The 57,671-nt window shown below is 39.1% G+C and carries 51 protein-coding genes, 1 other RNA gene and 1 pseudogene (1 of these 53 running past the window's edge); 23 read left to right on the forward strand and 30 right to left on the reverse strand.

Annotation, left to right across the window (positions count from 1 at the left end; genetic code table 11):
- Positions 1–198: CoA-transferase (locus AC1M9K_RS12740; RefSeq protein WP_481589465.1), on the reverse strand; the 198-nt coding region annotated here is incomplete at its 3' end.
- 272 nt (positions 199–470) lie between these two features.
- Here AC1M9K_RS12740 and pcaU point away from each other — a divergent pair.
- Positions 471–1,295 carry an IclR family transcriptional regulator PcaU gene (gene pcaU, locus AC1M9K_RS12745; protein ID WP_481587829.1) on the forward strand — a complete coding sequence of 275 codons (825 nt, stop codon included), beginning with the start codon at positions 471–473 and terminating at the stop codon, positions 1,293–1,295.
- Between the two features lie 77 nt (positions 1,296–1,372).
- Here the strand turns inward: pcaU and pobA are convergent, their stop codons facing one another.
- Positions 1,373–2,563, reverse strand: a complete 1,191-nt coding sequence (gene pobA / locus AC1M9K_RS12750; protein ID WP_481589466.1) for a 4-hydroxybenzoate 3-monooxygenase — start codon at positions 2,561–2,563, stop codon at positions 1,373–1,375.
- A 155-nt stretch (positions 2,564–2,718) separates the two neighbouring features.
- Here pobA and AC1M9K_RS12755 point away from each other — a divergent pair, with 155 nt between their 5' ends.
- From AC1M9K_RS12755 to AC1M9K_RS12780, 6 genes are all read left to right on the forward strand, one after another.
- A complete protein-coding gene (locus AC1M9K_RS12755) occupies positions 2,719–3,528 on the forward strand; it encodes an IclR family transcriptional regulator domain-containing protein (protein ID WP_180000496.1) in 810 nt (269 codons plus the stop codon).
- Between the two features lie 365 nt (positions 3,529–3,893).
- The gene (locus AC1M9K_RS12760; RefSeq protein WP_481589467.1) at positions 3,894–5,240 is read left to right on the forward strand and encodes an MFS transporter; all 1,347 of its coding nucleotides are present in this window, start codon (positions 3,894–3,896) and stop codon (positions 5,238–5,240) included.
- A 64-nt stretch (positions 5,241–5,304) separates the two neighbouring features.
- On the forward strand, positions 5,305–6,570 hold the full coding sequence (locus tag AC1M9K_RS12765) for an OprD family outer membrane porin (protein WP_481589468.1): 1,266 nt from the start codon (positions 5,305–5,307) through the stop codon (positions 6,568–6,570).
- Positions 6,571–6,710: 140 nt separating this feature from the next.
- Positions 6,711–7,289, forward strand: coding sequence for a nuclear transport factor 2 family protein (locus AC1M9K_RS12770; RefSeq protein WP_180028018.1), 579 nt, complete (start codon positions 6,711–6,713; stop codon positions 7,287–7,289).
- Positions 7,259–7,759 (forward strand): chalcone isomerase family protein, encoded by a 501-nt coding sequence (locus AC1M9K_RS12775; RefSeq protein ID WP_481589469.1) that lies wholly within the window; start codon positions 7,259–7,261, stop codon positions 7,757–7,759. Before AC1M9K_RS12770 ends, AC1M9K_RS12775 begins: the two co-directional genes overlap by 31 nt.
- A gap of 10 nt (positions 7,760–7,769) precedes the next feature.
- Entirely contained in the window at positions 7,770–8,453 is a 684-nt protein-coding gene (locus AC1M9K_RS12780; RefSeq protein WP_092768268.1) for a response regulator transcription factor, read from the forward strand.
- Between the two features lie 68 nt (positions 8,454–8,521).
- Here AC1M9K_RS12780 and AC1M9K_RS12785 read toward each other — a convergent pair whose 3' ends face one another.
- From AC1M9K_RS12785 to AC1M9K_RS12815, 7 genes are read right to left on the reverse strand one after another with little or no spacing between them, the layout of a single operon-like run.
- Positions 8,522–9,865, reverse strand: a complete 1,344-nt coding sequence (locus AC1M9K_RS12785; RefSeq protein WP_481589493.1) for a sensor histidine kinase — start codon at positions 9,863–9,865, stop codon at positions 8,522–8,524.
- A 44-nt stretch (positions 9,866–9,909) separates the two neighbouring features.
- Positions 9,910–10,959: an SAM-dependent methyltransferase gene (locus AC1M9K_RS12790; RefSeq protein ID WP_481589470.1), complete on the reverse strand. Its 1,050-nt coding sequence runs from the start codon at positions 10,957–10,959 to the stop codon at positions 9,910–9,912.
- 8 nt (positions 10,960–10,967) lie between these two features.
- A complete protein-coding gene (locus AC1M9K_RS12795) occupies positions 10,968–11,747 on the reverse strand; it encodes a DUF1295 domain-containing protein (RefSeq protein ID WP_481589471.1) in 780 nt (259 codons plus the stop codon).
- 20 nt (positions 11,748–11,767) lie between these two features.
- Positions 11,768–12,964 carry a class I SAM-dependent methyltransferase gene (locus AC1M9K_RS12800; protein ID WP_481589472.1) on the reverse strand — a complete coding sequence of 399 codons (1,197 nt, stop codon included), beginning with the start codon at positions 12,962–12,964 and terminating at the stop codon, positions 11,768–11,770.
- A 1-nt stretch (position 12,965) separates the two neighbouring features.
- A complete protein-coding gene (locus AC1M9K_RS12805) occupies positions 12,966–13,754 on the reverse strand; it encodes a DUF1365 domain-containing protein (RefSeq protein WP_481589473.1) in 789 nt (262 codons plus the stop codon).
- An 8-nt stretch (positions 13,755–13,762) separates the two neighbouring features.
- Entirely contained in the window at positions 13,763–15,049 is a 1,287-nt protein-coding gene (locus tag AC1M9K_RS12810) for an NAD(P)/FAD-dependent oxidoreductase (protein WP_481589474.1), read from the reverse strand.
- Positions 15,046–16,020 carry an acyl-CoA desaturase gene (locus AC1M9K_RS12815; protein ID WP_481589475.1) on the reverse strand — a complete coding sequence of 325 codons (975 nt, stop codon included), beginning with the start codon at positions 16,018–16,020 and terminating at the stop codon, positions 15,046–15,048. The genes AC1M9K_RS12810 and AC1M9K_RS12815 overlap by 4 nt, the downstream gene beginning before the upstream one ends.
- A 423-nt stretch (positions 16,021–16,443) precedes the next feature.
- Here AC1M9K_RS12815 and AC1M9K_RS12820 point away from each other — a divergent pair, with 423 nt between their 5' ends.
- The 4 genes from AC1M9K_RS12820 to AC1M9K_RS12835 all read left to right on the forward strand — a co-directional run bounded on the left by AC1M9K_RS12820 (position 16,444) and on the right by AC1M9K_RS12835 (position 20,293).
- A complete protein-coding gene (locus AC1M9K_RS12820) occupies positions 16,444–17,076 on the forward strand; it encodes a paraquat-inducible protein A (protein WP_481589494.1) in 633 nt (210 codons plus the stop codon).
- Between the two features lie 35 nt (positions 17,077–17,111).
- Entirely contained in the window at positions 17,112–17,828 is a 717-nt protein-coding gene (locus tag AC1M9K_RS12825; RefSeq protein ID WP_481589495.1) for a paraquat-inducible protein A, read from the forward strand.
- A gap of 109 nt (positions 17,829–17,937) precedes the next feature.
- The gene (locus tag AC1M9K_RS12830) at positions 17,938–19,587 is read left to right on the forward strand and encodes a PqiB family protein (RefSeq protein ID WP_481589476.1); all 1,650 of its coding nucleotides are present in this window, start codon (positions 17,938–17,940) and stop codon (positions 19,585–19,587) included.
- Positions 19,574–20,293 carry a PqiC family protein gene (locus AC1M9K_RS12835; RefSeq protein ID WP_481589477.1) on the forward strand — a complete coding sequence of 240 codons (720 nt, stop codon included), beginning with the start codon at positions 19,574–19,576 and terminating at the stop codon, positions 20,291–20,293. The genes AC1M9K_RS12830 and AC1M9K_RS12835 overlap by 14 nt, the downstream gene beginning before the upstream one ends.
- Positions 20,294–20,828: 535 nt before the next feature.
- Here the strand turns inward: AC1M9K_RS12835 and AC1M9K_RS12840 are convergent.
- From AC1M9K_RS12840 to AC1M9K_RS12865, 6 genes are all read right to left on the reverse strand, one after another.
- Complete coding sequence (locus AC1M9K_RS12840; RefSeq protein ID WP_092768250.1) at positions 20,829–21,008, reverse strand: hypothetical protein; 180 nt, start codon at positions 21,006–21,008, stop codon at positions 20,829–20,831.
- A 259-nt stretch (positions 21,009–21,267) separates the two neighbouring features.
- On the reverse strand, positions 21,268–21,573 hold the full coding sequence (locus tag AC1M9K_RS12845) for a DUF2149 domain-containing protein (RefSeq protein ID WP_092768927.1): 306 nt from the start codon (positions 21,571–21,573) through the stop codon (positions 21,268–21,270).
- A complete protein-coding gene (locus tag AC1M9K_RS12850; protein ID WP_092768924.1) occupies positions 21,573–22,076 on the reverse strand; it encodes a MotA/TolQ/ExbB proton channel family protein in 504 nt (167 codons plus the stop codon). Before AC1M9K_RS12850 ends, AC1M9K_RS12845 begins: the two co-directional genes overlap by 1 nt.
- Before the next feature lie 10 nt (positions 22,077–22,086).
- Complete coding sequence (cobN, locus tag AC1M9K_RS12855) at positions 22,087–26,286, reverse strand: cobaltochelatase subunit CobN (protein ID WP_481589478.1); 4,200 nt, start codon at positions 26,284–26,286, stop codon at positions 22,087–22,089.
- Positions 26,286–28,220, reverse strand: a complete 1,935-nt coding sequence (locus AC1M9K_RS12860) for a TonB-dependent receptor plug domain-containing protein (RefSeq protein WP_481589479.1) — start codon at positions 28,218–28,220, stop codon at positions 26,286–26,288. The genes cobN and AC1M9K_RS12860 overlap by 1 nt, the downstream gene beginning before the upstream one ends.
- Before the next feature lie 684 nt (positions 28,221–28,904).
- Entirely contained in the window at positions 28,905–29,084 is a 180-nt protein-coding gene (locus tag AC1M9K_RS12865) for a hypothetical protein (protein ID WP_092768250.1), read from the reverse strand.
- Positions 29,085–29,344: 260 nt separating this feature from the next.
- On the opposite strand from AC1M9K_RS12865, the pseudogene AC1M9K_RS12870 reads away from it, so the two are divergent.
- A pseudogene (locus AC1M9K_RS12870) lies at positions 29,345–30,087 on the forward strand (tyrosine-type recombinase/integrase); the annotation flags it as partial.
- A gap of 87 nt (positions 30,088–30,174) precedes the next feature.
- Here AC1M9K_RS12870 and ssrA read toward each other — a convergent pair.
- Positions 30,175–30,535: a transfer-messenger RNA gene (gene ssrA, locus AC1M9K_RS12875) on the reverse strand.
- Positions 30,536–30,667: 132 nt separating this feature from the next.
- Here ssrA and glpK point away from each other — a divergent pair.
- On the forward strand, positions 30,668–32,152 hold the full coding sequence (gene glpK / locus AC1M9K_RS12880; protein ID WP_035266283.1) for a glycerol kinase GlpK: 1,485 nt from the start codon (positions 30,668–30,670) through the stop codon (positions 32,150–32,152).
- A gap of 52 nt (positions 32,153–32,204) precedes the next feature.
- Here glpK and AC1M9K_RS12885 read toward each other — a convergent pair whose 3' ends face one another.
- Positions 32,205–32,702, reverse strand: coding sequence for a thioesterase family protein (locus AC1M9K_RS12885; protein WP_035266285.1), 498 nt, complete (start codon positions 32,700–32,702; stop codon positions 32,205–32,207).
- 108 nt (positions 32,703–32,810) lie between these two features.
- On the opposite strand from AC1M9K_RS12885, the gene hemB reads away from it, so the two are divergent.
- A complete protein-coding gene (gene hemB / locus AC1M9K_RS12890; RefSeq protein ID WP_035266288.1) occupies positions 32,811–33,821 on the forward strand; it encodes a porphobilinogen synthase in 1,011 nt (336 codons plus the stop codon).
- 200 nt (positions 33,822–34,021) lie between these two features.
- Positions 34,022–35,128 (forward strand): glycine oxidase ThiO, encoded by a 1,107-nt coding sequence (gene thiO, locus AC1M9K_RS12895; RefSeq protein ID WP_035266290.1) that lies wholly within the window; start codon positions 34,022–34,024, stop codon positions 35,126–35,128.
- On the opposite strand, the gene AC1M9K_RS12900 is transcribed toward thiO, so the two are convergent.
- A complete protein-coding gene (locus tag AC1M9K_RS12900) occupies positions 35,125–36,036 on the reverse strand; it encodes a TIGR01777 family oxidoreductase (RefSeq protein ID WP_481589480.1) in 912 nt (303 codons plus the stop codon). The genes thiO and AC1M9K_RS12900 overlap by 4 nt on opposite strands.
- A 64-nt stretch (positions 36,037–36,100) precedes the next feature.
- Positions 36,101–36,553 (reverse strand): ABZJ_00895 family protein, encoded by a 453-nt coding sequence (locus AC1M9K_RS12905; RefSeq protein ID WP_035266293.1) that lies wholly within the window; start codon positions 36,551–36,553, stop codon positions 36,101–36,103.
- A 365-nt stretch (positions 36,554–36,918) separates the two neighbouring features.
- Between AC1M9K_RS12905 and AC1M9K_RS12910 the strand changes: the two genes are divergently transcribed.
- From AC1M9K_RS12910 to AC1M9K_RS12920, 3 genes are all read left to right on the forward strand, one after another.
- Positions 36,919–38,052, forward strand: coding sequence for a hypothetical protein (locus AC1M9K_RS12910; protein ID WP_481589481.1), 1,134 nt, complete (start codon positions 36,919–36,921; stop codon positions 38,050–38,052).
- A 95-nt stretch (positions 38,053–38,147) separates the two neighbouring features.
- Positions 38,148–39,395 (forward strand): exonuclease SbcCD subunit D, encoded by a 1,248-nt coding sequence (locus AC1M9K_RS12915; RefSeq protein ID WP_481589482.1) that lies wholly within the window; start codon positions 38,148–38,150, stop codon positions 39,393–39,395.
- A 9-nt stretch (positions 39,396–39,404) separates the two neighbouring features.
- Positions 39,405–43,004 (forward strand): AAA family ATPase, encoded by a 3,600-nt coding sequence (locus AC1M9K_RS12920; protein ID WP_481589483.1) that lies wholly within the window; start codon positions 39,405–39,407, stop codon positions 43,002–43,004.
- 44 nt (positions 43,005–43,048) lie between these two features.
- On the opposite strand, the gene AC1M9K_RS12925 is transcribed toward AC1M9K_RS12920, so the two are convergent.
- Positions 43,049–43,846 (reverse strand): thioesterase family protein, encoded by a 798-nt coding sequence (locus AC1M9K_RS12925; protein WP_180028750.1) that lies wholly within the window; start codon positions 43,844–43,846, stop codon positions 43,049–43,051.
- Between the two features lie 116 nt (positions 43,847–43,962).
- The gene (locus tag AC1M9K_RS12930) at positions 43,963–44,649 is read right to left on the reverse strand and encodes a YggS family pyridoxal phosphate-dependent enzyme (RefSeq protein ID WP_481589484.1); all 687 of its coding nucleotides are present in this window, start codon (positions 44,647–44,649) and stop codon (positions 43,963–43,965) included.
- 122 nt (positions 44,650–44,771) lie between these two features.
- Between AC1M9K_RS12930 and AC1M9K_RS12935 the strand changes: the two genes are divergently transcribed.
- Both AC1M9K_RS12935 and AC1M9K_RS12940 read left to right on the forward strand, forming a co-directional pair.
- Complete coding sequence (locus AC1M9K_RS12935; RefSeq protein WP_092768204.1) at positions 44,772–45,809, forward strand: type IV pilus twitching motility protein PilT; 1,038 nt, start codon at positions 44,772–44,774, stop codon at positions 45,807–45,809.
- A 34-nt stretch (positions 45,810–45,843) separates the two neighbouring features.
- Positions 45,844–46,968: a PilT/PilU family type 4a pilus ATPase gene (locus tag AC1M9K_RS12940; RefSeq protein WP_180000250.1), complete on the forward strand. Its 1,125-nt coding sequence runs from the start codon at positions 45,844–45,846 to the stop codon at positions 46,966–46,968.
- 55 nt (positions 46,969–47,023) lie between these two features.
- Here AC1M9K_RS12940 and fur read toward each other — a convergent pair whose 3' ends face one another.
- Complete coding sequence (fur, locus tag AC1M9K_RS12945) at positions 47,024–47,461, reverse strand: ferric iron uptake transcriptional regulator (protein WP_035267453.1); 438 nt, start codon at positions 47,459–47,461, stop codon at positions 47,024–47,026.
- A 112-nt stretch (positions 47,462–47,573) separates the two neighbouring features.
- Between fur and AC1M9K_RS12950 the strand changes: the two genes are divergently transcribed.
- Positions 47,574–47,972 (forward strand): outer membrane protein assembly factor BamE, encoded by a 399-nt coding sequence (locus AC1M9K_RS12950; protein ID WP_092768200.1) that lies wholly within the window; start codon positions 47,574–47,576, stop codon positions 47,970–47,972.
- Positions 47,973–48,017: 45 nt separating this feature from the next.
- Here the strand turns inward: AC1M9K_RS12950 and AC1M9K_RS12955 are convergent, their stop codons facing one another.
- The 8 genes from AC1M9K_RS12955 to AC1M9K_RS12990 all read right to left on the reverse strand — a co-directional run bounded on the left by AC1M9K_RS12955 (position 48,018) and on the right by AC1M9K_RS12990 (position 56,408).
- Entirely contained in the window at positions 48,018–48,341 is a 324-nt protein-coding gene (locus AC1M9K_RS12955) for an RnfH family protein (protein ID WP_092768198.1), read from the reverse strand.
- Positions 48,338–49,420 (reverse strand): hypothetical protein, encoded by a 1,083-nt coding sequence (locus AC1M9K_RS12960; protein ID WP_481587876.1) that lies wholly within the window; start codon positions 49,418–49,420, stop codon positions 48,338–48,340. Before AC1M9K_RS12960 ends, AC1M9K_RS12955 begins: the two co-directional genes overlap by 4 nt.
- A 109-nt stretch (positions 49,421–49,529) precedes the next feature.
- Complete coding sequence (locus AC1M9K_RS12965; RefSeq protein WP_035267429.1) at positions 49,530–50,378, reverse strand: class II glutamine amidotransferase; 849 nt, start codon at positions 50,376–50,378, stop codon at positions 49,530–49,532.
- 172 nt (positions 50,379–50,550) lie between these two features.
- The gene (gene argB / locus AC1M9K_RS12970) at positions 50,551–51,456 is read right to left on the reverse strand and encodes an acetylglutamate kinase (RefSeq protein ID WP_035267425.1); all 906 of its coding nucleotides are present in this window, start codon (positions 51,454–51,456) and stop codon (positions 50,551–50,553) included.
- A gap of 22 nt (positions 51,457–51,478) precedes the next feature.
- A complete protein-coding gene (locus AC1M9K_RS12975; RefSeq protein ID WP_481589485.1) occupies positions 51,479–52,903 on the reverse strand; it encodes a phosphomannomutase/phosphoglucomutase in 1,425 nt (474 codons plus the stop codon).
- A 195-nt stretch (positions 52,904–53,098) separates the two neighbouring features.
- A complete protein-coding gene (gene dut, locus AC1M9K_RS12980) occupies positions 53,099–53,551 on the reverse strand; it encodes a dUTP diphosphatase (RefSeq protein WP_035267418.1) in 453 nt (150 codons plus the stop codon).
- Positions 53,552–53,575: 24 nt separating this feature from the next.
- On the reverse strand, positions 53,576–55,615 hold the full coding sequence (locus tag AC1M9K_RS12985; RefSeq protein WP_035267404.1) for a UvrD-helicase domain-containing protein: 2,040 nt from the start codon (positions 55,613–55,615) through the stop codon (positions 53,576–53,578).
- 139 nt (positions 55,616–55,754) lie between these two features.
- On the reverse strand, positions 55,755–56,408 hold the full coding sequence (locus AC1M9K_RS12990; RefSeq protein ID WP_092768184.1) for a YiaD family glycine zipper/OmpA-like lipoprotein: 654 nt from the start codon (positions 56,406–56,408) through the stop codon (positions 55,755–55,757).
- Between the two features lie 244 nt (positions 56,409–56,652).
- Here AC1M9K_RS12990 and AC1M9K_RS12995 point away from each other — a divergent pair, with 244 nt between their 5' ends.
- Together AC1M9K_RS12995 and AC1M9K_RS13000 are read left to right on the forward strand one after the other, a co-directional pair.
- On the forward strand, positions 56,653–57,582 hold the full coding sequence (locus AC1M9K_RS12995) for an acyltransferase (RefSeq protein WP_481589486.1): 930 nt from the start codon (positions 56,653–56,655) through the stop codon (positions 57,580–57,582).
- Positions 57,583–57,617: 35 nt separating this feature from the next.
- Positions 57,618–57,671, forward strand: partial view of a preprotein translocase subunit SecA gene (locus AC1M9K_RS13000; RefSeq protein ID WP_481589487.1) — the 5' portion only. The gene runs 984 nt beyond the window's last position; the window shows 54 of its 1,038 coding nt (coding positions 1–54); its start codon is at positions 57,618–57,620; the stop codon falls past the right edge of the window.

The raw sequence follows: 57,671 nt of genomic DNA on the forward strand, positions 1-57,671 counted from the left end.
TAACAGTTTAGCCAAGCCGTAATCACCATTACCTGCGTTGTTGTTGACGATCACTAAGTCTTTAATACCGAGTTCAATTAAGCCATCGATGAGTTCAGCAGGCTGACCTGCGGTACCAAACCCACCAATCATAATGGTTGAACCGTCTTTAATTTGGGATAAAGCTTCAACTAAAGACTGTGACGATTTATCGATCATCCAACAACTCCCTCTGTACAACATATTTTAATATTTGGGGAATCCACGATTAGCGCAATTTCAATCTGGACGGAGATTGAAATATGCAACTAAATCGCTTGGATTCCGTCACTCCATTCTTGATAAATTAAAAAGCTTGAGCTACCTTGAAAAAAGTTTTTTGTACGATTTACAGTTTTTTTGTTCGATGATCGAACAATATCTTGAGTATATTGCTCAAGATTCTAAATCAGCATCAATAATTCAATTTTTAAAATAGCAAGGAAAATGCTGTGTCTACAGAATCAGACTCAAGAAACAGACAACTTCAAAATCCAGATAATAAAAAGTGGATTCGTCATGAAGACTTTATTGCAGGTATCAGCAAAGGACTTGCTATCTTGGATTGTTTTGCAAATGACCGTCACCGTTTAAATGTGACCATGGCTGCAGAAAAAACAGGGTTGACTCGAGCCGCTGCAAGGCGACATTTAATGACTTTAGAATATTTAGGTTATTTAGAGTTTGATGGTCATTACTATTATTTAACACCTAAAGTTTTAAAGTTTTCAGGTGCATATTTAAGTGGTGCACAGCTGCCTAAAATTGCTCAGCCATTGTTGAATTTACTTACTCAGCAAACTTCTCTCATTTATTCCGTGATGGTATTAGATGGCTACGAAGCTATTACGATTGCACGTAGTGCAGCGCATCAACAGACTGATCGTGTTAATCCTTATGGATTACATTTAGGTAACCGACTACCCGCTCATGCCACATCTGCAGGGAAAATTTTATTAAGTTATTTATCCAAGGAAGCACAACAAGAATGGTTGGAAAAATATCCACTCAAAGCACTCACCAAATATACGTATACCGATAATGAGAAATTTATAAAATTATTAGCAGAAGTTAGAGCTGATGAATATTGTTACTCAGCTGAAGAACATGAGTTAGGCGTACATGCTTTGGCTGTACCTATTCACAATCATCGTGCTGATGTTGTCGCAGCATTAAACATTGTGTCACCGACAGGTAAAACCAGTAAGGAATATTTAATTCAGTATATTCTGCCCTTATTACAGCAAACCTCGATTGAATTTAGACAATTTGTTTAATAAAAAAACACACCAAATTGTGGAGCAATTTGGTGTGCGCTAAAAAATAGCCAATGGATTAAGCTTAACGTCGAGGATTAACTCGCTTTTTGGAGTGGTAGTCCAACATAGTTTTCAGCAAGCGTAGTTTGCCCTGCTTCTGAACCAAGAATATAACTTAATTCAGCTTGTTTGATTTTATGCTCGAATTCGGTTTCTGTCTCAAAACGATGTAATAAATGAGTCATCCACCAAGAGAAACGCTCTGCTTTCCATACACGTTTTAAGCAATTTTCAGAATACTGCTCAATCCCCTGCTCAGAACCCGTTTGATAATATTCAATGAGAGCTTGAGAAAGATACGCAATATCAGATGCAGCGAGGTTTAAACCTTTAGCTCCTGTTGGCGGTACAATATGAGCAGCATCACCCGCCAAGAACATTTTACCAAAACGCATTGGTTCAGTGACAAAACTACGTAATGGCGCAATACTCTTCTCAATTGATGGACCAGTCACAAGCTTTTCACGGCTTTCAGGATCTAGACGATTTTTTAACTCTTCCCAAAATTGCTCATCTGACCAATTTTCAACTTTATCCGTTAACGGTACTTGTAGATAATAGCGACTTCTCGTGTTAGAACGCATACTGCATAATGCAAATCCACGATCAGATTGCACATAAATTAGTTCATCCGCAACAGGAGGTACATCTGCCAATACCCCTAACCAGCCAAATGGATAGACTTTCTCGAAAGTTTTAATTTTGTCGTCTGGCACACTGGCACGGCACACGCCATGGTAGCCATCACAACCTGCGATAAAATCACATTCAACTTTTACTTGCTGACCATTATGCTCAAAAGTAACACTTGGTTGACCGTAGAAATCATGTACTTGAACGTTAGTTGATTCATAGAATGAAGTGAGTTGAGCCGCTGTGCGAGCCTGCATTAAATCTTTGGTGACTTCAGTTTGACCATATACCGTAACTTGTTTACCACCCGTCAACTGCGTTAAATCAACACGATGCTTTTCACCGTTGGTTAGAATTTCAATACCCTGATGAGGTAACCCTTTTTCACGGAGTTGCTGATCTACACCAGCTTCAGTCAATAAATCTACTGAAACTTGCTCTAAAATCCCAGCACGGATACGACTGGCAACATATTCAGCACTACGCTGTTCAATTAAAATATGATCAATACCCGCTTTATAGAGCAGTTGACCGAGTAATAAACCTGCTGGACCTGAACCGATAATCGCGACTTTGGTTTTTAAAATTTCCATATTACAAACACCCTCAATTTTTTTCCTTTTGTAAAACCTAATGAAATTCCAACTGAGGTACTAGACTTTAGCCCTAAATACGACCGAATTTAGTGACAAATGACCGATCATCGGACAAGATATCAGAATTAAAGGGTGTAAATCAGAGCAATATCATGCGCAATGAATTGATTTCAAATGCTAAAAATAAAGAAGTAATTCAATATGATGATTACATTGCAGGCCTTGCTAAAGGTTTGAATCTATTAGAATGCTTTGGTGTTGAACGACAAAAATTAAATGTCACCCAAATTGCTGAACGTACAGGATTGAGTCGTAGCGCAGCACGACGATATTTAAGAACTTTAAAATTTTTAGGTTATTTAGACACAGATGAACATTTTTATTGGCTCACCTACAAAGTTTTACGCTTTTCAAGTGCTTATCTAAGCTCTGCATATTTGCCAAAAGTCGCTCAACCTATGCTGAATTTACTCAGTATCAAAACTGCACTGAGCTATTCAGTCACGGTACTCGATGAACATGAAGTCGTACCTGTTGCGAAAAGTGTTCCTCAACAGAACGAATCATCTAAAATGAGTCCGTTGGGTATTCATCTAGGTAATCGCCTACCAGCCTACGCCACCTCAACAGGTAAAATACTACTCTCAAGATTGAGCCATGATGAACTTAATCAATGGCTTGCACAATATCCACTCAAGAGATTAACGCCTTTTACCATCATAGATCATCAAAAGTTTATAAACACTATTGCAACTGTTCAAAAACAAGACTATTGCATTTCTACAGAAGAACATGAATTGGGAATTATTGCTTTAGCTGTCCCTATTCTCAACATGCAAGGTGATACTGTAGCCGCACTCAACTGTATCGGATCCAGCCACAGAATTACAGAAACATATTTAATCCAAAATATTTTGCCCCAGCTTAAACAAGTAGCTCATGATTTGCGCGCTATTTTATAAAATTCGGAAGATTCGAATGAACTTTTAAGATTTTTTTTCTTTCTTTAACTGAGGCGTTCATTTTTTTAATCCCTAGTACTTTAGTATATTTTTCAAGTACTTCTTCGCAAATATGGATCCATTTAATCTAAAATATATCTAAGTTAATATTTTTTTGCTTGAATTTGGATCCAATAATGCTAAATTCATGCACATTGCAGACGTGTTGATTATTTCATCAATACCAGAATATGGACGGGTTCTGACTGCGATGAACACCTTAAACATTACTAGGATGACTTCTGAAGTCTGCCTACGTTTATGACATGTAATCACATGCCACACGTAGTGCTTTTCAATGAGGTCTTATTCCATGGAGAAAGTAAATGGTTCAGAACCCGCGTGAGGAAATGAATAACAAGACCATGAATGGGTTTCAGTGGTTTGTTATCGGTATCTGTATTTTATTAAATGTTATTGATGGCTTTGACGTTCTTGTCATGGCCTTTACTGCTGCATCTGTTTCTGCCGAGTGGGGACTGACTGGCGCTGAACTTGGTGCACTATTGAGTGCTGGCTTATTTGGTATGGGTGCTGGCTCACTATTTCTTGCACCTTGGGCTGATAAAATCGGTCGCCGCCCACTCATCTTACTTTGCCTACTTATCTCTGGAGTAAGTATGGTTGCAGCATCATTTGCTCAGACTGCAATGCAACTTGGCATGATGCGTTTTGTGACTGGTTTAGGCATCGGCGGTATTCTCGCAAGTAGTAATGTTATTGCAAGTGAGTACGCATCTCTGCGTTGGAGAAGTCTCGCAGTCAGCTTACAATGTACAGGTTACGCGATTGGTGCAACCGTTGGTGGGATTATTGCAATTGCGCTTATCAGCAATTTCGGATGGCGTGCAGTCTTCTTAACAGGTGGTTTAGCGACTTTATTCATGTTGGTCGTGTCTTATTTCACCTTACCAGAATCACTTGATTACCTTTTGGTTAAACAGCCAAAAAATGCTCTAGAACGTATTAATGTTTTAGCAAAGAAAATCAATATTACCCCATTACAGCAACTTCCTACGGTCACTATGACCAGCGAACAAGCAAAGAGTGGTTTGGCACGTTTGTTCAGCGCTAAATTGGCACTTCAAACGATTTGTATCTGGTTTAGCTTCTTCTTCGTTATGTTTGGTTTCTACTTCGTCATGAGTTGGACACCAAAAATCTTATCTGCAAATGGGATGACCACTGAACAAGGTGTAACAGCAGGTGTCCTGATTAGTGCTGGCGGTATGTTTGGTGCTGCGCTGTTAGGTCTGATTAGTTCACGTATCCGTATTTACTATGTTCAAGCGTCTTTCCTTGCCTTAACTGCAATCTTGATCTGGTTATTTGTGAACAGTACTGGTTCACTCATGATCGCATTCATTCTCGCTTTATTCCTTGGCATGATGTCAAACGGATGTGTCGCAGGTCTATATGCGATGTCTCCTGCAATCTATGATGCTGATGTTCGTGCGACTGGTGTTGGTTATGCGATTGGTTTTGGTCGTGTAGGCGGTATTTTGTCTCCACTGGTAGCAGGTGCTTTCCTCGATAGTGGTATCTCATCACTTGTACTTTACGGTTATTATGCGTTGGCATTCGTTGCAGCCATTATCATGGTATTAAGCATTTCAAAACTCAAAAATAAAGAAACTGCACAATTGCATTTCCAACAACCAACATCTGCATAATCATTTTTTTAATACTTTAGAGCTAGACAAGACGTCTAGCTCCACTTTTCATATAGGGACAATAATGAGATTTTCTGCAATCTTTTTAGGGGTAATTGCGTCTGGATTTCTATCAACAACGCAAGCTAATTCTTTTATAGACGACTCATCAGTCAATCTAACAGCTCGTAATTTTTATTTTGATCGCGCATATACACAAGATGAATCAGGTAAAGATCAGAAAGACTGGGCTCAAGGTTTTATCTTTAAAGCTAATTCAGGCTATACACCAGGTACCGTAGGACTAGGTTTAGACATTATGGCACTGGCCGGTTTTAATCTTTTAGGCAGTGATGCCGACGATTATGCAGCTTCGGGATTACTACCAAGCAGTCCATCAGGTAAAGCTGATCAGTATGGAGAAATTCGCTGGACGGCAAAAGCGAAAGTGGGCAAATCGACTTTACATGGGGGTACACTCGCACCAATGTTCCCTGTTTTGTTCTCTTCACCAGCTCGTTTATTCCAGCAAAATTATCGAGGTACACATCTTCAAATCAATGAAGTGGATAATTTGAAAATTCATGCACTGTATGTGGATCGTGTGAATCAACGTGATTCAACAGATTATGAAAAAATTAAAGTTGGCAATCCTAATAATCGATTTAAGACTGCTGCCGAATCATCTGGCTTACACATGTTTGGTGCTGAATATAAATTTAACGATCAAATTACTGCGCAACTCTTTCATGCCAATCTTCATGATGTTTATCACCAAAATTTCATTGGTGCTAAAAGCAAACATGATATAGGTATTGGGCATTTATTAGGGGATGTACGCCTGTTTGTGAGTGAAGACTCAGGTCAAGCTCGTGCAGGACATATTGAAAATCAACATTTGAGCGGTATTTTTGGGCTTAACCGTAACAATCATACTTTCAGTTTGGGCTATATGCAGTCTTTTGGTGATACAGCTCTTCCGACCTTAGCGGGTTCAGAGCCAGCAGTGTTCTTAGATAGTATGAGTGCTGATTTCACCAACATTAATGAAAAAGTCTATCACGCACGCTATGACTATGACTTCAAAGACACTTCATTGAAAGGTCTAAAGTTTATGACTCGCTATAGTAAAGGCGATGATATTGAAATTCGTAACACCGACAATCAGACGTTTGAACAAGATGCTCTAGATTTTGAACTCAGCTATCGTGTTCCAACGGGTAAACTCGAAGGTTTAAATATTCGTACACGTTATAGTCGCTACCGTAACGATATCCCACCAGTAGGTATGGCATTTAAGTCGGATGACGAAATGCGTGTCAATATTGATTACACTTGGAAATTTAAATAAAACAAAGTTAAAGGGAGTTCAACGGAACTCCCTTTAACACAAATATCTTTCATCGAACACAGCTCATATTTTAATTTCACATCCATTTCACAAGATTGCCAGTAGATTAAAAAATAAGAATAAATTAGTGGATTGAGATCATGAAACACGTCAAAAAAATTGTGGCTGCGACATTGAGCCTTCCTCTACTCTTTTTATCAGGCTGTGCAAGTATTCCAAGTTACTCTGATGATTATGCTCAAGCAAGATCGACAGTTCAAGGCATCACCATGACGCCTGCCAAAGCTCAAGATATAGGGGTTCGTTTTACCAGTGCATTCAATACCTTAGGTACACCTGAATTCACTAACCGAGCAAGCAATCTGTATGCTGACAGTTTATATATCAATGACACACTTTCACAATTTAGTAAGCGTGAAAATCTAGTCGAACATTTCAAAGGTATGAACAACCGTGTCAGTAATGTTTCAGTCAAATTGCTCAACACATCACATTTTGACGACTCAGCCTATGTGCATTGGCGTATGGCATATGATTTTAAAATCTTCGGTACAACTCGAAGCATGGAATCACATGGAATCAGTGAAATAAAAATCAATGAGCAAGACAAAATTGTGTTCCAGCAAGACTTTTGGGACCCAGCTGATGGCTTATTTCGCTCACTACCATATGCTGGAGGGTTATACGCATGGTTATTACCTTTCAAAAAATCGCAATAATCACCCTCTCTGCTTTGAGTCTATTCTTATTACCACTCGCGCATGCACAAAGTGTGCGTGAGTGTGGTCAAGGAGACCTCAAAGTCGGACAAAAAAATGTCGGTAAAGCAACTTATTTCGCTCAAAATTGTCAAAGCACTTGGAAGAATCAAGATATTCGCATGGACTTTGCTTATACTCAACATATTCCAGAATGGGCTTTTAAAAAGGCTGCAACGCACTTTCTCAAACGAAATGTCAAACAAGCCAATACGTTGAAACAGCTTGACCAGATCACACAATTGTATCAACCGGTTCGATCTGGTGATATTTACAGTCTAAGCTATACCCATACGACCCAGACTTTAACTTTGAGTCTAAATCAAAAAATTTTGGGTAAAATTCAATACATGAATGCCAATGATTATTTTAAAATTTGGCTGGGTTCGTTTCCATTTAGTGATACTTTAAAAAAGCAATTATTGGACTAATCGTGTCGACATGACTAAACATTTTATTTTAATGGTCGAAGATCATTACGAACTTGCTTCAACATTATGTGAATTTTTAGAAGAGCATAATTTTGTGGTTGATCATGCGCGTAATTTGGATGTGGCACGTCAACTGCTCAAGCAACATCCTTATCATATTCTACTGTTAGATATTAATTTACCTGACGGTACAGGGTATGACCTGTGTGAATGGCTTCGCAACGAACAAGGACTCGACCTCCCGGTACTGATGCTGACTGCTCGTGATACTTTGGATGATAAATTAAAAGGTTTCCGAGCAGGTACAGATGATTATTTAGTCAAACCATTTGATTTTAATGAATTGGTTTATCGTGTTCGTGCACTGATCAAACGCTCATTAGGAGAAGTATCTAACAGCCAAATCAAAATTCACGATCTCACATTAGACCCTGCTTTACAGCAAATCACTCGTGCAGGTCAAATGATCGAACTGCCACCTATTCAATTCAAACTTTTAAAATTACTTATGCGAAACTCACCTAAAGTGCTCACTAAACAGGAGATCATGCTTGAGTTATGGGGGGATGAAGAACCAGAAAGCGATGCACTCAGAAGCCATATCTATAATTTAAGAAAAATGGTCGATAAGCCGTTTGAACAAAAATTAATACACACCGTTTCAGGGGTAGGTCTAAAGATCGCAGTTGAATAAAACTAGTTACTACTGAAAAAACTAGTTACTACTGAATTCGCACTTCAGATCAAATTCCTCCAAATACACTATTTTGGAGGCTGATCATTCAAGTAAACGACCACAATCAGTCCTGAACTGAGTGACAAGTCAACTTTTGGATGAGTCATCAAATAGTATTCACGATCAAATAACTCTACTCTCCAGCCAAGTTGTTTACATAATTTTTGAACCAGTTGTAGCCCGATACCATGACCTTTGATATCGAGTTGCAGCTGCTGATTCGTTAGTTCTTGCACCTTAGAGTTATTCGGTAAATCAATCCCGATACCATTATCTGCGACCAACACTTTATTTTTTTCGAGAATGACATTAATGCTTGTACCTTGAGAGTAATTCAATGCATTTCTTAAAATATTGCTAAACACCATTTTTGTCATCGATGGATATAAATGACGTTTGACCTCATTAACTTCGATGTTTAAATCGATACTCATTCCTTTTGCCAAACTGACACTATTCAAGTCACTTACAACATCTTGAAGCAGATCTGATAAGCGTGTTTTTTCACTTTGTAAATTGCTTGTGGTATTTCGAGCAATCGCCAAAAGTGTATCGACCAATAACTGCATATCTTCGATTGTGTTTTGCAATCGAGTAAAAGATTTGTTATCACCATAACGGGCCTGACAAAGTTGTACATTTCCCTTCAATATTGTGAGCGGTGTTCGAAGTTCATGACTAACATCGCCAGTAAACTCTCTTTCACGCTGAATGAATTCGCTTAAAACTTGATGATATTTTTCAAGTGCTTGCTTGAGATATTCAGCCTCCAAATTAGAATCTGTTTTAATTTCTTTAAATGGTGATGCTCGATTATTCTGATGTTCCCAATCGATATGTTCGAGTGCATTGGCTAAGCGTGTGATGGGCGAAAAATAGCGGCGTGCACGGCGATTCCACCACCACAGCACACTGTATAGCAAAAATAAGCTGACCATGAGTGGCGCTAAACCAAACAGCCAAATAAGCTTATTAACATTACTTTCACCAAACACTAAAAAAACGTGTTCACCATTGCGTGTCCCATAAACCGTCATCCGGTCTTTACCATCGATATAGTGTCGATGTACACCCGATTGGAGTTTTAAATTACGAAATTCAGAGGGGGCTAACTCGTCATCGGACCAACGATATCCATATAAATTTTTAGTGTCGGGTAAAGCAGCTTCTGGATTACGCTCCATACGCTGCCAGTAATGCTCCATCTCCTGTTCGAGCGCTGTGGTCAGCAATGTTCCTTTAATGACCCAAGCACTGCAACCAATCCCAATCACAATAGACAAGGCAATAAGACCAATTTGTAGCCAATAATAGCGGTTAAACACCTCACCCAAAGGATGATCGCGTTTATCCCTAAATAGCCTCATCATGGACATGTACCCTCTTCACCTTATCGCTAAGCTTAGTTTGAACTTCAAACAGCTCGCTTCTTAAACAAATAATGGCCAATCACCCACTCACGACCTTTGTCATAACCAAACAGTTCTGCACAAGCCATGAAAAAGATTCTCCAACGTTGCCACCAGATTTCCGCATCTTGACCATAAGTTTGCTTAAATAGTGGTTTAAGTAAGTCCTTTTTTTGGTCCATATTATTTAACCATGCATTGGCTGTATGTTCATACTGTTGTCCAGACCATTGCCATTGGTTTTCTAACTGTAAATGATCCTGAAAGTGCAGGAAAGTCGAAACAGCAGGCATTAAACCGCCTGTAAAAAAATATTTAGACATCCAGTCATAATCATTTTTAACTTCAAATGGATAGTGAATAAATCGATGGCAGAAAATATGACACCACAATAAACCATCTGCTTTGAGCCATTGGCTAATATTGGCAAATAATCGCTGATAGTTTCGAACATGCTCAAACATTTCAACGGATACAACACGATCAAAAGAGTTTTGCTCCAACTCGAGTTGATTTACATCACAGGTGATGACTGTCAAATTGTTAAATTGCTTTTCTTTGGCTTGTTGTTGAATGTGAAGACGTTGAGTATTGGAGTTTGATACTACCGTAATGTTGGCATTTGGATAATGCTCTGCCATATACAAACTGAGTGATCCCCAACCACAGCCTATTTCTAAGATGTCCTGACCATCTTGTAATTGCGCACGTTCACAGTAGACCTTCAGGGCATTTTCCTCAGCTTGATCTAAACTGGTTTTAGCATCATGGAATAAACTGGCACTGTACTTTAAACGCTTGCCCAACACGGCCTGAAAGAATGCTATAGGCAATTCATAATGTTGTTCATTTGCCTTGTCTGTATCAATCGCGATTTCACTTTTTTTCAAGTCTCTTAATACATCCATATAACGCTGTGAAGCGAATACAGGGTCAAAACGACCTTCTTGCTCAAGACGTTTTTTGCAAAGTGCTTGGATACCAAGACGAATCACTTGATCTGGAACTTTGCCACTTTCAATGAGTTTTAACGATTGTTGAACGATTGAATCCATGTAATTACCTACTTTTTCGGTGGCCAAGGAAGAAACATTGATGTTTTTTGTTGGTACATCTTGTAGTTTGCACCACGATTTTTGAGCGCTTGCTGTTCACTAAATGGAATACCCGTGATGTAGTACAAAAAGAGCCACATCAACACCGGATAGATCCACAACCAAGGCGTTCCCGCCGCTATACCTAAGATTGGATAAGCAAACCAATGTATCCATTCAAAAAAGTAATTCGGATGGCGTGAATATTTCCATAACCCTTGATCCATCGTTTTGCCACGATTATTCGGGTTCAATTTAAATTGATACAACTGATGATCTGCGAGTGCCTCACCAATAAATGCAACCAGCATGATTAATCCTGAAATCAGCAGCAGCAGTTCTGTCGAGTTACTCCACTGCATCGCAGGTATACTGAGCAATTTGATCATTGGATATGAGAATAAGGAGATCAACCCAGCCTGAAATAGAAAAAAGAGAAGAAAACCTAAATGTTGAAAGTCTCCCATCGCACGGCGCATATTGGCATAACGCGTGTCCTCAGCATCTTCTCGGATATATCTTCTGCATAAATGCCATGCTAAACGGAGAAACCAAAGACCACTCGCGATCGCTAGAAAAATGCGAACAGATGTAGGGGCTTCATTCATTACATTTGCTGCGATGAGGACATTTAAAGCTATTCCAAAGCTCCAAATGACATCGACCAAACCTGCACGATGATTAAATGTCACCCAAATCCATGCACAAAGCATCAGGAAAACATTCATCACAAATAAATTGAGCAACATCGAGATGTCCTCTCACTGATTTAGTATGGACTTGCTTCAAACAATAAATGCACATCACTAATGACGCCTTCGAGAAAACCTCCTTCGCAATAACATAAATAAAAATCCCACATGCGAATAAAGTTTTCATCAAAGCCCAGTGCTAAAACTTGCTCACGCTGTTGTAGAAAACGTTCACGCCAGCAGTGAATCGTTTGTGCATAACTTAAACCAATATCTTCAAGATGCTTTAGACGTAATTTTTGTTCTGATGCAACGTTGGTCATCACGCTGATACAAGGAATAAAACTACCTGGGAAAATGTATCTTTTGATGTAATCGACCGTACTCAATGCCTTTTCATATCGCGCATCTTCAATGGTGATGGCTTGAATAAGCGCCAAACCATTAGGTTTTAACAGCTGTCTACACTTTTCAAAATATGTCGATAGATATTGAGCACCAACGGCTTCAATCATTTCAATTGAAACCAATTTATCGAATTTACCTTCAAGTAAACGATAATCTTTTAATTTAACTTCAACACGATGAGACAGACCCGCAGCGTCAATTCTAACTTTAGCTTCGTCATATTGAGCTTGAGAAATGGTAATAGTAGTCACTTTACAACCATAGTTTTGCGCAGCATAGATCGCAAAACCACCCCATCCACTGCCAATTTCAACCAAATGATCCATCGGTTGAAGTTTCAATTTTTGGCATATGATTTCTTTTTTATAATCGGATGCTTGTTCCAAAGTCATAGATTGATCTTTGAATACCGCGCTGGAGTACATCATGCTCGGATCAAGAAATAACTTAAAAAAGTCATTACTTAAATCATAATGCTCAGCAATATTTTTGCGACTACCTTCCAATGAGTTTTTACGCGATGCATACCAAGTTTTGAGCAAGAGTTGACTCGCCTTTGCTAAGGCACTTTGGTTCATACGATCTAAAATATCGCGATTTCTCGCAAGAATTCGCACAATCTTCACTAAATCTGGTGTCGTCCAATATCCTTGAATGAAACCTTCAGCTGCACCAAGAACCCCCTGACGAAAAAGTAGATCCATCAACTTTGCATCATGGACCTCAATCACTGCGTCTAGATCACTTACCTCACCGACTGAACCCTCCCAAATCCCTTTAAAATGAATTTGGCCGTGTTTTAATTTCAGTAAATGACGTAACACCAGCGGTAGTGAAGATTGCTCTCCCATTAACAATGATTTCATATCACAGCTTGTCCTTCGTATTATTGGGATGCCGATAAAATGGAACTCTATTTATCCAAAGCTTAAAGGCATGATAATAAATACCTGCAACCATCTTGATCGGCTCAAATAGTTTAAAAACAGCATAGCGATGAAGTTGTGAAGGAAGTGTGATGGGGGTTAACTCAAAACGCATTGATGCATCGAATTGTAATTTTTCCTCTTTAAACAATTGCATAAGCACATAATTTTGTTTTTCAGCCAAACTAAACGTCCATTGATACTTCAGATCCATTGGCATGAAGGGTGACACGTGAAAAGCTTTGTCAAACTGGAAGTGGAAGCTGGTATATTCGGAATGCTGCTCCCCCCCGGCGCGACAATCGTGAACGTATACCTGTCTTTCTAACCAGGGTGTATTTGTGATTTCACTGAGAATGAACTGTAATTTTTGCTGGGCATTAAATAGAAAATAAAAAACCACCGAATTAAATCTGAAGCCAAGCGTGCGCGGCAAAGCCAACACCCGAATTTCAGCGATCTGTATCCGTTCTTCTAAGGTATGTTCTTCCAATACATGCAGAACCTTCTCTCGAATCGTGCCTTGATAGTTTGCCAAGAAGTCATCAGGATTGAGGCTCAGCAAGCTCCATTTTTTCGTTGACCAAAGTATCGAAGTTTGCGCGAAGTGTTTGAGCTGTTCTGGATCAAACCACAAATACGTCAGCTGACTCTGAAAAGCATAAGGCTTAGGCAAGTAACGGCGATGACGAATGTCAGCAACTGCAATTGCAAGTGGATACAGCTGCATAAGTACTCCTAAGCGGCTTGATTCGATGAATTTAATAAGGCTTCAACCACCCATGACGCACTTCTTGCACCATCTTCATGAAAGCCCCATCCCCAATAAGCACCACAAAAATAGGTCCGATTTAAACCGTTTATTTCAGACCATCTTGACTGAGCTGCAATAGCTTCCGCATTAAATACAGGATGACGATAGTGACGCTGAACCCAGACTTTGTTTGGATCTAAATCAAAATTAGGATTTAATGTCGCAAAAATCTGAGTTTCACATTTCAGATTTTGTAGCTGATTCATCCAATAACTAAATCCATAATGGACACTATTTTGCTGAAATGGAGTGACTTGACCCGCTCTATTCGGTGTGACATGCACATGCCAACTTGCCCACTGACGTCTTGATTTTGGCATAATGCTGGTATCTGAATGCAACACCATATGATTGTCTTGATACTGAAACTTTTCTAATATTTCTGATTCTTTAACCGTTGGTTCAGCGAGCAACTTCAATGTGTCATCTGCATGACTTGCAAATACCACCCAATCAAACCGTTCAATCCCCTGTCCCGTTTCAATACTCACGTCATTTGCTGAGCGCTTAACTGACTTCACCTCTACTTTTTTAAAATGAATGTGCTTTGCTTGAGTTTGAATTGCACGAATATATTTAGAAGACCCACCTCTTACAGTTAACCATTGTGGTCGATCTTTGAGTTGCAACATACGATGATGTTGAAAAAAACTGACTACAAATTTATATGGAATTTGACCTGCTTGCTCTACTGGGCATGACCATAATGCACCACACATCGGATAGAGATGCTCTTGCCTAAACGCATCCGAGTATCCATGCTCGTTGAGATATTGCTCAATAGTGTAATTCGGGTCGGTCTCATCTACATCAAGATCTTTATTTGCTGCATAAAATCTGAATAAATCTGACAGCATCGCTCTAAAGCGGGTCTTTAAAAAATTCTGTGGTTTGAACAATAATGAGAATTTCTTGGAAGGGTTATATTGCAGTCCTGTGACCTGATTATTAACTGAAAACCCCATATCGCTGCTTTGAGCTTGTACACCAAGCTCCTTCAACATCTCACAAAATAAAGGATAGTTGTGTTCATTAAAAACAATGAATCCGCTATCCACTGCAACTTGCTCACCATCGATCTTTAATTGATGAGTATCAGTATGTCCCCCAAAATAATTATTCTTTTCAAATACGGTCACCTCATGCAACTTACTCAACTTCCAAGCTGCATAAAGTCCTGAAATACCCGATCCAATAATTGCAATTTTCATCTTGATTCCTTTGAGTGAACTTGAGAATGTTGGAGTTTGGCCTTTTTCGAACGCGTAATTTTACTTGCTTCATAGACTCGAGCTGGTATGGGTTTCATTCCCCAAACCAAGCCAAACCATGACATACATTTTAAGATGTAATAGGTCACATCGATCTGCCACCAATAGAACCCTTGGCGCGTACTTCCTGCATAAAAATGATGATTGTTGTGCCAGCCTTCACCAAGTGTAATCAGAGATAAAAATAAGTTGTTGCGACTATGATCATTCGTCTCAAAATCTCGGCTTCCATAATGGTGAGCCAGTGAGTTAATGCACAATGTGGCATGAATAAGCAGAACAGTAGAAATTGCGCCTCCCCATACCAATAACTGTAAACCACTGGTTCCCCAATGCGGCCACATCCAAGCAACCCATTCCCCTAGACCATAAATTCCGATAGCCGTTATTAATACGATCATCAAACTAAAACGATCTAACCAAATCAGCTCCGGAAACTTCAGCCAATCTTTAATGACACTTTTACGCGTTGAAAAATTATATTCATTTAAAAACCAACCAACATGGCTATACCAAAATCCATGCGTTGATGAATGTGGGTCTTGAGGAGTATCTGTATAACGATGATGATATCGATGATGTGCTGCCCACCATAATGGTCCACGCTGCGCACTCATTGTGCCAATTAAAATAAAGATAAATTGCAGCCATCTCGAAGTTTGAAAAGTTTTGTGTGACAAATAACGATGAAAAAAAGCCGTGATTGCGAACATGCGAATAAAATAAAAAAACAACATAAATGCAAAAGCAAACCAAGAAAACCCGACCCAAAACACTGCCAGACAAGCAAGATGCAGTAGGATAAAAGGAATTATTCTGAGCCATTGAATCTGTTTACTCTCAGAGGTCAATGCATCATGTGGCACGCTTACGGACCAACTATCCAGCCATTGCATGAGGCTTTTCAACATACAGTCATCCCAAACTAAGCAATCGATCTTTATGATTTAAATGAAGTGTAGTTCTTGATATATGAAGTTTATGTGAAGCACACGCTGCATCTTGAATTTCACGCTGAATCATTGAATTTAATATTAATTTAATTTCATCATATAAACTTAACTCACCCTCATTTTGACTACATAAATGCTGATCAATTAGCACTTCAACCCCTTTTATACCCTCGTTGAGCAACATGACTGCACACTGATAAGCCAAACTAAAGCGCTATGTATCTCGATTCAACAAAATAATCATAGGCAAACCTATTGAATCTCGATATAAACTATAGGGAGAAATAAAAAACCAAGAATATTGATGAAAAAGTTGAGACAACGATGTCTGAAACGAATGTAGAAACTGTATCGGATTCTAAACTCGCCCCTGATTTAAAAATGGTGCAAATCAATCAAAATTATGTTGCTTGTGAAGAGTGCGATACTCTCTTTCGTAAATCCGATTTATATAAGAATGAACGTGCCTATTGTTCGGCTTGCGGTTCCGAGCTCTATCGTAAAATTCCAAAATTTAACACACTGTTGGCCTTAGTCTGTACTGCGTTAATTATCTTTGCGATTGCCAATAGTTTTTCAATTGTCAAAGTTGAACTCCAAGGCATTTATTCAGAAACCACATTATTGGGTGCGGCTTGGGCAATGTTCGAGGCTGATCGTGCTTTTGTAGGCTTTCTTATTCTGATGACCACTTTTGTTGTCCCTTTGGCCTACTTACTTCTGATGGGATATATTCTTTTGATGGCAATGTTCAATAAAAATGTTATTGCAACCCAACAGTATGCATCACTTAAACTCGCATTACGGTCACTATTTCAACTGAGAGCTTGGGGAATGGTTGAAGTCTTTCTGATTGGCGTTTTGGTCACCTTGGTGAAATTAGTGGGGATGGTGGTTGTGATTCCTGGAATTGCCTTATGGGCATTTGCCATTTTAAGTGTTTTGTTGGTCTATTTAGTATCAATCAAAATCAAGGATCTATGGAACGTAATTGATGGAAATCAAATCTCATGACCATTACTTCCACTCATACGAATCAACCCGATCAGATGAAGCATTCGCCACACCCTATGCAGAAATCTGTCTCATTAGAAACGCTTGCACCGCGTGCAATTGATCTTGAGCTCACACTTTGTCATTGCTGTGGAACACTCAACCGCATGACGTCCTTGTCTGCCATGGAACAAGCACGAAAATCCCGCTGTACTCGTTGTGATAGCCCATTACATACCCGTAAAACCCGAAGTTTAGAACGAACTCTAGCTTATTTAATTGCAGCGAGTATTCTTTATATACCAGCTAATGTTTTACCGATGACGATTACAGAATCTATTCTTGGTCGTCAACAAGACACTATTATGAGTGGAGTCATCTATTTCTGGAAAAGTGGTGACTATTTCGTTTCGTCCGTTATTTTTATTGCCAGTATATTTATTCCCCTACTGAAATTGGTCATCCTTGCTCTCCTGCTCAGTGCTGTACATTTACAAGCCTCAAAAAAAATTCACCTCTCACCGAAGCATTGCTCGATCATGTATAGAGTCGTGGAGTTTATTGGCCGTTGGTCAATGATTGATGTTTTCGTTGTCGCCATGCTAGCAGCACTAATCCAAATTCAATCATTGGCAACTATTTTAGCAGGCACAGGTGCAGTCGCTTTTGGTGCAGTTGTGGTTTTGACCATGTTAGCCTCATTGAGTTTTGATCCTAGAATCATTTGGGACAACTATTACGTTTCAATTCTGAGTCAGCATGAAAAAAAATGACGCTACAGAACATTGAGATTTACATAAAACCCTTTCACTTCTTGCTTGATATTCATATGATGAAGCGTACAAACTACAACCACATTACGATTTAATAAGATCAATAACTATGTCAGAAAACCAATCGAGTAATGGTCATCCTCATGATGAACAAGTTCTGAGTCAGGTCGGTGTACCTGATAAGAAACGTAGCAAATGGAAACCTTCTCTCATTTGGATTATTCCAATTGTTGCATTACTCATTGCATTTTCATTAGCTCTCAAGGCGTATTTGAATACTGGTCCTGTTATTGAGGTTTCTTTTAGGACTGCAGAAGGCATTGAAGCTGGCAAAACTACAGTTCGTTATCGTCAAGTCAATGTGGGTCTAGTACGCGAAATTGACCTTTCGGAAGATCGGTCTCATATCATTGCTAAAATTGAACTTCGGAAAGATGCCAGTAATTTTGCTACGGAAGATTCACGTTTTTGGGTAGTGAGACCACGTATTGGTGCAAGTGGGGTTTCAGGTATCGATACTTTACTTTCTGGCGCATATATTGAAGTAGATGGCGGTAAATCAGATGTCAAAACCACTTCGTTTAAAGGGCTAGAAACTCCACCCGTCGTGACTTCCGATGTTCCTGGAAAAATCTTTTTCTTAAAGGCACAAGATTTAGGTTCGCTCGATTTCGGTTCACCTATTTATTATCGAAGAATCAACGTTGGACAAGTAACCTCATACCAACTGGCTGATGATGGAAAAAGCGTTGAACTTCAAACTTTCATTAAGTCACCTTATGACAAATTTGTCACCACAGATGCGCGTTTCTGGCAAGCCAGTGGTGTAGATGTCAATTTGAATGCTTCGGGCTTTAGTTTAAACACACAATCTTTGGCAAGCATCATTTCGGGAGGGATCGCATTTGGTTATCCTGAAAATTCTGATGCAGCTCCTGCTCCGAATAAAATGAAATTTGAATTATTTGACTCTGAAAAGCTTGCGCTTAAAGAGCCTGATCTTAATCCAAGACGGATCGTAATGTATTTCAATGAGTCATTGCGAGGTTTATCAGTAGGAGCTCCAATTGATTTCATGGGTGTCGAAGTCGGTACTGTGAAAAAAATCAACACTGAGTTCTACAATAATCACTCGCAAATTCGAATGCGTGTTGATGCTGAAGTTTATCCTTCACGTATTGCTGGAGGTCATGAGTTGGACCCGCAAGGTACAGTATTCAAGCAATTTGTTGAGCGTGGTTGGCGAGCTCAAATGCGGACTGGCAATTTACTTACAGGTCAAAACTACATTAGCTTTGATCTTTTCCCTAAAGCTAAATATGCCACTGCAATCCGTCGAAATGATGGTGTAGTTGAAGTTCCAACAACTCCTACAGAATTAAAAGGCCTTCAAGCACAAGTGTCCCAAATCGCCGATAATGTATCTAAATTTCCATTGGTTGAAATTGGTCAGGACGTTCGTCAAACCTTGGCAAACTTAGATAAAACTATACGATCTTCAAAAAGTTTGGTCGATCAACTGGATGGCAAAGTTGCGCCTAATTTACAAGCCACTTTGGATGATGTTCGTAAAACAGTTCAGTCTTCTGAAACCATCTTGGCAAGTGATGCACCATTACAACAAGATCTACGTCGTGCTTTACAACAAATTACCCGTGCCGCAGCTTCATTGCAGTTAATGGCAGATCAAATAGAACAAAATCCTGAGTCATTGATTCGTGGAAAAACAGCGGAGCCGAAGAAAGATGACAGAGAATAAATTATTGAAATCTCAGCAACGCTGCTACCTAAAAGTCCTTTCAAGCTTGAGTGTTGGTTTGTTTGCACTCATCGTCAGTGGGTGCTCTTCATCCCCTACGCCTATGTTCTATTCATTGAGCACTCAAACGCTAACATCATCTTCGTCAAATCTAAAAGTGAGGATGATTGAGGTGCTTCCTGTTGGATTATCCGATCGTTTAAACCGAATTCCATTGGTAATTCAACAAGAAAATGGGCAGGCTAAAGTATTGTTCGATGATCGTTGGACATCTACTTTATCGGCTGAATTGAGAGATGCTGTTTCTGCGCGTTTACAGCAAACATTAGGTGCAGTGGATCGTTATAATAGTGGTATGACTGGTGGACAAGCAGCTTATCGAATTGCCTTAGATTTTTCTAACTTTGATTTCATCGAAAAATCAAATCAGCAACGCTTTATGCTCATGAATGCGACTTGGACTTTAAGATATGATGATCCTAATCGCCCCTTATCCATACCCAAAAACGCTCAAACATTACCTCAACGTCATCAACTCAGTTGTCGGATGAGTTTTTATGAAGAAATTCCACAAAAAAATAAAGACTTAAACACTTTAGTCACTGTTTCGCAAAAAGCCATTGATCAACTTTCAATCAGTATTGCAAGTTCAGTCAAGCACTTAGAAAATAGGAATCAGCCGATTACTGGTGGGGTATGTAGTTAATTTTCATAAAAACTTGAGATTTCTTTTGAATCTGTTTTGAATACAGCAAAGCTCTGAGTTGTATTTAAAACATCTATCTTTGATAAATTGGTATATAATTTTTTAGATAAAGACATTCAACAATAGAATTCTTTCATAATTCATTTTTATGCAGTTCCATGTTATAGATTCCAGCAATTTAATTGAATCTTAAACCTAGTCTTTTGACTCGATTACGATATCGCGCCGCAAGGACTTTGAAGGCTTTCAAACTGCCCAATACATGTTCAATCCCAATTCTTCTTTTATTGATTTCTCAATTGTAAACTTTTAGCTCGGGATCTAGTTTGCAGCATCTCTTTGCTTTTAGAGGCAATGAGCTATTTGGATACATTGCATAGATTCCATGATAGCCTTCATCTGCATGAATAAAAGCACCTTTAGGAATCGGATTCAAGTTGCGTTTGCAAAGCTCGAAATCATGTACAGCACCACGACTCGTGCATAAACTCAGAAATTGCTGTGTTCTATAAATGTATGTGCCTTCTTCTTGCCACTATAGCTTTTCTTCTGTTTTTTTAGGTCTTTGTGTTGGAGTTTCTGTGGCATCTACGATCACCACATTCCAGTCGATACCTTCGCCTTCAGGCAGACTCTCGGGTAAATTAAATAGATTGGACTTGATCAGGCAATCCTTTACGTGGCGGACGATTCTTGAAGCAGTAGGCTCTGACACGCCAATAGCTCAGACGGAGTAAAGCCTGATTTTCTTCACTTAACTTGGATAGTCTACCTTTAGCAGGCACAAGCATTTTTAGTAGTTCAACCATTAAATCAATGGTTGACTATAAGATGCCTGTGTATCGCTTGAAATGTGTATCAAAAAGTTTCTTTCAGTTGATGATTTTAGTCCGCAAATTATGTATTAATATTTAGAAAAATAGATCAAATGTTAAAGTTTAGATTAATAGATGAGTTTGTATCACACGTACATTTTATTCAGGCACGTAAATCATTCGGCCATCATTCAGTTTATAGGTCACCCCTGCCTTACTTCCTTCGCCCTCACCAATTTGACCTGTAGACTCATATTGTTTAAGTTCTTGTCCTTCTTTAAATGAAATTTTCATATTTTTTTCACCAGGATTTTCAATTACAACGACATTATTATTTGAAAATGGATTTAGCGGGTTTTGTACTACCAACATCATTAGAATCACAATAATAACTAAAAAAAGGTCAATCAAATTCACAACAGAAAGCATAGGATCATCACTTTCATCCTGTTCCAAAAATCGCATTAAGCTTCCCCTTGATGAAGACTTTCAAATTCTTTTTCATACTCACGTAATTCTTCAAGCAACCAACGACGTCGGATAACCAAAATATAAAAACATATAGAAGCCGAAACTAAAGATAAAATTACTGAAGAAAATGCCATCACCATATTCTGCCCCACTTGTTCAGCTTGACCTGAAGATAAAGCGAGTAATGCAGGACCCATTGGAATCATAGTTGCGATCAATCCCAACATCGGTGCAGTTCGGGATACAATTCTTAGCCATTCCAAACGTTTAATAATCCAAAGTTCTAAATCATCAGTCGAGGCTTGAAATTGATTTTGTTCTGCATATTTCATCAAAATCGATCGATAACGTTTAGATGTTCTGAACACGCATTCCATAATAAAGCTACCCAAAGAAACCAATGAAAAAATCAATGAGATAAGGATGAGCAACATCACAGGCCATAAGAAAAGTTTTGAAGCCTGATAAATCAAACTTTCGACTTCTAAAATTTGCATAAATTTCCTCTTATTTTTTTCGCTGTTGCATAAATTGTTTAAAAAAACCAAATCCAATCAATAAACTCAGTATGAAGGCACCAACCCAAGCATAATCTTGTACTTCCGACTTTTTCTGGACTTGTTCCAAAGCCTGACCTTTGACTTTCTGTTGTGCCTGATTCTGAGTATTTTTTTGATCTATTTTGGGTGTTTGTATTTCTATAGAAGATGGATGTTGATCTTGAGCAGACTGATTGGCATCGGCCGCTTGCAAAGTCTGTGTTGTTGGGTTTAAACCTTGTCCTATAGCTTGCTGATTTTGAGTATTTTGCTCATCGGCTGTGCGTTTTGTTTCAGATGAATTTTCAAGATTTACTTGATCAGTTACTACAGTCATCTGTGCATTTTTTTCTAGTGATACACTGTCATTTTGCTTCAAAATACTTTGGGTAAATTCATTAAGCTTTTCAGACTCTAAAGGCAAATTCACTTGTTCTTGCAACGCTTGAATTTTTTCTGCAATTTCTCGTTTTATCTCATCATCAGCTTGCCAATAATCTTGACGAATCGCTTCCGCCATACGATTTAATACTTGGAGTTGCGCAGATGGATTATGTTGTTTGAACCATTCATTTACACCAAGTTCGCGCTTATCTTGAACGTAAGTTTCATACATATCTTTCCATTGATCAGCACGGAGAACTGAAGGGTCAGTCACATTCCAGCCATATAAATTATTGGTCACATTAATTACTTCCAATGTGCCAGCATAACCCTCCTTTTGCATACTTTTAATCCACTCAGGATTTAAATAACGGGTACGTAATTCATCTGACAAATAAGCTTTCAATGAGGTGACTTCAGCTTTATTTTGGCGTAAATCTGTAATGAGTAATTCCGGTGATTTCCCTTGAACGGAACGAATTGCCAAAGATAATCCACCTAAATATTCAAATGGATGATCTGTCGATAACACGCCATGCACATTTGAAGAACGTGACATAATGGCAACATCAACGCCTTTTAAATTTTCAGCGAATAGATTGACTGGTGCTTGCTCACCCCACGTTTTATCGCCATAGGCATATTGCAGATTATTTAAGAAGGTATTAGCTAATTCTTGATCATTTTCCCAATCATCATAGGACAAGGTTTTTTTCGTTAAACCTGAGCCATATTCTCCAGGTTCATTACTAAAAATTTTAAGTTGTGATAACGCTTTAGCTCGTTCAGGATCAACTTTTTGAGCAATTAATGATTGCTGTATCTGTTGTGAATTTTGATAAAGCTGATTATTGGGTTCATTTAGCGCTGAAAGTTTTGCCATTGCACCAGCAAGTAGACGCATAAAACCATCAAATTGATCTCGATAAACACTGGTGGCTTGAATCACAACATCCACACGTGGGCGCTTGAGCTCTTGTTGTGGAATAATGTCTAAACTCACCACTTTACCTGCTTGATCCCACACAGGTCTTAAACCAAGCGCTGCCAAAACTTGTCCTTCCGAAACACCTAAATGACGAATCGTTTCAGAAGACCACAAACTAAATGCAACTTTGTTAGGGTACTGCTGAGGATGCTTTTGTTGGTACTGCGCAATCATCTGCTCAAAGGTTTTTTGTCCCATTTCATAAGCCGCTTTAGTCGGGATTTTATTGGCTTCAAAAGCATATAAATTGCGTCCACTGACACTTTCAGGCTGACGAATCGGGTCTCCCCCCGTTCCCGGTAAAACATAGCCTCCAGATAAAGCATTCAACAAACTTTGCATTTCTCTATCTGCAATCAAATATTCATAATTTTTTTGTGCAGTTTCGATATACGCTTTTAGTTTTCCACTTTGCCCTATCTTTTGAATATCTGCATCAACCTCAACATTTGAAGCCTTAGATTTAAACCATCCTAAACCTGTGGATTCAGCCGGATTTAAAACATAATGCGCCAAATAACGATAAGCTAGAGATTGACGAATTGTTTCAACATCGGCATTAAACACTTCATTTTTATCCAGCTTTAATGCTTTGAAATAGTCTGAGTCTAACTGCTGTAAAACAATCATTAATCTTTGATTATCTTGGGCTGACAAACCGAAACGATGCAAGCCCATGGGTACAGCTTGTTGCGCTAGGCGATGCAAATGATCATGAAGCTGAGTATAAAATTGAGGGAAATTATTCTGAGCCTGAACCTGAGTCAGGTTTAAATCTTTAAGCACACCACTTTGCTCTGTTAAAGCGATCAGTTTTCCTTGAGTTTGCTGCTTGACTAAACCCTCATCGAGCTGAGCATATTGGTGAATTAAATCGTGAATATCTCGTAATTCATCATATAAACCAGAGGGTGCTAAAGGCGCAGTTTGATGACTCACTATAACTGCACGACCACGTCGTTTCGCTTGCATGGCTTCTGCGATATTATCCTGAACATAAGGATAAAAAATCGGTAAAGCACCTGCGGTCAATAAAGGATAGTCATTCGCTGCTAAGCCTTTGTCTTTTCCAGGCAACCATTCTTGTGTGCCATGTGTTCCCAAATGAATCAATGCATCGGTTGCTTGTTGCAAATACAGATAAGTCGCTAAATATAATGGATCTGGAACAGCGTCTTGACTGTGGTAATTCTCACCTACTTTAGAACCACGAGTAGGCTGAGGAAGTAGTAATAAATTTCCGTAACGCTGACTTGGAATTGCAAAATAAAACTCGCCCTCCCTTTTCACGACTGCCCAATGTTTAGATAATTTTTGAATATCCGCGCTTTCTTTTAATTCGTGTTGACGCTGTTCAGGCAAGGTTTTTAACCAATCAAGATAATACTGAACAGGAAAATAGCTGAGCATTTCTTTCTGTTGTAGGTCAGCTAATTTTTCATGCTGGTAATATGCAGATAATAAAGTTTGAGCATCTGAAATAATTTGTTTTTCGCTGATCAGTTCGGTGTCGTATCCACGTTCTTTTAAACTTTTTTGAATATTTTCGATGCTCAGCGGAATATTTAAATTTGATGCAGATAAATTATTTTGACCATAAGGATAATTCCAAAACATCACCCCAATTTGCTTTTCTTTATTGGGTTTAATCTTCAATTTGGATTGGGCAATTACACGTTCAAGTAATATATTGACCTGTGGTTCAATCCATTGCTCGCGACCACCCTCATTTAAAGACAGCACTAAAGGATCAGAAAATCCCCAAGTTTCGGGAAGACTCAAAAAGATAGATGCTAAATGCGGAGGTATGCCTGATTTCGAGTTTTTCCATTCTTCAAAATTGCCATTAAAACTCAAACTTTGAACCATAGGCACATTCATTTTTTGTAGCTCGGCAACTAAGTCCTGACCATTTTGAATATGCGTCATATTGACCATTGCGGTGATTGGTACAACTTTAAAAAAATCTGAAAGTTTGGTTTTGGTTTTCGACTCATTCCAAAGCAAGACAATAGGAACAACACCTTTTCGTTCAGTAAGCGTTATGAGTTGATCAATTTTTTCAGACGTTAAATTGGTGATATTGCTTGGATGAAGCACATAAACCAAATAGGCATTTTGTCCTTGAATAGTTGATTTTTTCTGATGTTTTAGATTCTGTTGATACCAATCTAAATAGGATTGCACATTGTCAAAATAGTCTTGTGCACTGGTGTGATAAATCGAAATTTCTGGTAATTTTTGCGTCTTAAATGTGGCTTTTTTACCTTCAGTATTCCAAAGATGTACTGCTTCAAAATAATGTGAAAAGTTAATTTCTCCACCGTTGTAATACAGATCTAATAATTTAAATCCAAATAATTTTGGAATTTTCTGGAACTGCGGTGCTCCACCACCAACGGTCATATATGCTTTGTCTTGAGCCTTTAAACTTTCAAGTGCAAGCTCTTCAACCTGTTTACGATCTGGCGGTCGCGGAACATCTAAAATGATCACATCCGCCTGCTGAATAGATTGCTGAACAGCTTTTTGATTTTGATTTACTTGTAAATGCTGTAATTGCACATTTTGTTTCGCTGCAATTGGCACAAGTTTTTCAAATTTAGTATTTGCCACAAAATCGGTATGTAACACCAATACCTTAGTTTGAGCATCTGCTGTTTGTGCAAAAGCCACATTTAATGTGAGATAAACACATAAGAAGATGCTCAAAATACGCAGGATGGAGTTTAGATCCAAACTTTTTTGAATATGAGTTGGATCTATTGCATGCAGAATGAAAGATTTCTTCATCATTAAAATCTCACATTCATACCAACAAAGTAACGACGTCCTGCATCACTAAAAGTTTGTAATTGATCAGGTTGCATGCCAATTTTTTTATCTGTCAGATTTTCAATTCCTGTCTGGACTGTCCAATTCGGAGTCACTTTATAATCTGCATACATGTGCCAGAAGATATATCCTTGACTGTGTGGTGTATTCACAGCTTGAAATTGTTTACTGCGATATTGCTGGCGTAATTTGGTTTGCAGTTTGTCGTTCACTTGCCAAATGACTGAACTATTTAATTGATGCTTTGAACGATCGGCTAAAGGGATATTTTTACTTTTATCTTTTGCGTCTAAATAAGTGTAATTGGCTTCTAAATGTAAATATGGCTCTATGTGATAAGCACCACTCCATTCAATACCTTGTAGTTCTGCTTTTGTCACATTGACATAATCTAAGCAAATTTTCCCTGCGACTGAACATGTAGGCTGACGCTGTGTATCTATCAAATCATCGACATTGTTTCTAAACCACCCTAATGAGGTTTCAAAATTATCTCGATGGAAATGTAATCCAACTTCATAAGCGGTATTGGTTTCAGGCTTAAGATCAGGATTGCCTCGAATAATACCCATACCACCCATTGCAGCATTAGACTCAAACTCTTTAGATAGTTGCTTTAAAGTTGGCGCTTTATAGCCTTTGCCCACACCAGCTTTGACTGTCCATGCATCGCTGAGTTGATAAGACGCATTAAACTTCGGACTCAGTTCCCATCCAAAATCTGAATGCTCATCGCCACGTGCCCCAAATCCAACTTTAAATTGATCAGAGATTTGCCAAATATCTTGTAGATAAATTCCATAATGGGTAATACTGTCTTTTTGTTTTAAATTGACCGTTGGATCTTCCAACTTTTCCTTACGAAGCTCATTACCCAGTATTAAATGATGATTAGATAAATCAAATTGAAACTGTGTCGAAGCCACTTGATCAGTTAATTTTTGTGGAGATGTCGTATCTCCGCCATCACTGCGCTCACTTTCTCGTTTGAATTGTGTTTGATAAAGCTTAACAATACTTTTACCCCAACCCCATTCACCTTCATGTTTTAACCCGAATCGAGCCCGCTCAATTTCATCATCAACTTGATAATATTGATTACGTGTTCCACCTCTTAAATCTTGTCGATCCTCATGGCCGTACTCACTTATGAATTCAATCTGTTGTTGATCTGTTGCTTGCCAAAATAGACCAAGATGCCCTTTGGTATTTTTCTGCTCATCGTGTTTGCTTAAACGAGAATTGGTAGGATCTTCAAGCGCATCACGTTTTCTAAATTCGGCCCAGAAATTGACACCTAATTTATTTTCAATGAGTGGACCAGACAAGTAAGCACTGGTTTTATACTGATCACCACCCAAATTAGATTCATTCCATAACGATTGAATCGAAGCAGAGCCTGTCCATTTTTCGATTGGTTTTCTAGTAATAATATTCACTACTCCACCTAAAGCTTCTGATCCATAGAGTGAAGACATCGGTCCTCGAACCACTTCAATCTGTTCTATCGCTTCGGTTGGAACCCAATTTAATTCACCATCAGAGTGAGCAATGGCTGAGGATGAACTATTAATTCGTTGTCCGTCGACTAAATATAGGGTGTGTGTCGGGTTCATTCCTCGAATCGAAACCCCTTTCCGATTTAGCCCGATACCTACATTTTGTAGACCTACTCGATCGTTCAAAGCATCTGAAACATCATTTATAAATTGTTGATTAAGTTGCTTACCATCAATCACATCAATACTCGCCATTGCTTCATGAATATTTTCTTTTTTTGCAGATGCTGTGACCACAATCGTATTCATACTGTGTGCTGGATGATGATTTGTGTCTGTTGATTCTGCAAAGACAACATGAGTTACAAAGAGACCCATTCCTAAAAAGATACGCATAGTGATATTTAAGGTTATTTTTTATTGCTTATAATGTTATGTTATAACATAATATAATGCAATTTTTTAATTTATAAATTTCTATTTTCAATATATTCAGTTGAAAATCTTTGAGCCCAAAATAGCCAATAAATGTGAGACTCTTTTGGAGTTGATAAGTACAAATTTGACAAAAAACTAAAACCTCTTTCTACTAAGAATTAATCTCTGTCGCACTTCATTTAAGAATCTAAGAATTTTTAAATTTACACTTTAAGAGTTTATTAAAATTATAGAATTCTTTCATAATTCATTTTTATGCAGTTCCATGTTATAGATTCCAGCAATTTAATTGAATCTTAAACCTAGTCTTTTGACTCGATTACGATATCGCGCCGCAAGGACTTTGAAGGCTTTCAAACTGCCCAATACATGTTCAATCCCAATTCTTCTTTTATTGATTTCTCAATTGTAAACTTTTAGCTCGGGATCTAGTTTGCAGCATCTCTTTGCTTTTAGAGGCAATGAGCTATTTGGATACATTGCATAGATTCCATGATAGCCTTCATCTGCATGAATAAAAGCACCTTTAGGAATCGGATTCAAGTTGCGTTTGCAAAGCTCGAAATCATGTACAGCACCACGACTCGTGCATAAACTCAGAAATTGCTGTGTTCTATAAATGTATGTGCCTTCTTCTTGCCACTATAGCTTTTCTTCTGTTTTTTTAGGTCTTTGTGTTGGAGTTTCTGTGGCATCTACGATCACCACATTCCAGTCGATACCTTCGCCTTCAGGCAGACTCTCGGGTAAATTAAATAGATTGGACTTGATCAGGCAATCCTTTACGTGGCGGACGATTCTTGAAGCAGTAGGCTCTGACACGCCAATAGCTCAGACGGAGTAAAGCCTGATTTTCTTCACTTAACTTGGATAGTCTACCTTTAGCAGGCACAAGCATTTTTAGTAGTTCAACCATTAAATCAATGGTTGACTATAAGATGCCTGTGTATCGCTTGAAATGTGTATCAAAAAGTTTCTTTCAGTTGATGATTTTAGTCCGCAAATTATGTATGGATTTTTAAATTTTTCGGTACAAATAATCAGCAAGAGATAGATCGTTTTGTGATTTATGAAACAGATCTATCATCGATCGTGATTTTCAAACAGCGAAAACATTTAATAACTGTGCAACTACGCTAAGCGGGGTATTTAAATTGGCTGTTAAGCATAATCTGATTTCTCCAAATCCTATGCATACAATTAAGAATCGTAAGGTTCAGGCAGAAATACCTGCCCCCTTCACACGTAAGGAGATGGAAGCCTTACTAGCTTGGCTCGACAAAAGCTTACATGATGAGGATAAATTTTGTCGCTAGTATTTTGAATTTGCTTTTTGGACAGGCTGTAGACCTTCAGAAATGATTGCGCTCAGAGAAAGTGATATCGATTGGTTCAATGTCACATTCAAAGTTAGCAAAAGCCGTGTTCGTGGTTTAGAAAAAAAAGTGACGAAGACACATACCTCTCGGGAAGTATATTTAAATGAGAGGTCAACTTTAGCTTTAAAATCGCTTATCCAATTTAAAAAGGATCTAGGCTACACATCTGACTATCTAATGCTTTGTCCACAAACTAAGGAACCATTTTTTAACGAAAAGCCACCTAGAGAACGCCTTAGAGCTGCTATGAAAGTCGCCATCGGACTGCCTACAATGCACGGCATACCTATGCAACGATGTTACTTATGGATGGCGTCAATCCAATGTTTGTAGCCGACCAACTTGGTCATAGCTTACACATGCTGATTAAGCGCTATACGAAATGGTTGCATGGGGATAAAAACAGGCAAGAAATAGCAAAACTCAGCGTGGCATTAACAGCATAAATTCATCAATGTAGTCAGATCTTGGTATAAAAATGTGGCAAATAAAAAAGCCACTTAAAATAAGTGGCTTTTTTATTACAAGAATTTTGGTGGAGATGGCGGGAGTCGAACCCGCGTCCGCAAGCACTACACTCGAGATTACTACATGCTTAGATATCGTCTATTGTTTTAACCCTCAAAGACCCGACGAACAGGGTTAAGAGAGCGATCCTTTAAGTTTAGTACAACACCCCAAGGCTTGATGTTATACGGACTTGTGTGCGTGCGCTTCAGTCGGGATCTCTAACCACAAGTATTCAGAGATGCGGACAAGCTGCCCTTAGGCAGCTAGAGCGTAAGATTCGTCGTTTGCGACTATTTAAAATGCAAATTTTATTTACGAGAGAAAATGCGCTCTCGGCATGCATCTATGAGTTTCATCACCAGCGTCGAAGCCAGGAACATCCCCAAAGTACAACGCAATCATAGCATAAAAGTTTGAAAATACGACCTCTAATTTCACAACAATTACACATACACATGCGCTTATTTCAATAATTGAGATAAAATCCCTTTTTTCAAGTTCAAAATTGCATATTTTATGAGTTATTTACTTGCACTGGATCAAGGGACGACGTCAAGTCGTGCGATCATTTTTGATGAACATGGAAACGTTCATGCAACAGCTCAAAGAGAAACTAAAATACGAACCCCAAAGTCAGGCTGGGTAGAGCAAAATGCACAAGAGATTTGGAGCTCACAAATCGCAGTGGTACAGCAAGCAATTGCTGATGCGCGATTACTGCCTAAAGATATCAAAGCTTTAGGCCTAACCAATCAACGCGAAACGACAGTGATTTGGGATAAAAAAACTGGTGAACCTCTAGCCCCTGCGATTATTTGGCAAGATCGCAGAGCGAGTGATTGGTGTAATTCCCTCATTCAACAAGACTTACAAACCAAGATAAATTTCACCACAGGACTCCGCATTGATCCTTATTTCAGTGCTGGAAAATTAGTGTGGTTACTTGAAAATATTAATGGTTTAAGAGCTCGTGCGGAACAAGGCGAAGTGGCTTTTGGAACCATTGATAGCTGGTTAGTTTGGAATCTCACTCAAGGTGCTGAACACGTGATTGAAGTCTCGAATGCTTCAAGAACCATGTTAATGAATTTGCATACCCAGCAATGGGATGACGAATTACTCGCACTATTTAATATCCCAAAAGCAATACTACCCAAAATCGTGGCTTCTGATTGCCATATTGCCAATACAGCCAAAGGTCTCTTAGGTGCAGAAATTCCAATTACAGGGATTCTAGGTGATCAACAATCAGCCTTATTTGGTCAATCATGTTTTGATATAGGCTCAGCAAAAAACACCTATGGTACTGGCTGCTTTATGTTATTCAATACAGGTGATCAAATTCAACTGAGTCAGAATCAGCTTCTCTCCACTTTAGCTTGGCAATGTAAAGAACACACCTCGTATGCGCTTGAAGGTAGTGTTTTTATGGCTGGTGCAATTGTACAATGGTTACGTGATGGACTTGGAATTATTCAAAGTAGCCAAGAAGTTGAACAATTGGCGTGTCAAGTTAACAATACCGATGGTGTCGTACTTGTTCCTGCCTTTACAGGCTTAGGAGCACCTCATTGGGATACGGATGCCCGCGCATTATTATGCGGTATGTCTAGAGGGACAAATAAAGCACATATTGCGCGAGCAGCTCTCGAATCAATCGCATTTCAAGTCGCTGACGTTTTGAATGCCATGCAATCTGATATTCGAAACCCTTTAAAAGAATTACGTGTAGATGGTGGTGCGAGTCAAAATGATATGCTAATGCAATTTCAAGCCGATTTACTGAATGTTCCTGTGTTAAGACCGCAACTTTTGGAGTCAACGGCTTGGGGAGCTGCGGCAATGGCAGGTTTAACTGCAGGTGTATTTAAAAATCCGTCTGATATTGCGGCATCATGGAAACTGGAAAAAGCCTTTGAGCCAACAATGTCTGAAGATCAACGTCAATTTCATTTACATCAATGGAATAGTGCGTTAAAACGTTCAAGATCAGATGTTTAGTATAAAAAACCGCCTACAAGGGCGGTTTTTTTATAAGAGATACATAGATTTTTCAATATGCGTATGAAGCAATACCTGTTGCAATTGCTTTACCTTCATCATTCACCATATTCATGCGCATCGTACAACCTTTGCGACCCATGCGTAGGACTTCAGCAGTGGCAATAAAATACTTTCCGCGCCCTGGTGATAAATAATCCACTCGCATATCCACTGTTGCTAAACGTGAAACTTTCTTTAAAGTTTCAGGCAACATATCAGGCTCTGCACGCTTGTAAAGCTCGCCCATTGCAACAATCCCGCCAATACTATCGAGTAATGTTGCGGCTACACCGCCATGCAAAATTTGGAAAGAAATATTACCAATGAGATTAGGTTTCATCTCAATATAACCTTGGATTTCACCTTCTACGACACGCATTTGCATTTCGTTGTAAGCGAAATAAGGAGAGGTATTAAATACTTGAGTGAGTTGATTTAATACCACTTCAAGATCTGGTTTAGCACCTAAATGGAGGTTACCCATCCATTTTTTTTGGGAATCGTTCATACAAAACTCAAATTAACATCATGAGAAAAAACCATCAGCATTTTCCCAAAAACCGCCTTAAGGGGGCTACAATTAGACCCAAGTAAAATACCAAACATCGAGATTGTGATGACTTATACGTTTAATCGCCCTGCTTTTCCTGCAACACGCATGCGCCGTATTCGAAAAAATGACAAACTCAGAGCGATGGTGAGAGAAACACATCTTTCTGCTGAACATCTCATTTATCCGGTATTTGTTCTACCAGGTCAAAATCAAACCCAAGAAATACCTAGTATGCCAAATATTCACCGTCTTTCAGCTGATTTGTTGTTAAACAAAGCTGAAAAACTTTTAGAATTAGGTGTATCTAAATTAGCTTTATTCCCAGTTACCCCACAAGAAGACAAAAGTTTAACTGCTGAAGCAGCATGGAGAGATGATGGTTTAGTTCAAAGCACTGTCCGTCTTCTAAAAAAAGAATTACCAGAAATGGTACTCATCACTGATGGCGCTTTAGACCCTTATACAACACACGGTCAGGATGGCATCATCGATGAAACAGGTTATGTCCTGAATGATGAAACTGTTGAGTGTCTGATTAAACAAGGTTTAAGCCATGCAGAAGCAGGAGCCGATGTTTTCGCACCGAGTGATATGATGGATGGTCGTATTGCTGCGATTCGTCAAGCATTTGAAGCAAATGGTCATCTTTATACCAATATCATGGCTTATTCTGCCAAATATGCATCAAGCTTCTATGGTCCTTTCCGTGATGCAGTGGGTTCAGCATCTAATTTAAAAGGTGGTAATAAGTATAACTACCAAATGGATGTAGGAAACCGAGCTGAAGCTCTTCACGAAATTGCACTAGATATTCAAGAAGGTGCAGACATGGTGATCGTAAAACCAGGGATGCCATATCTAGATATTGTACGTGAAGTTAAAGACACATTTGGCATTCCAACATTTGTTTATCAAGTGAGTGGTGAATATGCCATGTTGGCAGCAGCAATCCAAAACGGCTGGCTTTCTGAAAGTGTGATTTTAGAATCATTGATGAGCTGTCGTCGTGCTGGTGCAGATGGAATTTGGACCTATTTTGCTGAAGATGCTGCAAAAATGCTTAAAGATCTGTAATACACTATTGAATCAAAAGCGCTTTTCCATAAAGCGCTTTTTTTCTACTAAAATCATCATCATTGTATTCGAGACCCAACTTTTAACTCACTCATTTAACATCTTACATCTCATCGATCTCTTTACATCATTGAGATTATTTGCACGATTAGAGCTTGAATATGGTCTAATACACCCCGTCATTTTGAAGGTGGATAAAAATGCACGTTGCCATCATTGGATGTGGAATTAGCGGCTTACTAACAGCGCTTGAATTACTCGAACAAGGTTGTGAAATTACCCTTATTGATCAAAAACAAGCAGCTAAAGCTGCATCTTGGGCAGGTGGTGGTATTTTGTCACCTATGTATCCTTGGCGTTATCCCAAAGCAGTCAATCAATTGGCACAACATGGTAAATCGTTATATCAATCTTGGAATCAAAAAATTCAACCATTGAGTGGCATTGATTTCGAAATTCACGATTCAGGCATGTTAATTTTTGATGAAGATGATTTTGAGATTGGACTCAGTTATAAGGCGCAATATAACGAGCCGATGCAGCATTGCGATTTACTCGACGAGACTCAATTAAGAAATCTGAATCCACGAGTTTCTAATACTTTCAAGCAGGCTTTGCATTTTCCACAATTGTCTAATGTTCGTAATCCTCGTCTTTTAAAGTCTATTCTGACTTATCTTAAATCACATTCAAAAGTAAAGATTATCGAGCATAAGTGGGTAGAAAAATTACTGATTCAAAATCAGCAAGTGCAATCCATTGTTCTGCATGATCAACATCAAATTAAAGCTGATCAGTATGTTATCGCTACTGGAGCTTGGTCGGCACATTGGGCATCACAACTCGATTTCAATATCCCTGTTCAACCTGTTCAGGGGCAGATGATCCTATTCAAAACCCCTGAAAACTGGCTACCCACGATGTGTATGTACAATGTCATGTATATGATTCCACGTCGAGATGGCCATATCGTCTGTGGTTCCAGTATGGCGGAATTAGGTTTTGAACATCGCCCAAATTTGAAAACACAACAATCCATTTACCAAGCATGCATTCAACTCATACCTGAACTTAAAAATTTCCCGATTGTGCGACAATGGGCAGGCTTGAGACCTAGCTCACCTGATGGAATTCCGTATATCGGTTTAATGCCTGAAATGAAAAACTTATGGGCGAATTTTGGTCATTTTAGAAATGGTTTATGCATGGGGCCAGCTGCAGCGCAGTTACTACGACAACTCATGCTGAATCAGACCACCCTCGTTGATCCTAGACCCTATGACCCATCTTTGAAGTTTCAAGTTTAATGTGATGGAAGTAGTTGCTCCAACGCCATTGTGAGTTCTGGATACTGAAATGTATAACCTGCTTGAATAAGTGCTTCTGGTATAACGTATTGTCCATTTAAAACCAATTGAGACTGCTCACCTAACATGATTTTAAACAATGAATCAGGCAGACTTAAAAGCGGTTTCTTGTTTAAAATTTTTGCTGCGGTGCGAACAAAATACACCTGATTCGTTTGTTCAGGAGCAACGAAATTAAAAACTTCGTTTGGAGTGTCATTCAACATCAGAAATTCAATCGCCTGAATCACGTCCTGAATATGAATCCATGCTAAGGGCTGCTGACCTGAACCAATTTTACCTACCAGATTAAATCGAATCGGTAAGAGTAATTGTTGTAAAATTCCTCCGCCATGCCCAAACACCACGCCTAAACGAATGACCTTAATATCAAACTGATTTTTGTGTTGGAGCGCCGACCTCTCCCACTCTTGGCAAAGTTCGGACATAAAGATCGGTTGAGATGATCCCTGCTCATTGTTTTTTTCTGACCATTCTTGATCAGGATCAATACCATAATATCCTACAGCAGAACCAGAAATAATTCGCTTGGGATGTTGCTGATGGGTCAGCAGATAATGTAATAATGCATCGGTCGTATTCACTCGGCTGTCGATGAGTTTTTGTTTTCGCCTTTGCGTCCAGCGACCATCACCAATACTTTCACCCGCTAAGTTAATAACATAGTCAATTTGAGCGTGTTGGATATCATCGAAAGATTGAACCCATGTCAAACGTGGATGCTTCATTTTTGGATTGGACTGTCGGCTTAAACCAATCACTTGATAATCTTGATCTAGCAAATATGCAACCAAATAAGATCCAATAAAACCTGTTGCACCAGTAACCAAAACGCAAGGATGATACATAGAAATACTCTTATGATCTGATCCCTCTATCATGGTGAAAGATGCCTTTGAGCTCAATTCATGATTACTTATTTACCACCAATTTATTCGCCATGCGCTTCGCTTGTGGACCATAAAACCAAAAGGTAATTAAATATAATGGGATCGCCAGCATCAAAATCATAATTGCACTGAGACTTAAGAAACTGGAATTTTGGACATAGAGTAAAAAGTTCTGCCAAATTTCAGGGTCTTTTCTCGAGAAAAATAAAATACTTAAAAAAACACCAAGAAAGTTATAGCCCCAAAAAATCAATGTAAAGCCTAATGTGAATTTTTTACGTTCTTGATCCGAAGGTGCACGTTGTTGTTGATGAATAAATTTATATAAAACAACAATCATCGCTATTAAATATGGAAGTGCAGTGACTATTCCTGCAATTGCCGAAGGCAATAACGCTGCCAATATACCTGCAACCAGCGTTAATCCTAAGCAAAGTAAAAAGAACCATAAAAAATATTTTCTTAAAGAAACCATAACTCTCAGACGCAATAAATTCCTGTCACAAAGCATAACCGAAAATAAATCAAATATTTTTAATTTTCTTGTCAACCGAATCACAACCTTATGCGTTATATAAGGTACAAGGTCAGTAGCAACCGCGTAGTCATTGCACCGGCATCCGCAATGATACACGGTGACCTTATACCCCAATGAGACCTATAAATCATGCTTCTTGCAGAAAAATTTAGTTTAGCAGCCTAAATTTGAATGACTGAAGTATTTTGGCCGACGATTTCACATCACTCGAATCGTCGGCTTTATTTTTGAACTTAATAAATTTTCTAAATATACTTTTATCCATAAAGATGAGATAACAATCAGAATAAATCCTAGTCGCAATGTATAAAGAAAAAATTAAACATAAAATTAGTCTAAAAAAACGTCTAAATTTTAAATCAGACTTTTGGGATGTATTGAATTATCCCTTCACTCGCTTTCTTATCGGTATCGTATTAATTTGCTATTGCACTGTTTTTCTTAAAGCTTTTCTTAATCATCAATTTCACATACCGCTTACAATCATCAGTTTACTCTGTGGTGTTTTTTATCAAAGTTATCAAATCATTAAAAATAAAGAAAAAATCTTAATTTATTCAATTTTAAGTCTATTTCTGAGTGCACTTTCATTTATTTCTATACAGAGTTCTAGCTCGAATCCATTAATAATTTGGGTCTATTTCTATCTTGGTGCTTACTTAATGATTTTTTCTGTAGAGCATCATCAGAGTTTAACCACACCTTTTGGTGAAGGGCTTAGTTTTTTATTCGCACTTGGAATTTGCTATTGGTTTTTCGAAAAACAGATGCTTGGTGTTGATACAGTATTATCGACATTCATCACAATAATCTTGTTAATATTTTTACTCTATTCGATTGTACATGCCTTTTTTGAAATTAAGCATCATCATTTAAGCCGTTTTCTACTGAGTTTCTTTACTTGTTGTTCAATTTTAATTTTGTCTATTGATCAAATTATAGAACTTTATTCACAGGGCGATATTACATCTGAGCATCGTTGGGTTGAGCGTTTAATTTTATTATTTCGATATTTTTTACTCGGTTTATCGTCTTTATATCTTTTTCAAAACTTAATGCTGCTTCTCAGCTATTTTCCCAATAAATACACGCGTTCTTATTTTTCAGATGTCAAACAAAATACGCTGATCCATATCAAACGTTTTTCAGAAGATCAAATTTCTAAAACAGAAGCTTGGTTTGCACTCATTTTTACGGTTTCAGTCTATTCTTTAAATTATATCTATCAAATAATTCCCATCAATATGAGTATTTGGCTAAGCATTCTATTGGTACCCTTAGTCATCCAGTCTTTTTTTCATCATAAAATAGATCAATCGTTAACAGCAGCTAAACTGCATGCATCCTCTTCTCATAAGCAAATCTCGATCAACTCGAGAATCAAAAATAGAAACAAGAGAAAAAGACGAAAAAAGAGTAAATCGAATAAAAAATAGCGATTAAAAGCTGTCTTATAGAGATGTTAAAAATTTCGATGTTTTAAAGTCCGATATTGGATAAGATGACAATTGAGATGTTTTGGGGTTCGGTAATGGCAGTGCGTTTTTTTCATACTTCAGATTGGCATTTGGGGCAATTTTTTCACAATCATGATCGTGACTATGAACACACACAATTTTTAAACTGGCTACTTGCGCAAATTCAACAAAAACAACCGAATGCCCTGCTGATTGCCGGTGATATTTTTGATGTGGTCAATCCTGCATCATCTGCTCAAAAACAGTTATACCAGTTTCTCACCGATGCCCATGCCATTGCCCCGCATATGCAAACCTTAATGATCGCAGGTAATCATGATTCCGGTTACCGCATTGAACAGGTTGAACCTTTTCTAGCGAAATTCAATGCCAAAGCGGTCGGTATTATTGGCAAACAGGATGGTGAATTTGATCTCGATCGTTTGTTGGTACCTATTTATGATGCTGATAAAAATATCGTTGCTTGGTGCTTAACCCTGCCTTATTTACGCAGTGCCGAAATTACAGGCTTAAATGAAAACACCACCAACAGCCAAAATGCGATTGCCTATTTACACCAACAACTTATTGCGGAAGCTAAAGCGCGTAAACAACCCAATCAAGCCTTAATTTTGATGTCACATGCCCATATGCAAGGCGGTGAAACCTCAGATTCCGAACGTCCAATTGTGATTGGTAACGAAGAGGCTTTATCCACTGCATTATTTGATGATGTGATTGATTATGTGGCACTCGGTCATTTGCATAAACCGCAAAAAGTTGGAGAGGAACATATTCGCTACAGTGGCTCACCTATTCCACTGTCTTTTAGTGAACGCAACTATAAACATCAAGTGGTTGAAGTCACCATTGACCCCGAAGCTGATGAACAAAATCATTTTCAATATCAAGCGCACATTATTCCACGTACCGTGGATTTGATTCGAATTCGTGAACCCTTGTCTGAATTAATCACTACGGTACATGCCCTGCCAAAAGGCGAAATTGACAATCTCAATGCACGACATTTTCTAGAGATTGAATATACGACAGATGCCCCACCGCCTGTAGACTTACGTCAGCAGATTGAACTGGCACTGCCACCAAATCGTTATCGTTTACTGCGTATAGCTCGAATTTATCAAAAAGCAACGGAGCAAAACGATGAAAGTCACAAAGTCGATTTAGCGCCCCCCACCCCTGAAAAATTATTTTTAAGCTTGTGGGAAAAAATGGGCTATGAGCAGGATGAATCGGTGAAGCGTGATTTCTTAACTTTGCTTGAAGCGGCACAACACGATTTGGATCAAAAAGCGCACTAAGGACAGGTCATGAAAATTATTCGACTCAGTTTAAACAACTTGGCCTCTTTAGCCGGTGAACAACATATCCATTTTGAACAAGCGCCATTGGCTCAGGCAGGTCTGATTGCCATTACTGGTAAAACAGGTGCAGGAAAATCGACGCTGCTCGATGCCATGTGTTTAGCTTTGTACGATGAAATCCCACGTTTACGTGGCGCAGCTGGCAGCATGAAAGATGTAGGCGGTAAAGACATTTCAATTAAAGATTCGAAGAATATTCTGCGTCGTGGTACCACCGCTGGTTTTGCTGAACTTGAATTTCTTGCCCTTGATGGTAAACACTATTTGGCGCGGTGGGACATTAGCCGTGCGCGTAAAAAAGTTGATGGCAATTTAAAAGTCGAGCGCTTTGTTCAATGTTTAGATGATGGCGCGACCTTAACGCAAAAAATCTCGGAAGTGACGCCACTGATTGAAAAGCTGATTGGTTTCAGTTTTGAGCAATTTACCCGTGCAGTCCTGTTAGCACAGTCTGAAGTGGGGGCATTTTTAAAAGCCAAAGACCATGAACGTGCAGATTTACTCGAATATTTAACCAATTCGCAAATTTTTAGTGAAGTCAGTAAAAAAGCCGCTGATAAATTTAGTGAAATTAAACAGCAACGTACTGATTTAGAAAAGCAACTCGGTCATATTGATATTCTGAGTGAAGAACAACTTGCAGCCTTAAATCAACGACATCAGCAGTTAAAACAACAACTCGTACATTTGGCACAATCAGAAAAGCTGCTTGAAAATGAACGTAAATGGTATCTTGAGCGTGATCAATTGTATGCTGAAGTCCATGGCAAAAAAGAGATTTATGAAGTTCAGCTTGATGCCGTAAATAAATCCGCAGCACAACAACAATTGCTACAACAGCTTGATGCATTTCAAGCCATTCGTGAACAATATGTACAGCGTGCACGTTTAGAACCACAAAAACTTGAGGTGCAACAAAAACAACTGGCCTTTCAAGCTGAGTTTGTCTCTTTACAACAACAAGCTACTACTGAACAACAGCGCTTAAAAGCCTATGAACATGCCCAAGCGCAATTTGAGCAGCAACGTTTGGATATTAAGCCTCATCTTGAACAAGGCTTAAAGTTGGATCATGACATTCACAGTATTTCTGAACAGTATAAAAAACTCAGTGCAGATAAAGATCAGCTTGTTCTCAATGAATTAGAACCGTCAAAACATGCTGTGGAACAACAACAGACCAGCATATTGGCTTGGCAAAATAAACAGCAACAAATCAACTTTGAGTTAACCCAAAGCCAATTTTTACAATGCTTTGACCAAGAACCACAAAGTACTTTGCAGGCGCTACAACATTATGTCGAGCAATATCAGTTGCTTCATCAACAAGAGCCAGAACTATTACAACAATCCTTTGCAACTTTAGAACAGCAACAGCAAACCATTGTACAACGTCTGCAAAGCTATGTGGCTCAACATGAAAGTCTTGACGCTTTGACACAATCGCTAAAAAACATCCAACAACAGCGTGAACATCAGCAAAGTATGGTATTACGACTGCAACATCAACAACAGCAGCTTGATCAAGTCATTACCCATATCAGCGAAACACACGACCTGACAGGCTCAATTGCTGAACAACAAAAGCAACTGCAGCTGATTCAACAGACCCTTGAAAAACGCGTGAGCGAAAAAGCCACACAAGAAGCTGCTTATACTCAACTACAAAGCATCTTGGAGGCACAGCGTCTATTACATAGCGAAAACGTGCAGCATTTACGTGAACAGCTAAAAGCCAATCAACCATGTATGGTCTGTGGTAGCCATGAACATCCGTTTTTAGACCATCATCAACGCTTAGAACAAGGTTTATTGCAACTACACGAGCACCAATTGCAAGAGGCTCGTCAACAATTGGAACAGGTCAATCGTGAGGTACAGCAAGCACAGATTGAGCAATCCAAAGTACAGACCTTACTTGAACAGCAACAACAGCGTATGGAACAGCTCACGCAATTCACTCAGCAACAGCTCGAGCATATTCAAGCAGCATTACAACAACTGGGTTCAAATCTCGACATGGCAGACCCGATTCAGTTGCAGCAGCGCATAATGCAGCAGATCGAAACACTGCAATCGCACATCGAACAACAACAGGTGCAAGAACAAGAACTTAGTCAATTGCTTGAGCAATGGCGTAAAGATCAGCAGCAACAACAGCAATTACTATTGAATATTCAACGTCGTGTACAACTTGAACAAGGTATTCAACCTATTGTGCAGTTACTGCCTGCTCGCTATCAGCAAGACACACCAATACATTGGGTTGCCGAATTGCAACAGCAGCTGCAGCAGCGTGTTGCATTGCTCACGATGCAAAAACAAGTAGAGAGATCACTGCTGCAAGCACAGCTAGAACTTGAAAAAATGACGCTACGCTTTGAAGCAGCACAAAAACACGAACAACGCCTGACTCACCAGATTGAGCAACTGATTGAGCAAGGCAAAATGTTACGCTCGAAACTTGCTGAACTGACCCAAGACTATGCCGGTCAAAGCTATCGTTATGCTGCAGATTGGCAAAAACATTTAGAGGAAACTGCTGTCACTCATGCCAATGAGGTGCATGCACAACGCAGTAAAACTGCACATGCTGAACAACAGCTGAATGCAGCCAATTTACAACAGCAGCAATTGCTCAGTGATTTACATCATATTGAACAGGCATTACAGCAAGTACAACAGGCTATTCAGCAATGGCAACTGAGCCATCCAACCGTAACCACAGATCACATTGCCACATGGTTAAGCATTGATTTAGCGCAGCATCAACAAATACGCCATGAGTTAAATACGCAGCGACAACTTTTAGAGAATGCCAAAACCGCTTGGCAAGTTTTAGAAGAACGTTATCAGGCACATTTAAAACATCAGCCTGAACATGATCTCAGCATGCTCGAGCAGCAACTTGAGAACTTGCAAACGGAAAAGCTCGCTCAACAAGAAGCGCTCACCGATACAGAAACTCAGTTACGCATGAATTCCGCCAATCAAGCCAACTATGCTAAGTATCAAAGCCAAATTGAGCAAATTAAAGCAGAAGAATATCGTTGGGGTCGTATCTACGATTTGATTGGGCATAAGGAAGGCACCAAGTTTAAAAAGATTGCTCAAGAGCATCATTTAGATATTTTGGTGGAATATGCCAATCAGCAATTACAGCCGCTTGCGCCACGTTATCAGTTGCATCGTATTCCTGACAGTTTAAGTTTGGCCATTATTGACTTAGATATGAACAGCGAAGTTCGACCTGTGTTGTCGTTATCAGGTGGTGAAACTTTCTTAGTGTCTTTAGCCCTTGCTTTAGCGATTGCTAACATGGCATCAGGTTCAATGAAACTTGAATCACTGTTTATTGATGAAGGCTTTGGTACGCTCGACCCGGCATCCTTACATATGGTCATGAATGCCCTCGATCATTTACAAAGCCAAGGTCGTAAGGTCGTGCTCATCTCTCATATACAAGAAATGCATGAACGTATTCCTGTACAGATTCAAGTCAAACCTGTAGGTGCAGGTGCGAGTACCATTAATATTGTCGGTTAATGGTTAATGATAATAAGTTGAAGCCGTCAAATGACGGCTTTAATCTAAGCCAGTTTTCTTAAAGTTAAAATTTGCTCAGCTCGTCCAAAAGGTCCGTTCAGATCATGAAGAATAGATGAAGTTAACCCGATACCGTCATCACCATATTGTTGCACTGTTTCCAGACCTAGCCACTTACCTATTGGCATACGATAGAGATGTATCTGTAAATCTAAATTTGGGAAAGTATAGTTAAATGGCCAACCTTGTCGTGTGACAATTCCATTCGCTGTATCGACCATTCCCATCAACTTCACAAAGTCTGAATGTATTTGTCCTTCAACCATGTCATAAGGATTGGTTAGCCATACAATTCCCTTGCCTGCCCGTCGATCTAAACGGCGTGCCTCAAGTGATTGAATATAGCCTCCAGGCCAGTTTCTAATTTCTTCCCATAAGATCCCCTCGTCAGGATCAGCAACTTTTTGATCTTCTAATCCTGCGACTGCCTGAGTATCACTCATCATCATTCGCCAAGTACGTGCCTGAATGCAGCTTTTACCATGTGCAGACATGGTCGACTCGATCAATTCAATGGTTTTTCCAGGTCGAATAATTCGAGTTTCAATTTGAAACTCCCCAGCGGGTATCAGGCCCAAAATATCTAAACTTATACGTCCAATCCGTAGGTCAGACCGAGCAGAAAAGTGATCCAACTCTGCACAAATAATCCCTGTTGCGGGCGCCATATGCTGTTCGTGCGCATTCCATGCACCTTGAGCATGTATAGTCGACTTATACTTAGCCAGTACTGATCCATCATCACACACTTTTCGTTCTAAAAGCTGATAATACGAACTCATCCAATTCTTCCCTGTTTTATGATTATGTGAAATATATTGGTTTATTTTTATACATAAAAAGTTGTATTTACAATGACAGTGACTGAACCCGAAAGTTCAGTGCAGACTGAATCCAATCATTTTGAGTAATCTCGCGCCCCAAATAAGGCCGTCCCTATGCGAACCATAGTCGATCCAGCGCTAATCGCATCTTGTAAATCATCCGACATTCCCATACTCAAGGTATCCCAATCAGAAGGATGTGCATGATGCTCTTTCATCTGATCAAAAAGTGTCTTGGCATCATAGAGTGCATCTACATTGCCAGGCGCTGGAATGACCATTAATCCTCGTAATCGAAGTCGAGGTAATATGCTCATTTGAGCAACCAGATCTTCGACCTCTGAAACTGCACAACCATCTTTGCTTTCTTGAGCATCAATATTCACTTGAAGACAAATATTGATAGGCTCCTGTTCGATTGTGCGTTGATTAGAGAGTCGCTCTGCGATAATAAAGCGATCAACCCCATGCACCCATGCAAATTGTTCAGCCAACTGTTTGGTTTTATTGCGTTGTACATGACCAATAAAATGCCATTCGATGTCTAAATCATTCAGCGCTTTGATTTTATCTAATGCTTCTTGCAGGTAATTCTCACCAAATGCTCGTTGACCAGTCTGATACATTTCTCTCAAAATATCCGCTGGATGCGTTTTGGAAACAGCAAGGAGTTTAACCTCGTTAGATTGTCGTTGAGCAACTTCACAGGCTTGTTCAATTTGTTGAATGACACTATTTCTCGCTTGCTCTAGACTCATCATGTATAGCTATCTCAGTTAATTTATCTTTTTTTACTTTCTTGCACGCTAACTGTTGGTTAAGCTGTAGGAAAGCCTTATTATTCTATCAAAATAATTACGATTTTAATGCGTTCGGGGAATTTATGGATATTACAGAATTACTGGCATTTTCAGTGAAAAACGGGGCGTCTGACTTGCACCTTTCTGCAGGAATGCCACCGATGATTCGTGTTGATGGTGAAGTTCGTCGTATTAACTTACCAGCCTTAGAACACAAAGAAGTACACCGCTTAATCTACGACATCATGAATGATAAACAACGTCGCGATTATGAAGAAAAATTAGAAACCGATTTCTCATTTGAAGTACCCGGTGTAGCACGCTTCCGTGTCAACGCATTCAACCAAAATCGTGGCGCTGGCGCGGTATTCCGTACCATTCCTTCTCAAGTGATTTCTATGGAAGACTTGGGCATGGGGCAAATTTTCAAAGACATTTGCGCCTATCCACGAGGAATTGTTTTGGTCACAGGACCAACGGGTTCAGGTAAATCGACTACGCTTGCGGCGATGATGGATTACATTAACGACAACCGGTACGACCATATTTTAACCGTCGAAGATCCAATTGAATTTGTGCACCAATCCAAAAAGTGTTTGATTAACCAGCGTGAAGTGCATCGTGACACACATGGTTTTAATGAAGCGCTACGCTCTGCACTGCGTGAAGATCCAGATATTATTCTCGTCGGTGAAATGCGTGACCTCGAAACCATTCGACTTGCACTCACTGCTGCGGAAACTGGTCACTTGGTGTTTGGAACACTTCATACCACATCTGCCGCAAAAACAATTGACCGTATTATCGACGTGTTTCCTGCCGATGAGAAAGACATGGTTCGTGCCATGCTTTCTGAATCGCTTCAAGCCGTCATCTCTCAAACACTTTTAAAGAAAACAGGTGGCGGTCGGGTAGCTGCTCACGAAATTATGATTGGAATTCCAGCGATTCGAAATCTCATCCGTGAGAACAAAGTTGCACAAATGTATTCTGCAATACAAACCGGTGCAAATTATGGCATGACCACTCTCGATCAAAGTCTCAAAAATCTTGTCGCGAAAGGCATTATTACCCCGCAAGTTGCACGTACTGCGGCTAAACAACCAGAATCATTTTTATAAAAAAGTGAACGTCATTTGATTTAGGGGAATCAAAATGGATTTTAATGACCTGCTCGACATGATGATTGCGCGCAAGGCTTCAGATTTATTTATCAGTGCAGATATTGAACCATCAATGAAAATTAATGGTGAAATTGTGCCTGTAGTTAAAACAAAGCTCACAGGTGAAATCATAGGTCAATTGATTCACTCGATTATGAGTGAAAGACAACGAATCGAATTTGCTGCAACACACGAATGTAATTTTGCTATTGCCAATCGCGATAAAACTGCACGTTTTCGTGTGAGTGCTTTTCAGCAACGTGATCAACCTGGCATGGTCTTACGTCGGATTGAAACTGTCATTCCAAGTATTGAAGAGCTGAAACTACCGCCCGTACTTAAAGATCTGGCAATGACTAAGCGCGGGATCATCTTATTTGTAGGTGCTACTGGTACAGGTAAATCAACTTCGCTGGCAGCAATGATCGGTCATCGTAATCAAAATTCTAAAGGTCATATCATTACCATTGAAGACCCAATCGAATTTATTCATCAACATCAGGGCTGTATTATTACTCAACGTGAAGTTGGCATTGATACAGACTCCTTTGAAATTGCACTGAAAAACACACTCCGTCAAGCACCTGATGTTATTCTTATTGGTGAGATCCGCTCTCGTGAAACCATGAACTATGCGATTAGTTTTGCTGAAACAGGTCATTTAGTATTTGCGACCTTACATGCCAATAATGCCAACCAAGCCTTAGATCGTATTATTCATTTCTTTGAGACGGATCGTCACAGCCAACTGTTTATGGACCTCTCACTGAATTTGAAGGCGATCATTGCACAACAGTTAATTGCGACTCCTGATAAAAAATCACGTCATCCTGCAATTGAAATCTTAATCAATTCTCCACTGATTTCAGACTTAGTGCGTAAAGGCGAAGTTCATGAAATTAAGGAAGTCATGAAGCGTTCCCGTGAAATTGGAATGCAGACGTTTGATCAAGCGCTATTTGACTTATATAAAGCTGAGAAAATCACTTATGACGAAGCATTGCGTCATGCTGACTCTGCCAACGATTTACGCTTACAAATCAAACTCTCTGAAGAAGATCCAAACTATCTGTTGAATTCTGGCCCCCGCCTCACTTTTGATGGTCAAGATGATTAATCAATAGTGAATAAAAAAGGAGCAATCATTGCTCCTTTTTTACTTTAATCAAGATTTATTTTTTACGGTATGCTTCTTGGCATTCAGGCGCATCGCAATAACCATATAAATTCAAAGAGTGACCTGTTAAAACAAAACCAAGTTGTTCAGCAACATTATGTTGTTCTTGTTCAATCAAATCATTGTGGAATTCAACTACTTTGTTGCAGTTCTGGCAGACCATATGATCGTGGTGATCATCTTGCATGATTTCGAATACAGAGTGATTATTCTCGAAATGATGACGTTGGATAATACCAGCAGCTTCAAATTGAGTTAACACACGATATACAGTTGCTAGACCGACATCTTCGCCTTGCTCAAGTAAGGTCTTATAGATATCTTCCGCGCTCAAATGATGCTGTCTTGAATTTTCTAGTAATTCCAAAATCTTGATTCGTGGAAGGGTAACTTTAAGTCCAGCTTTGCGTAAATCTTGATTTGAAATAGGCATATAAAAAGGTCTCTCAACAAATTTTAAGTTGGAATATGCAACAGAGTTGAGATGCAGTATGATCTATCCTTGGATCAATTGCATCATAATTAATTTGGGATAGTGTAGCAAAATGCAAAAAATCATGCTGACGTTATTCGTCGCTTCTTTACTGGGTGGTTGTTCTGTCTTTGGTGTATACAAAGTTGATATTCCTCAAGGAACACCATTAACCCAAGCGCAAGCTTCAAAAATTCAAGTCGGGATGACTTACCAACAAGTTCGTTTTTTACTTGGTAGCCCAACCATTTCAGATCCTTTGAATCCTTTACGTTGGGATTACATCTACAATTATACCCCAGGTACATATGCTAAAAAAGCAAATATTCCTGCAACTCAAGGTCAGCATCTAAAAGTATATTTCGATGGTTCTGGCGTCGTGAATAAAATCGAAGGTTTAGAAACTATCCCAGAAACTCAACCTGGTTTACCAGGTTCGAAAGATGCGATTTTGAACGCGCCACCACTATAAAGAATTAGACATAAAAGAAAACCCCTCAAAGAGGGGTTTTTCATATCATTTCAATTGTTTAAAGCGATTGCCACGACAATAGCGCCCAACTGGATTCGCTGCCGCTCGCTTACGGCGAATATCTTTTGGATTAATCGTTAATGCCCGATAGATTTCCACCCGATCACCTGCTTGCAGAACATGCGATTGATCTTGTACTTTCGTCCCAAAAATTCCAACAGCATACTCGTCTGGCAACTGCGTACACGACGCGATACCACTTTGTGTAATAGCATCCGCAACAGACATGCCTTCCACAAATTCAAGTTCAATGTGAAACTGCTGGTCTACAGCAGCATAAGCAACCCAAACTTTTGCATTTTGGATCATGGTAACAATTGACCTAAGTAAGAAATCATTGCAGCCACAATTGCTAAAGGTGTCACAATACGTACAGCCACACGCCAGATATTATAAAAAGCTTCATTACTAAAATTCAGCGCTTTACGTAAATGACTAATTTTCATGATCCAACCCACGAAAATTGCATAGATTAAACAAATGCTTAATCCCCAAAGCATTAAAATAGGAGTTAAAAATAGATCGGCTGCAGGGAATACCCAAATTAAAAGTGGTGCAAGCAATAAAAAATATTGCACCGCTTGTGCTAATCCACGATGTGCGAGTTGTTCCTTACCAAGTTGCAGGAGTAAAGCTACTGCAAATATTGTCGCGATTAAAACGATATATGCTGGAATTGCAGCACTAATTGCAAAATATCCAAATCCAGCCACAGCCACCAGTTGCGCTAGCCAAATCGGTAAAGTTTTTGGCGTTGCAGCATCTTGTTTCTCTTGATTGAGATTTGTCTGCCAATATAATCCAAGCCCGAGACCTGAAGCTACTAAAGCGAGAATAGTTGCATTGCCCCACTCTTTAAACTCAACAGGAGTCAGCTGCCAATCATTGACTTGGACACCAAAAACCTGAGCCGCGATTAAACTTGCAATCGTTGCAATCGCAGTAAGTACAACCAATACAGAACGTTGAAGAAATGATAAACCAAATGCAATGAATGCTGCGATACCCATCAAAATATTTGAACCAATACCAAAATCATTTTGTTGTGCTACAGCATTAGAAGTATTAAGTAATATACCGCCTGCTAAGAATGGAATAAAAATAACAGCAAGCCAACCAACCACTCTCCAACGTTGGTGCGCATCGGCTTCACGGGTCAATTTTGATAATGCGTTCAGCGCTGATGTTTGAGCTCGTTTCGCCAATCCAATTTCTAAATAAATAATTGGCAACGCTAAAAACAACATCGTTGCAAACCAAAGCAACCAAAAATCGAGTTGTCGATCAATTTGCAAGCCTAAGCTTGGTGCCAGACCCACAATAATGATAAATGATAAACAAAATGCCATCAGCGGCGATAACCATCGTGACATAGCGGTGTCCTGCATGAGGTATTCCATTAAAAAGTTTTACGCTATTTTGCCTAGCTCAATCATTAAAATCAAAGTCTGGCGTTAAAAAAGTAAGTGTAGATCTTAGCCACTTCAAATTAAATTTTTAATATTGATCCGCGCGAGTAACACGCTTCAAGCTTGGGTCACGGGCTTCTCTGACCAATCGCTCAACGTGAGTTATGGTACGTAATGTTGGCTTACCATCCTGAAATAAAATCATTTCGCCGGGCGTATATGCAAACCAAGCTTCATTATCTGTTAATGGTTCTGTCGTAATTACAGCCACACGATCTTCAGGTGTCGTGACCTGACTAAAATCGACTTCAACATCAATATCAATTAATCGTGCAGGTTGAAATGGATATTCGCGAACAATCCAGTGTAATTTTGTGGTCGCATAACTATACAAAGCCTGTCCATTTGATAAACAAAAATTGAATGTCCCATGCTCTGCTATTGTTGGTGAAATTTCTTCTAATGCATGAAATACATCGTGGACACTTGGCTCTACATAACCAAACTTTTGTACGAGATGTTCTAATAAATAGCAAAATGCAAGCTCACTATCTGTATTACCTACTGGTGTGAACTGTCCCGACAACCTTGGATGAAAATTATGCAGATCGCCATTATGCGCGAAAATCCATTGTCTCCCCCACAATTCACGAATAAACGGATGAGAATTTTCTAAAGTAATTTTTCCCTGTGTTGCTTTACGAATATGGGCAATGACATTACGCGATTTAATCGGATAATTACGAACGAATTCTGCAATTGGAGACTCGACTGCAGATTGGTTATCAACAAATAAGCGGCATGCCTTATCCTCAAAGAAAGCGATGCCAAAACCATCTGAGTGATCTGACGTTATTCCAGCGCGCTGAGAAAAACCACGAAAAGAAAACGTAATATCCGTAGGGGTGGCACAATTCATTCCAAGTAGTTGGCACATAATCTTTCATTTTGCTTTAGTTATCAGTTTTATTGTGCATCAGCCTTATAGATGTTGCAAATATGAATATGGCAATTGAATATGTTTTATGCTGGATATATGGGACATAAAACGATTATTCTTATCAAACAAAAAAAGCCACCGAAGTGACTTTTTATGATGTGATTATGAATTAGTGCGCCGACTTAGAACGATTGGTAATCAATGTTCCAACACCGTGATCCGTAAAAATTTCCAACAAAGTCGCATGTGGAACACGACCATCCACAATATGCGCGCTCACTACACCACCTTTCACCGCATCAAGCGCACATCCCACTTTCGGAATCATACCGCCGTAGATCACACCTGTATCGATCAAGCGATCGACTTCTTGTGTTGTTAGTCCAGTGAGTAGGTTTTTATTCTCATCCAATACACCACTGATATTCGTAAGAAGAATTAACTTTTCTGCACCCAAAGCTTCAGCAACTTTACCAGCAACTAAATCTGCATTGATATTGTAAGTATTACCTTCCTCATCAACACCAAGTGGAGCAATCACTGGAATAAAATCACTTTGAGTGAACATTTCCAGAACGTCAGTTTTTACACCGACCACTTCACCCACTAACCCAAGATCAATTTGTTGAACAGATCCATCCTCTTGGGTTTTTTCCATCAACAACTTTTGAGCACGAATTAAGTTACCGTCTTTACCCGTTAATCCAATTGCACGACCACCATGTTGATTGATCAAATTCACAATAGACTTATTTACACTTCCGCCCAACACCATTTCTACAACTTCCATAGTTGCAGGATCAGTTACACGCATTCCATCAATACGGTCTGATTCACGCCCAAGTTGTTTCAAAAATGAATCGACTTGAGGACCACCACCATGAACCACAATCGGATTAAGACCAACTGTTTTCAATAGCACGATATCACGGGCAAACGAACTTTCTAATGCAGGATCAGTCATTGCATTGCCGCCATATTTCACTACAAGTGTTTTACCTGTAAATCTTTGGATGTATGGCAAAGCTTCTGTCAAAATTTGAGCTTTGTCGATGCCAGTTTGTTGGTGTGGCATTCGCCTCTCCTTCATTCCTACATTAGTGTGCATTCAAAATACTTTGAGCAAGCACAGGATATTTTTCATTTAAAATTTTTACAAAATGCTGGCGAATTTCATAAAGTTTCGATGGGCTATCTGCATCAAACCGTACCGTGAAGTATTCACCAGTATTTGATGCTCGCATAATGCCAAATCCGTAGTCAAAATCAAGGCGAATACCATCGATTTTACTCATTTTAGCCCCAGTACTTTTACAATTCTGCTCTATCAAGGCTAGGACGTCTTGCGGATTTGCATCTTGCGTTTCAATATAGGTATCTTCAGTACCAAAGCGATCTGGGAATTGAGCGAGATATTCAGATAGCGTGATATTAAGTTGACTCAATGCCTCCATGACCCGTAATGCTGCATAGATACCATCATCGTAACCAAAACCACGACCATCATTGAAGACATAATGACCCGCATATTCTCCCCCAAAAACAGCTCGACCTTTGGATTGGGAAATATAACGGCGCATGAAACTGCTGCCAGTACGAATCATTTTTGCGATGCCTTGTAATTGTTCAATGGTTTTTGACACCATCGTTGAACATTTTACGTCATAAACAATTTCATGATGCGGATGCTGAGTTAAACACAATGATGCGAATAATGCTAACAAGCGATCAGCAGACACAATGTGAGCATTCTCATCCAAAATGACGGCACGATCACCATCACCATCAAGAGCAATCCCCAAATCCGCCTGATGCAACAAAATTTTTTCTTTTAGCTGCGTCAAATGCTTCGCTTGTGAAGGGTCTGGAGGATGATCAGGAAACTCTCCATTTTCACGACAACGTATTGAAATGACTTCACATCCCATTTTTTGTAGTACTAAATTAGCACAACGCCCAGCGGCACCATGCATACCATCTAATACAACCTTGAGTGGACGCTTTAATTGAATATCCTTGAGCAAAGCATGCTGATAAGCCAAGCAATACTCTGATTTAATCTGATGTGTCAGTTGAGGTGGCGTTGGAAAGTGATCATGTTGAAAATAGAAACCTTCTGCATACTCCCCAACATTTTGAATCATGTCTGGACAAGGTGGTTCGTATTCAATAATCCATTTAATCCCATTATCATGTTTAGGGTTATGACTCGCGGTCACCATGATGCCATTGCCATTTTTATGTCGAGCAGCAAAATACATTTGTGGGGTTGAACAACATCCAATGTTCTCGACATTCATCCCTTGGTTTTTGAAGACTGATTCAATAATCCAAGCAAAAGTAGGCCCAGTCAATCGAGCATCGTAACCTAGCACAATACTTTTCTGGCCACGTGATTGATACTGAGCAGCAAGCCCATGCGCAATCGCATAAATTGTTCTTGTATCCAATTGACTGACTTTTCCGCGAATATCATAAGCGCGGAAAATTTGTCTTGGAAAAATAAGTGGTTGGGTATTCATTCTTAATTAACACCGTTGACTGCTGAGTCAGAACAGCGTGATGAGAGTTGATCCAAATAAATTTTGAATATATTGAGTAATAAAAAATATCGTTATTCTTTATATAACGTGTACCAATTTCAATTTATATAATCTTTGTTAATATTTTGCAACATATAAATAAAAGCCTGATTTTACAGGCTTTTATCCAAAATACTATTGTTTTCCAGTGTGTCCGAATCCACCAGCTCCTCGCTCACTTGCCTTGAATTCGTCAACTAAATCAAATTCAGCTTGTAAAACAGGAACCAATACGTATTGAGCCAATCGCTCACCCGGCTCTAATGTAAATGCATTTTGACTGCGGTTCCAAACTGAAACCATTAATTCACCTTGATAATCTGAATCAATTAGACCGACGAGATTTCCTAATACAATCCCGTGTTTATGACCTAAGCCAGAACGAGGCAAAATCAAACCCGCATAACTTGGGTCTTCGATATAAATTGCCATACCTGTTTTAACTAAAACAGTCTGACCAGGCTCAATAGTGATCGCTTCATCTACACATGCACGTAAATCTAAACCTGCCGATCCTGTTGTTGCATAAGTAGGTAATGGCCATTCTTGACCAAGTCGTTGGTCGAGTACTTTCACTTGAACTTTCATATTCAATCCTGTTTTAAAATGTAATTAACGTTTGAGTAAAGCTTTCAGATTTTGCAGATAATGCTGTGCCTGTAATTTTGGATCGATATTTTCAGCCAATTTCTTTTTTCGACCTAGCCAATCGACTTCATCTTGTGGCAATTCATCCAAGAAGCGACTTGGTGTCATTTGTTTCATCTGACCGCCATTTTTACGCTGTTCTGCAAGCGTCAAAGTCAGACCTTGTTTGGCACGGGTAATACCAACGTACATCAGTCGACGTTCTTCTTCGATGGTATCAGCCACAATTGAATTCTTGTGCGGAAGCAACTCTTCCTCAAGCCCCATAATATAAACAAATGGGAATTCCAGGCCTTTAGAAGCATGCAAAGTCAGTAAGTTTACTTTATCGATATCTTCATCTTCTTGCTGTTGCTCCAACATATCCAGCAACACCATCTTACGAATGACACTTTCGATATTTTTTTCATCGACATCTTCAGCACGATTGATCAAACTTTGAATACTGCTATAAAGCACTTCAATATTGTCAATTTTAGTTTTTTCTTGTGCTGGCGTCGCTGCCGTTTCTTTGATGTAGTCGATATATCCTGCCTCAACCATCATTTGGCGGACTTTAGGCACAGGTTCATCATCATCTAACAGTTCACGCGTAAAACCTTCGATAAAATCAGCAAACTCAGCCAATTGAGATGTCGCCTTCTTCGGTAATACCATACTTAAGCGCTGATCATTCGCGGCACCTAGTAAAGAAAGATTATTCTCTTGCGCAAATAAACCTAGTTTTTCTAAAGTCACAGGTCCTATGGCACGTTTAGGTGTGTTAATAATGCGTAAGAAAGCACTGTCATCTTCAGGGTTAATAATGAGACGTAGATAGCTCATAATATCCTTGATTTCAGCACGACCAAAGAACGACTGACCACCAGAAAGTTTGTAAGGAATCTGCATCTGACGAAGTTGTGTTTCTAAAACACGTGCTTGGAAGTTTCCACGGTATAACACTGCGTAATCTTTCCAATTTTTGCCATTCATCAATTTATGAGTCAGCAAATCTTTAACAACACGTTCCGCTTCATCATCATCATTACGACAAGTAATAATACGGATCACCTCACCATGTCCTTTATCACTCCACAATTTTTTATCAAAAATATGTGGGTTATTCTCAATCACATGGTTTGCAGCTTTTAAAATTCGACTGGTTGAACGATAGTTTTGCTCAAGCTTAATGACTTTTAAATTGGGGAAATCTTCCTTCAATAATGCCATATTTTCTGGCTTTGCCCCCCGCCAAGCATAAATTGATTGGTCATCATCCCCTACAGCCGTAAATTGTCCCATGACACCAACAAGCAGTTTGACCAAGATATATTGGGCGGTATTGGTATCTTGATATTCATCAACCAATAAATAACGTACACGGTTTTGCCATTTATCACGGACTTCAGCATTTTCTTGAAGAAGGCGTGTCGGCATTACGATTAAATCGTCAAAATCGACCGCATTATAGGCACGTAAATTACGTTCATAGAGTTGATAGAGATGCGCAAATTGGACATCTTCAGCCGTTTCACAAGTCGTATGTGCTTGCTCCGGCAAAATTAGATCGTTTTTCCAATCAGAGATCATCTTCATCGCTTTTGCGATCAGCTCTTTACTTTCTGCACCAGACAAATTATCTCGGTGCATTAAATCCATTAAAATACGCTTACAGTCATCAGCATCTAAAATGGAAAAGTTTGCTTTAAGTGGCGTATGTTTTAATTCTAGTCTTAATAAATTCAAACCAAAGGTGTGAAAGGTAGAAACAGATAAACCCTTTCCATCCTCTTTACCAAGCAATTTACCGACACGCTCTTTCATCTCTCGTGCAGCTTTGTTGGTAAAAGTCATCGCAGTAATACGATGTGCTGGTATACCGCATTTTTTGACTAAATATGCAATTTTCTGTGTGATTACAGAGGTCTTACCTGAGCCTGCCCCAGCAAGTACTAACAAGGGTCCTTGAGTGTATTTCATGGCTTCAAGTTGCTTGTCGTTCAAATGACTGGCTGATGACATATTCTTTCCTCTTTTCCTTCAGCGCTCGATTATAGTCATCTGCTTCGAATATGACTAACGTTAAATTTAATGAAGGTATATTTGAATAAATTTCAGACATAAAAAAACCACCCGAAGGTGGCTTTTTTAAGATCATGTATTATTGAACTGCGTAAACAGCAATCTCTACACGACGGTTTTGTTCTTTACCTGCTGCAGTTGTGTTATCAGCAATTGGGTTTGAAGAACCTAAACCTTGAGCATTAATACGTGCTGTAGAAACACCCTTAGATGCTAAATAGCTAGCAACAGATTGAGCACGTGCTTGTGACAATGGGATGTTAATCGCATCATTACCTGAACTATCAGTATAACCAGTTACAAGGATACCGCTCTTGTTGTCTTCAGTTAAAACTTGTGCAACACGGTTTAAAGTGTCATAGAAGTTTGGCTTGATATTTGATTTATTTGTATCAAACGTAATAGCACCTGGCATTACTAAGTTAATAGAGCCATCTGGATTACGGTTTACATCAATACCTGTACCAGCAGTTGCTTGGCGTAATTTTTTCTCTTTATTGTCGAGATATACACCTGCAGCACCACCTAATACAGCACCAATCGCTGCTGCACGGTTATTTTGACGGCTAGTGTTCGCATTACCTTTAGAAACACCGTAACCAGCTGCTGCACCAATTAAAGCACCCAATGCAGTTTTGTCATACTCGACGCCACCAATATTGTTACCAGTTGTTTGACAACCAGAAAGTACCATTGCCCCAACCACTGCAGCTGAAATAGCTAATGCACGCATGGGATGACTCCTTTTATATGTTTTTGTATGTGATGAATAATGATTTGTTAGAAACAATTTAACCATTACTATTTTGTTAATAATAAACAGTTTATTAACAATATGTAATCTTTTGTAGCATCTTTCGTTAATGCTTCATCATATTTTATACATAGTTAAGAAAACGGGCTTTGTGATTTGAGCGACTCGATTTATAGTGTTTTAAAAATTTCAATCACATGCAATCACTTTTTAGGACTGTGCAATGGCAGCAGAGAAGCAGAAACAACCTATTTTAAAAAAAATTTCTAAGGGTTTAACCGTAGGTTCTGTGATCACAGGAAGTACATTTTTTCGTGGCCCACCTATTCTTGCATTAGGTTTGACTAAACTCGTAAAAAAATCATCAAAAATCGATGAAACCAATATCAATATCGCCAATGGTTGGATTGGTACGAATAACTGGCTCATTGAAAAAGTTCTCCCTGAGCTTAAATGGCACATCACGATTGATGAAGATCTAGATCTCAATCTACAAGGTCGTTACATCATGACCTGTAATCACCAAAGCTGGGTGGATACAACTGTTACTCAATATTTTGGTCTTAAACGTATGCCGCTCACACGTTTTTTTACGAAATGGGAACTCATTTTTATTCCTTTTGTTGGGCAAGCATTCAAGATCCTTGGTTTTCCTATGATGAAACGTCATACCAAAGCGCAAATCGAAAAAAATCCTGCGCTGAAATATCGTGATATGGAAGAAGCGCGTAAATCGTGTGAACAACTGCTCAGCCAACCTTTTACCTTATTAAATTATTTAGAAGGTACACGCTATACCCCTGAAAAACACGCCCAACAAAAATCTCCGTATAAAAATTTACTTAGGCCCAAAGCAGGTGGTTTAGCACTTGCTCTAAATATTCTAGGAAGTGAAATTGATGCGCTAGTCGATATGACCATTGTCTATCCAGATGGTGTGCCAGGTTATGGAGATTTTTGGTTAGGAGAAGTTTCTCAAATTGCCGTCAATTTAAGAAAAATTGAAATTCCTGCTTGGGTTCATGGCGGCAATTATGAGGATGATGCCGACTATCGCGCTCGTTTCCAAAAATGGGTTGATGAGCTTTGGACAGAAAAAGATCAGTTAATTACACAGTTAAAACAACAGCTTCAAGCTGAATCTGTAAATTAAGCTGTCCTCAGAATGTATTGCATATGACAGATCGCATGACTAATTCTCGAAAAACTTTCCGTCCACAGCGTCATGACACGTTATTTTGG

It is taken from the genome of Acinetobacter sp. 24-47-67 (assembly GCF_056779735.1).

What these genes read in the sequence shown, in the direction of transcription:
- argB (WP_035267425.1), bottom strand. Translation starts at nt 51,456, where the DNA reads ATGCCACACCAACAAACTGGCATCGACAAAGCTCAAATTTTGACAGAA.
- AC1M9K_RS12960 (WP_481587876.1), bottom strand. Translation starts at nt 49,420, where the DNA reads ATGCAGGACACCGCTATGTCACGATGGTTATCGCCGCTGATGGCATTT.
- dut (WP_035267418.1), bottom strand. Translation starts at nt 53,551, where the DNA reads ATGAAAGTTCAAGTGAAAGTACTCGACCAACGACTTGGTCAAGAATGG.
- AC1M9K_RS12920 (WP_481589483.1), top strand. Translation starts at nt 39,405, where the DNA reads ATGAAAATTATTCGACTCAGTTTAAACAACTTGGCCTCTTTAGCCGGT.
- AC1M9K_RS12950 (WP_092768200.1), top strand. Translation starts at nt 47,574, where the DNA reads ATGCAAAAAATCATGCTGACGTTATTCGTCGCTTCTTTACTGGGTGGT.
- AC1M9K_RS12775 (WP_481589469.1), top strand. Translation starts at nt 7,259, where the DNA reads ATGGTTATTACCTTTCAAAAAATCGCAATAATCACCCTCTCTGCTTTG.
- AC1M9K_RS12925 (WP_180028750.1), bottom strand. Translation starts at nt 43,846, where the DNA reads ATGAGTTCGTATTATCAGCTTTTAGAACGAAAAGTGTGTGATGATGGA.
- hemB (WP_035266288.1), top strand. Translation starts at nt 32,811, where the DNA reads ATGACTTATACGTTTAATCGCCCTGCTTTTCCTGCAACACGCATGCGC.
- AC1M9K_RS12770 (WP_180028018.1), top strand. Translation starts at nt 6,711, where the DNA reads ATGAAACACGTCAAAAAAATTGTGGCTGCGACATTGAGCCTTCCTCTA.
- AC1M9K_RS12975 (WP_481589485.1), bottom strand. Translation starts at nt 52,903, where the DNA reads ATGAATACCCAACCACTTATTTTTCCAAGACAAATTTTCCGCGCTTAT.
- AC1M9K_RS12845 (WP_092768927.1), bottom strand. Translation starts at nt 21,573, where the DNA reads ATGCGATTTTTGGAACAGGATGAAAGTGATGATCCTATGCTTTCTGTT.
- AC1M9K_RS12930 (WP_481589484.1), bottom strand. Translation starts at nt 44,649, where the DNA reads ATGATGAGTCTAGAGCAAGCGAGAAATAGTGTCATTCAACAAATTGAA.
- AC1M9K_RS12765 (WP_481589468.1), top strand. Translation starts at nt 5,305, where the DNA reads ATGAGATTTTCTGCAATCTTTTTAGGGGTAATTGCGTCTGGATTTCTA.
- AC1M9K_RS12835 (WP_481589477.1), top strand. Translation starts at nt 19,574, where the DNA reads ATGACAGAGAATAAATTATTGAAATCTCAGCAACGCTGCTACCTAAAA.
- AC1M9K_RS12965 (WP_035267429.1), bottom strand. Translation starts at nt 50,378, where the DNA reads ATGTGCCAACTACTTGGAATGAATTGTGCCACCCCTACGGATATTACG.
- AC1M9K_RS12985 (WP_035267404.1), bottom strand. Translation starts at nt 55,615, where the DNA reads ATGTCATCAGCCAGTCATTTGAACGACAAGCAACTTGAAGCCATGAAA.
- pobA (WP_481589466.1), bottom strand. Translation starts at nt 2,563, where the DNA reads ATGGAAATTTTAAAAACCAAAGTCGCGATTATCGGTTCAGGTCCAGCA.
- AC1M9K_RS12935 (WP_092768204.1), top strand. Translation starts at nt 44,772, where the DNA reads ATGGATATTACAGAATTACTGGCATTTTCAGTGAAAAACGGGGCGTCT.
- AC1M9K_RS12990 (WP_092768184.1), bottom strand. Translation starts at nt 56,408, where the DNA reads ATGCGTGCATTAGCTATTTCAGCTGCAGTGGTTGGGGCAATGGTACTT.
- AC1M9K_RS12940 (WP_180000250.1), top strand. Translation starts at nt 45,844, where the DNA reads ATGGATTTTAATGACCTGCTCGACATGATGATTGCGCGCAAGGCTTCA.
- AC1M9K_RS12820 (WP_481589494.1), top strand. Translation starts at nt 16,444, where the DNA reads ATGGTGCAAATCAATCAAAATTATGTTGCTTGTGAAGAGTGCGATACT.
- AC1M9K_RS12815 (WP_481589475.1), bottom strand. Translation starts at nt 16,020, where the DNA reads ATGTTGAAAAGCCTCATGCAATGGCTGGATAGTTGGTCCGTAAGCGTG.
- AC1M9K_RS12850 (WP_092768924.1), bottom strand. Translation starts at nt 22,076, where the DNA reads ATGCAAATTTTAGAAGTCGAAAGTTTGATTTATCAGGCTTCAAAACTT.
- AC1M9K_RS12785 (WP_481589493.1), bottom strand. Translation starts at nt 9,865, where the DNA reads ATGATGAGGCTATTTAGGGATAAACGCGATCATCCTTTGGGTGAGGTG.
- AC1M9K_RS12800 (WP_481589472.1), bottom strand. Translation starts at nt 12,964, where the DNA reads ATGAAATCATTGTTAATGGGAGAGCAATCTTCACTACCGCTGGTGTTA.
- fur (WP_035267453.1), bottom strand. Translation starts at nt 47,461, where the DNA reads ATGCCTATTTCAAATCAAGATTTACGCAAAGCTGGACTTAAAGTTACC.
- AC1M9K_RS12780 (WP_092768268.1), top strand. Translation starts at nt 7,770, where the DNA reads ATGACTAAACATTTTATTTTAATGGTCGAAGATCATTACGAACTTGCT.
- AC1M9K_RS12905 (WP_035266293.1), bottom strand. Translation starts at nt 36,553, where the DNA reads ATGGTTTCTTTAAGAAAATATTTTTTATGGTTCTTTTTACTTTGCTTA.
- AC1M9K_RS12830 (WP_481589476.1), top strand. Translation starts at nt 17,938, where the DNA reads ATGTCAGAAAACCAATCGAGTAATGGTCATCCTCATGATGAACAAGTT.
- AC1M9K_RS12900 (WP_481589480.1), bottom strand. Translation starts at nt 36,036, where the DNA reads ATGTATCATCCTTGCGTTTTGGTTACTGGTGCAACAGGTTTTATTGGA.
- AC1M9K_RS12885 (WP_035266285.1), bottom strand. Translation starts at nt 32,702, where the DNA reads ATGAACGATTCCCAAAAAAAATGGATGGGTAACCTCCATTTAGGTGCT.
- AC1M9K_RS12760 (WP_481589467.1), top strand. Translation starts at nt 3,894, where the DNA reads ATGGTTCAGAACCCGCGTGAGGAAATGAATAACAAGACCATGAATGGG.
- AC1M9K_RS12995 (WP_481589486.1), top strand. Translation starts at nt 56,653, where the DNA reads ATGGCAGCAGAGAAGCAGAAACAACCTATTTTAAAAAAAATTTCTAAG.
- AC1M9K_RS12860 (WP_481589479.1), bottom strand. Translation starts at nt 28,220, where the DNA reads ATGCGTATCTTTTTAGGAATGGGTCTCTTTGTAACTCATGTTGTCTTT.
- AC1M9K_RS12825 (WP_481589495.1), top strand. Translation starts at nt 17,112, where the DNA reads ATGAAGCATTCGCCACACCCTATGCAGAAATCTGTCTCATTAGAAACG.
- AC1M9K_RS12755 (WP_180000496.1), top strand. Translation starts at nt 2,719, where the DNA reads ATGCGCAATGAATTGATTTCAAATGCTAAAAATAAAGAAGTAATTCAA.
- AC1M9K_RS12790 (WP_481589470.1), bottom strand. Translation starts at nt 10,959, where the DNA reads ATGGATTCAATCGTTCAACAATCGTTAAAACTCATTGAAAGTGGCAAA.
- AC1M9K_RS12810 (WP_481589474.1), bottom strand. Translation starts at nt 15,049, where the DNA reads ATGAAAATTGCAATTATTGGATCGGGTATTTCAGGACTTTATGCAGCT.
- thiO (WP_035266290.1), top strand. Translation starts at nt 34,022, where the DNA reads ATGCACGTTGCCATCATTGGATGTGGAATTAGCGGCTTACTAACAGCG.
- glpK (WP_035266283.1), top strand. Translation starts at nt 30,668, where the DNA reads ATGAGTTATTTACTTGCACTGGATCAAGGGACGACGTCAAGTCGTGCG.
- AC1M9K_RS12910 (WP_481589481.1), top strand. Translation starts at nt 36,919, where the DNA reads ATGTATAAAGAAAAAATTAAACATAAAATTAGTCTAAAAAAACGTCTA.
- AC1M9K_RS12805 (WP_481589473.1), bottom strand. Translation starts at nt 13,754, where the DNA reads ATGCAGCTGTATCCACTTGCAATTGCAGTTGCTGACATTCGTCATCGC.
- AC1M9K_RS12795 (WP_481589471.1), bottom strand. Translation starts at nt 11,747, where the DNA reads ATGTTGCTCAATTTATTTGTGATGAATGTTTTCCTGATGCTTTGTGCA.
- cobN (WP_481589478.1), bottom strand. Translation starts at nt 26,286, where the DNA reads ATGATGAAGAAATCTTTCATTCTGCATGCAATAGATCCAACTCATATT.
- AC1M9K_RS12915 (WP_481589482.1), top strand. Translation starts at nt 38,148, where the DNA reads ATGGCAGTGCGTTTTTTTCATACTTCAGATTGGCATTTGGGGCAATTT.
- AC1M9K_RS12955 (WP_092768198.1), bottom strand. Translation starts at nt 48,341, where the DNA reads ATGATCCAAAATGCAAAAGTTTGGGTTGCTTATGCTGCTGTAGACCAG.